Annotated in this window: 50 protein-coding genes, 1 tRNA gene and 1 pseudogene (1 of these 52 running past the window's edge); 25 read left to right on the top strand and 27 right to left on the bottom strand. The window is 70.2% G+C overall.

Annotation, left to right across the window (positions count from 1 at the left end):
* Nucleotides 1–191: the 3' portion of a DMT family transporter gene (locus SSQG_RS16085; RefSeq protein WP_003990846.1), read on the top strand. 655 nt of this gene lie to the left of the window's left edge; 191 of the gene's 846 nt are visible here — the last part of the coding sequence; its start codon lies off the left edge, out of view; it ends in the stop codon at nt 189–191.
* Nucleotides 192–263: 72 nt separating this feature from the next.
* On the top strand, nt 264–539 hold the full coding sequence (locus SSQG_RS16080) for a DUF1876 domain-containing protein (protein ID WP_003990845.1): 276 nt from the start codon (nt 264–266) through the stop codon (nt 537–539).
* Between the two features lie 7 nt (nt 540–546).
* On the opposite strand, the gene SSQG_RS16075 is transcribed toward SSQG_RS16080, so the two are convergent.
* From SSQG_RS16075 to SSQG_RS16050, 6 genes are all read right to left on the bottom strand, one after another.
* Complete coding sequence (locus tag SSQG_RS16075) at nt 547–1,710, bottom strand: serine hydrolase domain-containing protein (RefSeq protein WP_039932846.1); 1,164 nt, start codon at nt 1,708–1,710, stop codon at nt 547–549.
* A 34-nt stretch (nt 1,711–1,744) separates the two neighbouring features.
* Entirely contained in the window at nt 1,745–2,191 is a 447-nt protein-coding gene (locus tag SSQG_RS16070; RefSeq protein ID WP_003990843.1) for an organic hydroperoxide resistance protein, read from the bottom strand.
* A 108-nt stretch (nt 2,192–2,299) separates the two neighbouring features.
* Entirely contained in the window at nt 2,300–2,770 is a 471-nt protein-coding gene (locus SSQG_RS16065; protein ID WP_003990842.1) for a MarR family winged helix-turn-helix transcriptional regulator, read from the bottom strand.
* A 26-nt stretch (nt 2,771–2,796) separates the two neighbouring features.
* Nucleotides 2,797–3,564 (bottom strand): energy-coupling factor ABC transporter ATP-binding protein, encoded by a 768-nt coding sequence (locus SSQG_RS16060; RefSeq protein WP_039932843.1) that lies wholly within the window; start codon nt 3,562–3,564, stop codon nt 2,797–2,799.
* A complete protein-coding gene (cbiQ, locus tag SSQG_RS16055; protein ID WP_003990840.1) occupies nt 3,552–4,313 on the bottom strand; it encodes a cobalt ECF transporter T component CbiQ in 762 nt (253 codons plus the stop codon). The genes SSQG_RS16060 and cbiQ overlap by 13 nt, the downstream gene beginning before the upstream one ends.
* Before the next feature lies 1 nt (nt 4,314).
* On the bottom strand, nt 4,315–5,379 hold the full coding sequence (locus SSQG_RS16050) for an energy-coupling factor ABC transporter permease (protein ID WP_003990839.1): 1,065 nt from the start codon (nt 5,377–5,379) through the stop codon (nt 4,315–4,317).
* A 167-nt stretch (nt 5,380–5,546) separates the two neighbouring features.
* Between SSQG_RS16050 and SSQG_RS16045 the strand changes: the two genes are divergently transcribed.
* On the top strand, nt 5,547–5,912 hold the full coding sequence (locus tag SSQG_RS16045; RefSeq protein ID WP_003990838.1) for an SsgA family sporulation/cell division regulator: 366 nt from the start codon (nt 5,547–5,549) through the stop codon (nt 5,910–5,912).
* Nucleotides 5,913–5,929: 17 nt separating this feature from the next.
* On the opposite strand, the gene SSQG_RS16040 is transcribed toward SSQG_RS16045, so the two are convergent.
* The 3 genes from SSQG_RS16040 to SSQG_RS16030 form a co-directional block, all read right to left on the bottom strand.
* A complete protein-coding gene (locus tag SSQG_RS16040; protein ID WP_003990837.1) occupies nt 5,930–7,603 on the bottom strand; it encodes a penicillin-binding transpeptidase domain-containing protein in 1,674 nt (557 codons plus the stop codon).
* A gap of 95 nt (nt 7,604–7,698) precedes the next feature.
* Nucleotides 7,699–9,330: a penicillin-binding transpeptidase domain-containing protein gene (locus SSQG_RS16035; protein WP_003990836.1), complete on the bottom strand. Its 1,632-nt coding sequence runs from the start codon at nt 9,328–9,330 to the stop codon at nt 7,699–7,701.
* Nucleotides 9,331–9,468: 138 nt separating this feature from the next.
* Nucleotides 9,469–11,223 carry a dolichyl-phosphate-mannose--protein mannosyltransferase gene (locus tag SSQG_RS16030; RefSeq protein WP_003990835.1) on the bottom strand — a complete coding sequence of 585 codons (1,755 nt, stop codon included), beginning with the start codon at nt 11,221–11,223 and terminating at the stop codon, nt 9,469–9,471.
* Nucleotides 11,224–11,307: 84 nt separating this feature from the next.
* Here SSQG_RS16030 and rsmI point away from each other — a divergent pair, with 84 nt between their 5' ends.
* From rsmI to SSQG_RS15965, 13 genes are all read left to right on the top strand, one after another.
* Nucleotides 11,308–12,153, top strand: coding sequence for a 16S rRNA (cytidine(1402)-2'-O)-methyltransferase (rsmI, locus tag SSQG_RS16025; RefSeq protein WP_003990834.1), 846 nt, complete (start codon nt 11,308–11,310; stop codon nt 12,151–12,153).
* Nucleotides 12,154–12,441: 288 nt separating this feature from the next.
* Nucleotides 12,442–12,864 carry a hypothetical protein gene (locus SSQG_RS16020; protein WP_003990833.1) on the top strand — a complete coding sequence of 141 codons (423 nt, stop codon included), beginning with the start codon at nt 12,442–12,444 and terminating at the stop codon, nt 12,862–12,864.
* Nucleotides 12,865–12,943: 79 nt separating this feature from the next.
* On the top strand, nt 12,944–13,834 hold the full coding sequence (locus SSQG_RS16015; protein WP_003990832.1) for a TatD family hydrolase: 891 nt from the start codon (nt 12,944–12,946) through the stop codon (nt 13,832–13,834).
* 185 nt (nt 13,835–14,019) lie between these two features.
* Entirely contained in the window at nt 14,020–15,570 is a 1,551-nt protein-coding gene (locus SSQG_RS16010) for a resuscitation-promoting factor (protein ID WP_039932842.1), read from the top strand.
* Nucleotides 15,571–15,718: 148 nt separating this feature from the next.
* Nucleotides 15,719–16,606 (top strand): 16S rRNA (adenine(1518)-N(6)/adenine(1519)-N(6))-dimethyltransferase RsmA, encoded by an 888-nt coding sequence (gene rsmA, locus SSQG_RS16005; protein ID WP_003990830.1) that lies wholly within the window; start codon nt 15,719–15,721, stop codon nt 16,604–16,606.
* Nucleotides 16,603–17,505, top strand: a complete 903-nt coding sequence (locus SSQG_RS16000; protein ID WP_003990829.1) for a 4-(cytidine 5'-diphospho)-2-C-methyl-D-erythritol kinase — start codon at nt 16,603–16,605, stop codon at nt 17,503–17,505. Before rsmA ends, SSQG_RS16000 begins: the two co-directional genes overlap by 4 nt.
* 49 nt (nt 17,506–17,554) lie before the next feature.
* Nucleotides 17,555–18,814 carry an ankyrin repeat domain-containing protein gene (locus SSQG_RS15995; protein ID WP_003990828.1) on the top strand — a complete coding sequence of 420 codons (1,260 nt, stop codon included), beginning with the start codon at nt 17,555–17,557 and terminating at the stop codon, nt 18,812–18,814.
* A 70-nt stretch (nt 18,815–18,884) separates the two neighbouring features.
* Entirely contained in the window at nt 18,885–20,696 is a 1,812-nt protein-coding gene (locus SSQG_RS15990; RefSeq protein ID WP_003990827.1) for an ABC-F family ATP-binding cassette domain-containing protein, read from the top strand.
* A gap of 192 nt (nt 20,697–20,888) precedes the next feature.
* Entirely contained in the window at nt 20,889–22,664 is a 1,776-nt protein-coding gene (locus SSQG_RS15985; RefSeq protein ID WP_003990826.1) for a PQQ-binding-like beta-propeller repeat protein, read from the top strand.
* Nucleotides 22,665–22,744: 80 nt separating this feature from the next.
* A complete protein-coding gene (locus SSQG_RS15980; RefSeq protein ID WP_078506859.1) occupies nt 22,745–24,631 on the top strand; it encodes a PQQ-binding-like beta-propeller repeat protein in 1,887 nt (628 codons plus the stop codon).
* Nucleotides 24,632–24,884: 253 nt separating this feature from the next.
* Nucleotides 24,885–25,562, top strand: coding sequence for a helix-turn-helix transcriptional regulator (locus tag SSQG_RS15975; RefSeq protein WP_244299147.1), 678 nt, complete (start codon nt 24,885–24,887; stop codon nt 25,560–25,562).
* Between the two features lie 402 nt (nt 25,563–25,964).
* Nucleotides 25,965–30,497, top strand: a complete 4,533-nt coding sequence (locus tag SSQG_RS15970; RefSeq protein ID WP_003990823.1) for an RICIN domain-containing protein — start codon at nt 25,965–25,967, stop codon at nt 30,495–30,497.
* 103 nt (nt 30,498–30,600) lie between these two features.
* Nucleotides 30,601–31,059, top strand: coding sequence for a hypothetical protein (locus SSQG_RS15965; RefSeq protein ID WP_003990822.1), 459 nt, complete (start codon nt 30,601–30,603; stop codon nt 31,057–31,059).
* Nucleotides 31,060–31,193: 134 nt separating this feature from the next.
* Here SSQG_RS15965 and SSQG_RS15960 read toward each other — a convergent pair whose 3' ends face one another.
* Both SSQG_RS15960 and SSQG_RS15955 read right to left on the bottom strand, forming a co-directional pair.
* A complete protein-coding gene (locus tag SSQG_RS15960; protein WP_003990821.1) occupies nt 31,194–31,508 on the bottom strand; it encodes a hypothetical protein in 315 nt (104 codons plus the stop codon).
* An 18-nt stretch (nt 31,509–31,526) separates the two neighbouring features.
* Nucleotides 31,527–33,206 carry a sodium:solute symporter family protein gene (locus SSQG_RS15955; protein ID WP_003990820.1) on the bottom strand — a complete coding sequence of 560 codons (1,680 nt, stop codon included), beginning with the start codon at nt 33,204–33,206 and terminating at the stop codon, nt 31,527–31,529.
* A 164-nt stretch (nt 33,207–33,370) separates the two neighbouring features.
* On the opposite strand from SSQG_RS15955, the gene galT reads away from it, so the two are divergent.
* The 3 genes from galT to galK are packed head-to-tail and all read left to right on the top strand — an operon-like array spanning nt 33,371 to nt 36,606.
* Nucleotides 33,371–34,432, top strand: a complete 1,062-nt coding sequence (gene galT, locus SSQG_RS15950; protein ID WP_003990819.1) for a galactose-1-phosphate uridylyltransferase — start codon at nt 33,371–33,373, stop codon at nt 34,430–34,432.
* Nucleotides 34,429–35,391, top strand: a complete 963-nt coding sequence (gene galE / locus SSQG_RS15945) for a UDP-glucose 4-epimerase GalE (protein WP_003990818.1) — start codon at nt 34,429–34,431, stop codon at nt 35,389–35,391. Before galT ends, galE begins: the two co-directional genes overlap by 4 nt.
* A gap of 27 nt (nt 35,392–35,418) precedes the next feature.
* Nucleotides 35,419–36,606: a galactokinase gene (galK, locus tag SSQG_RS15940; RefSeq protein ID WP_003990817.1), complete on the top strand. Its 1,188-nt coding sequence runs from the start codon at nt 35,419–35,421 to the stop codon at nt 36,604–36,606.
* A gap of 58 nt (nt 36,607–36,664) precedes the next feature.
* Here galK and SSQG_RS15935 read toward each other — a convergent pair whose 3' ends face one another.
* From SSQG_RS15935 to SSQG_RS15925, 3 genes are all read right to left on the bottom strand, one after another.
* Nucleotides 36,665–37,681, bottom strand: coding sequence for a hypothetical protein (locus SSQG_RS15935; RefSeq protein ID WP_244299145.1), 1,017 nt, complete (start codon nt 37,679–37,681; stop codon nt 36,665–36,667).
* Nucleotides 37,678–38,130 carry a hypothetical protein gene (locus tag SSQG_RS15930; RefSeq protein WP_244299143.1) on the bottom strand — a complete coding sequence of 151 codons (453 nt, stop codon included), beginning with the start codon at nt 38,128–38,130 and terminating at the stop codon, nt 37,678–37,680. The genes SSQG_RS15935 and SSQG_RS15930 overlap by 4 nt, the downstream gene beginning before the upstream one ends.
* A gap of 305 nt (nt 38,131–38,435) precedes the next feature.
* On the bottom strand, nt 38,436–38,891 hold the full coding sequence (locus tag SSQG_RS15925) for a GNAT family N-acetyltransferase (protein ID WP_003990814.1): 456 nt from the start codon (nt 38,889–38,891) through the stop codon (nt 38,436–38,438).
* 303 nt (nt 38,892–39,194) lie between these two features.
* Between SSQG_RS15925 and SSQG_RS15920 the strand changes: the two genes are divergently transcribed.
* Nucleotides 39,195–39,962, top strand: a complete 768-nt coding sequence (locus tag SSQG_RS15920) for a LuxR C-terminal-related transcriptional regulator (RefSeq protein WP_031117914.1) — start codon at nt 39,195–39,197, stop codon at nt 39,960–39,962.
* Here SSQG_RS15920 and tamR read toward each other — a convergent pair.
* On the bottom strand, nt 39,921–40,418 hold the full coding sequence (gene tamR / locus SSQG_RS15915; protein WP_003990812.1) for a MarR family transcriptional regulator TamR: 498 nt from the start codon (nt 40,416–40,418) through the stop codon (nt 39,921–39,923). The genes SSQG_RS15920 and tamR overlap by 42 nt on opposite strands.
* Nucleotides 40,419–40,539: 121 nt before the next feature.
* Between tamR and SSQG_RS15910 the strand changes: the two genes are divergently transcribed.
* Nucleotides 40,540–41,358 carry a trans-aconitate 2-methyltransferase gene (locus SSQG_RS15910; protein WP_003990811.1) on the top strand — a complete coding sequence of 273 codons (819 nt, stop codon included), beginning with the start codon at nt 40,540–40,542 and terminating at the stop codon, nt 41,356–41,358.
* Between the two features lie 36 nt (nt 41,359–41,394).
* On the opposite strand, the gene SSQG_RS15905 is transcribed toward SSQG_RS15910, so the two are convergent.
* Nucleotides 41,395–42,072 (bottom strand): TetR/AcrR family transcriptional regulator, encoded by a 678-nt coding sequence (locus SSQG_RS15905; protein ID WP_003990810.1) that lies wholly within the window; start codon nt 42,070–42,072, stop codon nt 41,395–41,397.
* Entirely contained in the window at nt 42,069–43,088 is a 1,020-nt protein-coding gene (locus SSQG_RS15900; RefSeq protein ID WP_003990809.1) for an acyl-CoA desaturase, read from the bottom strand. The genes SSQG_RS15905 and SSQG_RS15900 overlap by 4 nt, the downstream gene beginning before the upstream one ends.
* Before the next feature lie 297 nt (nt 43,089–43,385).
* On the opposite strand from SSQG_RS15900, the gene ppc reads away from it, so the two are divergent.
* A complete protein-coding gene (gene ppc, locus SSQG_RS15895; protein ID WP_003990808.1) occupies nt 43,386–46,118 on the top strand; it encodes a phosphoenolpyruvate carboxylase in 2,733 nt (910 codons plus the stop codon).
* A 68-nt stretch (nt 46,119–46,186) separates the two neighbouring features.
* On the opposite strand, the gene SSQG_RS15890 is transcribed toward ppc, so the two are convergent.
* From SSQG_RS15890 to SSQG_RS15855, 8 genes are all read right to left on the bottom strand, one after another.
* Nucleotides 46,187–46,879, bottom strand: coding sequence for an LPXTG cell wall anchor domain-containing protein (locus SSQG_RS15890; protein WP_003990807.1), 693 nt, complete (start codon nt 46,877–46,879; stop codon nt 46,187–46,189).
* Nucleotides 46,880–47,027: 148 nt separating this feature from the next.
* Nucleotides 47,028–47,519, bottom strand: coding sequence for a hypothetical protein (locus tag SSQG_RS15885; protein ID WP_039935115.1), 492 nt, complete (start codon nt 47,517–47,519; stop codon nt 47,028–47,030).
* 54 nt (nt 47,520–47,573) lie between these two features.
* Complete coding sequence (gene pth, locus SSQG_RS15880; RefSeq protein ID WP_003990805.1) at nt 47,574–48,176, bottom strand: aminoacyl-tRNA hydrolase; 603 nt, start codon at nt 48,174–48,176, stop codon at nt 47,574–47,576.
* A 69-nt stretch (nt 48,177–48,245) separates the two neighbouring features.
* The gene (locus SSQG_RS15875) at nt 48,246–48,842 is read right to left on the bottom strand and encodes a 50S ribosomal protein L25/general stress protein Ctc (RefSeq protein ID WP_003990804.1); all 597 of its coding nucleotides are present in this window, start codon (nt 48,840–48,842) and stop codon (nt 48,246–48,248) included.
* A 189-nt stretch (nt 48,843–49,031) separates the two neighbouring features.
* Complete coding sequence (locus SSQG_RS15870) at nt 49,032–50,012, bottom strand: ribose-phosphate diphosphokinase (protein ID WP_003990803.1); 981 nt, start codon at nt 50,010–50,012, stop codon at nt 49,032–49,034.
* A 129-nt stretch (nt 50,013–50,141) separates the two neighbouring features.
* Nucleotides 50,142–51,587, bottom strand: a complete 1,446-nt coding sequence (glmU, locus tag SSQG_RS15865; protein ID WP_003990802.1) for a bifunctional UDP-N-acetylglucosamine diphosphorylase/glucosamine-1-phosphate N-acetyltransferase GlmU — start codon at nt 51,585–51,587, stop codon at nt 50,142–50,144.
* 123 nt (nt 51,588–51,710) lie between these two features.
* Nucleotides 51,711–51,783 (bottom strand) — tRNA-Gln (locus SSQG_RS15860).
* 23 nt (nt 51,784–51,806) lie between these two features.
* Nucleotides 51,807–52,673 carry a hypothetical protein gene (locus SSQG_RS15855; RefSeq protein ID WP_039932832.1) on the bottom strand — a complete coding sequence of 289 codons (867 nt, stop codon included), beginning with the start codon at nt 52,671–52,673 and terminating at the stop codon, nt 51,807–51,809.
* A 167-nt stretch (nt 52,674–52,840) separates the two neighbouring features.
* Between SSQG_RS15855 and SSQG_RS15850 the strand changes: the two genes are divergently transcribed.
* On the top strand, nt 52,841–54,139 hold the full coding sequence (locus SSQG_RS15850) for a sensor histidine kinase (RefSeq protein ID WP_003990800.1): 1,299 nt from the start codon (nt 52,841–52,843) through the stop codon (nt 54,137–54,139).
* A gap of 5 nt (nt 54,140–54,144) precedes the next feature.
* On the opposite strand, the gene SSQG_RS15845 is transcribed toward SSQG_RS15850, so the two are convergent.
* On the bottom strand, nt 54,145–54,639 hold the full coding sequence (locus SSQG_RS15845; RefSeq protein ID WP_003990798.1) for an SUKH-3 domain-containing protein: 495 nt from the start codon (nt 54,637–54,639) through the stop codon (nt 54,145–54,147).
* A gap of 76 nt (nt 54,640–54,715) precedes the next feature.
* The gene (locus tag SSQG_RS15840; RefSeq protein ID WP_003990797.1) at nt 54,716–55,321 is read right to left on the bottom strand and encodes a YwqJ-related putative deaminase; all 606 of its coding nucleotides are present in this window, start codon (nt 55,319–55,321) and stop codon (nt 54,716–54,718) included.
* Between the two features lie 372 nt (nt 55,322–55,693).
* On the opposite strand from SSQG_RS15840, the gene SSQG_RS15835 reads away from it, so the two are divergent.
* Both SSQG_RS15835 and SSQG_RS15830 read left to right on the top strand, forming a co-directional pair.
* Complete coding sequence (locus SSQG_RS15835; RefSeq protein ID WP_003990796.1) at nt 55,694–56,698, top strand: SMI1/KNR4 family protein; 1,005 nt, start codon at nt 55,694–55,696, stop codon at nt 56,696–56,698.
* 8 nt (nt 56,699–56,706) lie between these two features.
* Nucleotides 56,707–57,671 (top strand): annotated as a pseudogene (locus tag SSQG_RS15830) (SUKH-4 family immunity protein); the annotation flags it as partial.

The raw sequence follows: 57,671 nt of genomic DNA, 5'->3' as shown, positions 1-57,671 counted from the left end.
CCGCCTACGCCCTCGTGCTGTGGGCCCAGACCAAGGCCGAACTCGCCCCCATCGCCGCCCTGCGCGAGTCGTCCATCATCGTGGGCGCCGCCATCGGGGCCGTGTTCTTCAAGGAGCGGTTCGGGGCGCCGAGGATCGCCGCGGCCGGGCTGCTCGTCGTCGGGATCGGGCTGATGCTGCACGCCGGATGAGGCGGGAACGGACGGGTGCGCCCGACCCGCCGGAGGAGCACCCTGGAACTAGGTGTTCCGGAGGTGATCGTCATGATGCACACCAGTGTGGGATGGCACGTCGAGATGGAGTTCAGGGAAGACGACCAGCACACCCGGGCGGTCGCGATGGTCCGGCTGCCCGACGGCAGCGAGGTACGGGCGCACGGGCACGCCAGCCGGCACCAGACCGACGTCAATCAGCCCAGGGTCGGGGAGGAGATCGCCGCGGCCCGGGCGCTCAACGAACTCGCCATGCAGTTGCTGACCAAGGCCCACGGGGAGATCGACCAGGCGTCCGGTCGGACGTCCCACCCGATCCACGTCTAGAGCCGCCTCACATACTGATGGCCCCCCGCACCGCCCGCACCAGCCCCTGCGCCCGCGGATCCGCCGTCACCGTCTTGCGGAAGCCGTTGGTGACGTAGCCGAAGGCGATCCCGGTCTCCGGGTCGGCGAAGCCCAGGGCGCCGCCGCGGCCCGGGTGGCCGAAGGAGCCCGGGGTGAGGAAGGGGGAGGCACTGCCGTGCAGCATGTAGCCGAGGCCGAAGCGGGTGCCGACCACCAGGACCCGGTCGGGGCCCGCCGACTCCTCGGCCCGGGCCAGTTCGACCGTCTCCGGTGTGAAGAGGCGGGCGGTGCCGGCCGTGTCGCCGATCAGCGTCGCGTAGAAGCGGGCCAGTCCGTCCGCCGTCGCTATGGCGTTGGTCGCGGGGAGGGCCGCCGCGCGGTAGGCCGGGTCGTTCTGGTCCGGGAACGGGGTGATGGCCGCGAAGGCCCGGCGGGTCAGGGACGCCGGGTCCTCGTAGGCCTCGGTGACGGAACGCTTGGGGCGGCTGCGCAGGCCACCGGCCGGCTCGGGGCCCTCGACGCGGCCCGTGCGTCCGACCCGGCCGGCCTCGGTCTCCGGCAGGCCCAGCCAGAGGTCCAGGCCCAGCGGGCCGGTGAGCTGTGAGGCGAGCCAGTCGCCGGTGCCCTGCCCGGTCACCCGCCGTACCAGTTCGTCCAGCAGCCAGCCGTAGGTGAGGGCGTGGTAGCCGTGGTCGGTGCCGGGCTCCCAGGCGGGGGCCTGGGCGGCGACGGCCTCGGGGCCCCGGAGCGGGTCGAGGGCCTGCTCGGGGGTGAGGGGCCGGTCGAGCACCGGCAGGCCGGCCCGGTGGTTCAGGACGTGCCGGACCAGCACCCGTTCCTTGCCCCGCGCCTTGAACTCGGGCCAGTAGTGGCCCACCGGCGCGTCCAGGTCCAGCTGTCCGCGCTGGTGCAGCAGCAGGAGTACGGCGGCGGCGACGCCCTTCGTCGCCGAGCGCACGACCTGGGCGGTGCCGTGCTCCCAGGGGGCCGTGCCGTCGACGTCCTTCGTGCCGGCCCACAGGTCGACGATCCGCTGCCCGTCCCGGTAGACGGCGACCGCCGCGCCCCGCTCCCCGAGCGACTGGAAGTTCCTCGCGAACGCTTCCCTGACCGGCTCGAAGCCCTCGGCGACTGTGCCGTGCACGTCCACGTCCGTACTCCTCGTCTCGCTGCGGTGCTCCCCTTCACCCAAGCAGGATCGTCACGTCGATGTTCCCCCGGGTCGCGTTCGAGTACGGGCAGATCTCGTGGGCCGCGTCCACCAGCTTGGCCGCGAGGTCGGGGTCGAGGACCGGGAGGGAGACGCTGAGGGCGACCGCGAGGCCGTAGCCGTGCTGCTTGTTGGGGCCGATGCCGACCTTGGCGGAGACCGTGGAGCCGGTCAGGTCGTAGCCCTCGCGGTTGCCGACGAGGATCAGCGCGTTGTGGAAGCAGGAGCTGTAACCGGCCGCGAAGAGCTGTTCCGGATTGGTGCCGTTGCCGTCGCCGCCGAGCTGCGGGGGCATCGCGACCCTGAGGTCGATGTGGCCGTCCTGGCTGGTGACGTAGCCCTCGCGGCCGCCGTGGGCGGTGGCCTCGGCGACGTACATGATCTTCGTCGGGCGGGTGTCGACGGCGGTGCCGTCAGTCATGCTGTCCTCCCCCACAAACAAGTGCGCACAAACACATCGTGCACAAGGTACTGACCGGTAACCGGTCTGGTGCGACCAGGGGGATGCAACCGGGGGTAACCCTTGTGATCAGCGGGCTCTGTCCGCCGCCGACCCGGCCCGCTCAGCCAGCCGCCACAGCTCCTCGCGGAGCCGCGCGACCTCCGTGTCGTCGAGCCCCGTCGTGGTGAGCAGCGCACCGGGCACGCGCGCCGCGCGCTCCCGGAGTTGCTCCGCGCGCTCGGTCGCGTCCACGAGCACCGACCGCTCGTCCCGCGCCGACCGCTCACGCCGTACGAGACCCGCGCTCTCCAGTCGCTTGAGCAGCGGCGACACCGTCCCGTAGTCGAGCCGCAGCGCCTCAGCCAGCTCCTTGACCGGGGTCTCGCCGCGCTCCCAGAGGACCAGCAGGACCAGGTACTGCGGGTAGGTGAGGCCCAGTTCGTCGAGGAGCGGACGGTACGCGGCCGTCACCGCGCGCTGGGCGGCGTACAGCGCGAAGCACAGCTGCTGGTCAAGCAGCAGTGAGGCACCCCGACTCGTGGTCTCCTCGTTCGTCACGCGCCCATTGTCACGGACGGGCTCTGTCACGGACGGGCCGGAGCGGCCGGTACGGACCGGGGGTCGAAACCGAACGGCAGCTCCAGGCGGTGGGCGCGCATCAGTTCCTCGTCGGAGAGCAGCTCACCGGTCGCTCCGTCCGCTGCGATGACGCCGTCGCTGAGGATCAGGGAGCGCGGGCACAGCTCCAGGGCGTAGGGGAGGTCATGGGTGACCATCAGCACGGTCACGTCGAGGGAGCGGAGGATGTCGGCCAGTTCGCGGCGGGAGGCCGGGTCCAGGTTGGAGGAGGGCTCGTCGAGGACGAGGATCTCCGGCTCCATGGCCAGGACGGTCGCGACGGCGACCCGGCGGCGCTGGCCGAAGGAGAGGTGGTGCGGCGGACGGTCCTTGAAGTCGGCCATGCCGACCCGCTCCAGCGCCCGGTCCACGCGCGCCTCCAGCTCCGGCCCCTTCAGCCCGGCCGCCGCGGGCCCGAACGCCACGTCCTCCCGCACGGTCGGCATGAAGAGCTGGTCGTCCGGGTCCTGGAAGACGATGCCGACCCGGCGCCGGATCTCCGCCATGTGCTGCCTGCCGACGGGCAGCCCGGCGACCTCCACCGTGCCGGTGCCGCCGGCCAGGATGCCGTTGAGATGCAGGACGAGGGTCGTCTTGCCGGCGCCGTTCGGCCCGAGCAGAGCGACACGCTCGCCGCGCGCGATCGAGAAGTCGACGCCGAAGAGGGCCTGGTGCCCGTCGGGGTAGGCGAAGGCGAGGCCCGAGACCTCGAGGGAAGCAGTCACAGGGACCATCCCAGCAGACAGACGGCGAGCGCGGACACCGGGAGGGCGAGGGCGTACGACCACTGCGCCCGGGACGCGGTGACCTCGTCGATGACCGGCATGGCACCGGCGTAGCCGCGGCTGACCATGGCCAGGTGGACGCGCTCACCGCGTTCGTAGGAGCGGATGAACAGGGCGCCCGCCGACTTGGCCAGCACGCCCCAGTGCCGGACGCCCCTGGCCTCGAAGCCGCGTGACTCCCGGGCGATCCGCATGCGCCGCATCTCGTCCGTGATGACGTCGCCGTAGCGGATCATGAAGGAGGCGATCTGCACGAGGAGGGGCGGGAGCTTCAGGCGCTGGAGGCCGAGCAGCAGCTCGCGCAGTTCGGTGGTGGCGGCCAGCAGCACCGAGGCGGCGACGCCCAGCGTGCCCTTGGCGAGCACGTTCCAGGCGCCCCACAGGCCGTTCACGCTCAGGGACACGCCGAGGACGTCGACCCGCTCGCCCTCCGCCACGAACGGCATGAGCACCGCGAACGCGACGAACGGCACCTCGATCAGCAGCCGCCTGAGCAGGAACCCGGCGGGCACGCGCGCGGCGTACGCCACGACCCCCAGCAGTACGGCGTACAGCCCGAAGGCCCACATCGCCTCCCGCGGTGTGGACACCACGACCACGACGAAGGCGAAGACCGCGGCGAGCTTGGTGTGCGGCGGCAGGCCGTGCACGGGCGAGTGCCCGTGCCGGTAGAGCTTGTGCGCGTGCCCTGCTCCCATGTCAGACGCTCGTGGTGGTCGTGGTGTCCGACGGGGAGGTGGAGTCCGAGCGGCGGCGGCGCACGGCCCAGAACACGCCGGTGCCCGCGACGACCGTGACACCCACGCCGATGGCGCCGGCCAGCCCCCCGGACAGGCGGGCGTCGGTGACGTCCTTGACGCCGTAGTCGGCGAGCGGGGAGTCGGCCGCCGAGTGCTCCTCCGCCTTCTTGTCGATGCCGTGGTCGGTGGCGACCTTCTCCAGGCCGTCCGGGTCGGCGGAGGCGTAGAAGCTGACGAACCCGGCCAGGACCAGGGAGGTGACCAGGCCCGCGGCCCAGACCTTGCGCTGCGAGGTCCGGGCGGCCGCGGGGGCGGGCTCGGGCTCGGTGCCGGGCGCGTCGACCAGTTCGCCGTTCACCCGCAGCTTGAGCTTCCGCGTGAGGCCACGCGCCCCGTACACCAGGTCCGGGCGTACGGCGATGACCGCGCCGACGGTCAGCGCGGTGATCACGGCCTCGCCGATGCCGATGAGCAGGTGCACGCCGACCATGGCGGTGGCGACCTTGCCGATCGACACGTCGGTGGTGCCGCCGATCGCGTACATCAGGGTGAAGGCGAGGGCGGCGGCCGGGACGGAGAGCAGGGCGGCGGCGAAGGAGGCGACCGTGACCGACCTGCGGGTGCGGGGCAGCACCTTCACCAGGCCGCGGAAGACGGCGTAGGCGACGACCGTGGTGACGATCGCCATGTTGGTGATGTTCACGCCGAGCGCGGTCAGGCCGCCGTCGGCGAAGAGGATGCCCTGCATGAGCAGGACGACGGAGACGCACAGGACCCCGGTGTAGGGGCCGACGAGTATCGCGGCGAGCGCGCCGCCGAGCAGATGGCCGCTGGTCCCCGCCGCGACGGGGAAGTTCAGCATCTGCACCGCGAAGATGAACGCCGCCACGAGGCCGGCCAGCGGTGCGGTGCGCTCGTCGAGTTCGCGGCGTGCGCCGCGCAGGCTCACGGCGACGGCGCCCGCGGCGATCACACCGGTGGCGGCGGAGGTGGGCGCGTTGATGAATCCGTCAGGTACATGCACCGTTCGATGATGTGGCTTGATGCGAATGGTTTGCAAGAGCGTGCTGCTTGTTTTATCCCACTCCAGATATTCCGCCTCAAAGGGTGCAATCCGGAAAATATGGGAAATTGAAGAGGGGGCGGACGCACAGATTCCGCCCACGTGGCGCACGGTGAAGGGACCGTCCGATGTCCGTAGTCGAGCAGTACGCGCGAGCCCACATCGTCACGGACGCGTCCGTCCCGCTGATCGATGAGCTGGAGGCGATCCCGGTCACGCTGCGGTACGACCCGGAACGCGACCCCCGCGCGGTGCGCATCGGCCTCCCCGGGGCCGACGCGCGCGAGTGGACCTTCGGCCGCGAGCTGCTGGAGGAGGGACTGCGCGCCCCCACGGGCAGCGGTGACGTGCGGGTGTGGCCGTGCGGGCGGGTGCAGGCCGTGGTGGAGTTCCACTCCGCGGAGGGAGTGCTGGTGGTGCAGTTCGAGCGGCAGGCGCTGCTGCGGTTCCTGCGGCGGACCTACATGGCCGCCGCGGAACCCGTGACGCACTGACCCACTGAACCCGCGGCTCAGCCGCCCATCTTCAGCAGTGCCGCCACGATCGGCCCGGCCGTCGATCCGCCGTGGCCGCCCTGCTGGACCACGCCCGCGGCCGCCAGGTCGCCCCGGTAGGCCGTGAACCAGCCGTTGGGCTTCTTCTGCCCGTCGACCTCGGCGGAGCCGGTCTTCGCGCCGACGTCACCGCTCACCCCGGCCATCGCCTCCGCGGCCGTGCCGTAGTCGGCCGTGTACGACATCAGCTCACGCATCTGGCCCAGCGTGCCCGAGGACATCGTGCGCGAGGCCTTCGCGAGCCCCCGCCCGTCCACGTCCGGGGAGACCAGGTACGGCTGGTGGAAGGTGCCGGACTTGATCGTCGCCGACACCGACGCCATGTTCAGCGGGTTCATCCGGACCCCGCCCTGCCCGATCAGCGAGGCGCCCTTCTGGGCCGCCGACTGCACCGGCACCGCGCCGTCGAAGGACGGCACACCGACGGCCCAGTTGTTCAGTCCCAGGCCGAAGACCTGCTGGGCCTGCTTGGTGAGGTCGTCGTCCTTCAGCTTCGGCGCCTGGCTGATGAAGGCCGTGTTGCAGGAGCGGGCGAAGCTCGCCTTGAACGTGCCGTCCTTGATCTCGAACTTGTCGTCGTTCTGGAACTTCCAGTGCCCGTACGTGAAGTACTTCGGGCACGGGTGCTTCTTGTCCGGGGAGGCCAGGCCCTTCTCCAGCAGCAGCGACGAGGTGATGACCTTCATCGTGGAGCCGGGGGCGAGGGAGCCCTGGAAGGCGGTGTTGAAGCCGGGCGAGGCGTTGGCGGCGGCCAGGATCTCGCCCGTCGACACCCGCATCAGGACCACCGACGACTTGGCCTTCTTCGCGACCTGCTTCTCGGCGGCGGCCTGGAGGGCGGGGTCCAGCGTGGTCTTCACCGTGCCCGGCGTGCCCTCGCTCAGCTCCAGCAGGGTCTTGTCGGACAGGTCCTTGGCCTTGGCGGCCTTTCCGCGGACGACCCGGAGCTCGATGCCGGCCTTGCCGCCGGCCTCCTTGCCGTACTTCTCGCGCAGCCCGTCCAGGACCGGGCCGAGCGAGGCGTACTTCTCCTTGGTCAGCTCACCGCCGTCCCGGTCGAGCGCCTTGACCGGGGGCGTGCCCGCCTCGCCCGTGACCAGGGTGTCGCCGTCCTTCAGATCCGGGTGGACGACCGCCGAGTGCCAGTCCACCAGCGGCTTTCCGTCGCTGGTGCGGCGCACCACGGTCAGCGCGCTCTGGTACGCCAGCGGCTTCTCGGTGTCCTTGTACGCCACCGTGCCCTTGACCGAGAACGGCACCTTGTCACCGGTGGGCGTGCCCGGGGTGACGGTGACGTCCTTGACGTGGGCGTCCTTGGTGTAGCCGGTGAGCAGCAGCTTCGCCGCGGCCGGGTCGTCGGTGGCCGCGGCGGCCTGCGGGACCTTCCCCGCCTGCCAGGAGGTGAGGAAGGCCCGCGCGGTGGTGGTGACCTCGGACGGTGACAGGGGCCCGGTCTTCACCTTGGGTTTCTGGTCGGCGGAGGACGATCTGGACCCGTCGTCGGCCGCCGCGCCGCCGCCGTACAGCGCGTAGGCGCCGAATCCGGCTCCGCCGACGACCACGGCGATCATCCCGCCGATCACGGCGGGCTTCGTCTTCCGTCGCTCGGCGACGCGCCTTCTGTTGCCCACTGCTGTCCGTTCCTCCGCGAATCCCAGGGTCCCCGATGCCCTCAGCTGTCCCAACGACGGCCACCACCCTAGAGTCCCGTCCGGCGGGGATGAGATCAGCCGCCGGTTCGTAGCACGGCTGCGACAATCGGACCGGCCGCGTCGCCGCCGTGACCGCCCTCCTCCGTCATGGCCGCGGCCGCGATGTCGCCCCGGAATCCGGTGAACCAGCTGTTGGACTTGGCGTTGCCGTCGACCTCGGCGGAGCCGGTCTTGGCGCCGATGTCACCGCCGAGTCCCCGCATGGCCTCCTGGGCGGTGCCCTGGGTGGCGGTGAGCCGCATCATCTGCTTGAGCTGGGCGGCGGTGCTCGCCTTCAGGCCCTCGGCCCGGGCGAGCTCACGGTCGTCCAGTTCCGGGGAGACCAGATAGGGCTGGCGGAACGTGCCGGTGATCGCGGTCGCCGTCACGGAGGCCATGTTCAGCGGGCTCATCTGGACCTGGCCCTGCCCGATGGCGCCCGCCGCCCGGTCCGGGCCGCTGACCGTCGGGACACGGCCGTCGAAGGAGGCGACCCCCGTCTTCCAGTTGTCCCGGCCGAGACCGAAGCGCTCCTCGGCTTCCTCGGTCAGGGAGGCGTCGGTGAGCGGCTTCTCGTCGATGAGCTTGATGAAGGCGGTGTTGCAGGACCGCATGAAGCTGCCCGCGAGCGTGGCGTTCTCGTCGGGCTTCATACCCTGAAGGTTCTTGAAGGTCTGCCCCTGCCACATGGCGTCGGACGGGCAGGGCGCCGGGCCGTTCATCGAGGTCACGCCGTTGTCGATGAGCATCGCGGCGGTCATGATCTTCATGGTGGAGCCCGGGGCCGCCTGGCCCTGGAAGGCCGCGTTGAAACCATCCGTACGGTTGTTCGCCACGGCCAGCACCTCGCCCGTGGTCGGCTTGACGGCCACCACCGACGACTCGTCGAACCGCTTGACCGCCTTCTCGGCCGCCGCCTGCGCGCTCGGGCTGATCGTGGTGGTGAGCTTGCCGGGCTTGCCCTCGGCGAGGGTCAGCAGCGGGCTGTCGGGAGCGCCGTTTCCGTTGTGCCGGACGACCAGTTCGATGCCGGGGGTGCCGCCGGCCTTCTCGCCGTACTTCTCGCGCAGGGCGTCCAGGACCGGGCCGAGGGAGGGGTACTTCTCCTTCGTGAGCGCCGAGCCGTCGCGGCCCACGGCCTCGATGGGAGGGCTGGCCGACTGCTCCGTGACGAGCGTGTCGTCCTTCTTCAGCTCGGGGTGCACGACGGACGGCTGCCAGTCGACCAGCGCCCGGCCGGTGGTCACCCCGCGCACGACCGTCAGCTCGCTCTTGTAGCTCAGCGGCTTGGACTTCCCGTCGTAGGACACCTTCGCCTTCACCGTGTACGGCACCGTGGTGCCCTTCGCCCGGCCCGGTGTGATCTTCACCTCGGTGATGTGCGCGTCGTCGGCGAAGGCGGTCAGCAGCCGATCCGCGGCCGCGTCGTTGTTGGTGTACGACGCCGCCGTCGCGACCGTGCCCTTCTGCCAGGCCGCGAAGAACTTGGCCGTGGTCTCCTCGACCTCGTCCTTGCCGGGCGGGCCCGACCGCTTCTCCGCGGACGCCCCGCTCGTGCCCCCGTCGCCGTTCAGCGCGCTCACGAGGTTGTAGGCCCCGTACCCGGCCCCACCCACCATCACCGCGAACACGCCGCCTATGACGGCGACCTTGACCCCCTTGCCCATAGGACGGTCCCCTCCCCGTTGAGCCTTCCGCGCTCCTTTGAACGCGTTCAGAAAGCTCGGTCCCGTGGGCACTCTATGCGGAAGCGGTTACTGCCGGGGTGGACTTTTCGATTCGTGGCCGAACATAGATCAAACCCATCAGACCCAGGTGTCCAGCCACATCCGCGACCGCCAGTCGTCGATCGGGATGGCCTGGCCGGTGTACAGCGGCCAGAAGTAGATGAAGTTCCAGGCGATCAGCAGGACCAGGACGCCCGCGCCCGTGGCGCCCACGACGCGGCGGGTGTCGGAGGAACGGGGCGGTCCGATGATCGCGCCCAGCAGCATGGCCACCGCCAGGCACAGGAACGGCAGGAAGACGATGGCGTAGAAGAAGAAGATCGTGCGCTCCTGGTACATGAACCAGGGCAGGTAGCCGGCCGCGATACCGCAGGCGATGGCGCCCGCGCGCCAGTCGCGGCGGAGCAGCCAGCGCCACAGGACGTAGAGCACCGCGAGGCAGGCCACCCACCACAGCAGCGGCGTGCCGAGGGCGAGGACCTCGCGGGCGCACTTCTCGCCGGCGTCGGCGGGACAGCCGTCCCGGCCGGGCGCCGGGGACTCGTAGAAGTACGACACCGGGCGGCCCAGGACCAGCCAGCTCCACGGATTCGACTGGTAGGTGTGCGGCGAGGAGAGGCCGACGTGGAACTCGTACACCTGGTGCTCGTAGTGCCACAGGCTGCGCAGCCAGTCCGGCAGGAAGGTCCAGCTGCCGCCCTTGCCGCTGGTCGCCGCCCAGTTGCGGAAGTAGCCGCCGGAGCCGTCGGTCGCGGACAGGATCCAGCCGGCCCAGGAGAGGAGGTAGGTGACGATCGCGACCGGGACCGTGGCGAGGAACGCGAGGCCCGTGTCGCGCCTGAGGACCGCCGCGTAGGGGTGCCGGGCACCGGCCACCTTGCGCGAGCCGACGTCCCACAGGACCGCCATCAGGCAGAACGCGGCCAGGATGTAGAGACCGTTCCACTTCGTGCCGATGGCCAGGCCCAGCATCAGGCCCGCCCCCCAGCGCCAGGGGCGCCACCCCAGCCGGGCCGTCTCCGCCGTGTGCCGGTCGGGACGGACCCGGCCGTCGGCATCCACCGGGAGCGCCGCGGCGAGTCTCGCGCGGGCCCTGTCCCGGTCGATGAGCAGACACCCGAACGCGGCCAGCACGAAGAACATCAGTACGCCGTCGAGCAGCGCCGTGCGGCTCATCACGAAGTGCAGCCCGTCCACCGCCATCAGCGCGCCCGCCAGACAGCCCAGGAAGGTGGAGCGGAACAGCCGCCGGCCGATCCGGCACAGCAGCAGCACGGAGAGCGTGCCGAGCAGCGCGGTCATGAACCGCCAGCCGAACGGGTCGAAGCCGAACAACAGCTCGCCGAGCCCGATCACGTACTTGCCGACCGGCGGGTGCACCACGTAGGCCGCGTCGGTCGGGATGGTGACGTGCCCGCCGGACGAGAGGACCAGGTCGTTGGCGTTCTTGTCCCAGTTGACTTCAAAACCGCGGTGGACGAGCGCCCACGCGTCCTTCGCGTAGTACGTCTCGTCGAATATCACGGCCTTCGGGTTGCCCAGGTTCCAGAACCGCAGCGCCCCCGCCAGCAGCGTGACGAGCAGCGGGCCGATCCAGCCCGACCAGCGCACCAGCCGCACCGCCCGCGTGTACGGGATGCCCAGCGCGGCCCACAGGCGCGGGCTGGGCTCGGTGTACGGCGGCACCAGGCGGTCACGGACGTCACGGGGCTCACGGGCGTCGCTTGCGGGCTGCTGATAGCCGAAGCGGCGCAGCCGCTGCTGCCAGGACGGCCGCTGCTCGTGCGGCGCCTGGCCCTGCCGGGTGTCCGTGGAGGACGCGGTACTGGTCACCGCGCCATCGTAGGGAACCGTGCTGTGTGAGTCCCGTGCATGGCCGTATGCGTCCGCAACACCCGCCCCTGGGAGGATGGGGGCGTGACCGGAATCCTCGTACTCGCAGGCACCCCCATCGGCGACATCTCGGACGCGCCGCCCCGGCTCGCCGAGGAGCTGGCCGGAGCCGACGTCGTCGCCGCCGAGGACACGCGTCGGCTGCGGCGGCTGACCCAGGCGCTGGGCGTCACGCCCAAGGGGCGGGTGGTGTCGTACTTCGAGGGCAACGAGTCCGCGCGCACGCCGGAACTGGTCGAGGAGCTGGTGGGCGGGGCGCGGGTGCTGCTCGTCACGGACGCGGGGATGCCGTCCGTGTCCGACCCGGGGTACCGGCTGGTCGCGGCCGCCGTCGAGAGGGACGTGCGGGTGACCGCCGTGCCCGGGCCGTCGGCCGTGCTCACCGCGCTCGCGCTGTCGGGGCTGCCCGTGGACCGGTTCTGCTTCGAGGGGTTCCTGCCGCGCAAGGCGGGTGAGCGGCTGGGGCGGCTGCGGGAGGTGGCCGGGGAGCGGCGGACGCTCGTGTACTTCGAGGCTCCGCACCGGCTCGACGACACGCTCGCCGCGATGGCCGAGGTGTTCGGGGCGGAGCGGCGGGGCGCGGTGTGCCGCGAGCTGACGAAGACGTACGAGGAGGTCCGGCGCGGGGGACTGGGGGAGCTCGCCGCCTGGGCCGCGGAGGGGGTGCGCGGGGAGATCACCGTGGTGGTGGAGGGGGCTCCCGAGAAGGGACCGGAGGACGTCGGGCCCGAGGAGTTCGTGCGGAGGGTCCGGGTGCGGGAGGAGGCGGGGGAGCGGCGCAAGGAGGCCATCGCCGCCGTGGCGCAGGAGGCAGGGGTGCCGAAGCGCGTGGTTTTCGATGCTGTTGTTGCCGCGAAGAATTCCGGGTGACGGTGGTCCGTGGCTGGTCGCGCTCACGCGGCGGAGCCGCACATCGATACAGCCCCGCGCCTGAAGTGACGCGTCTTATAAAGGGGCGCTAAATACCCTCTGAGCAGGGCGCTTTTCGTTTGAGCGTGCGCCCCATGGGTGGGCAAAGGGGACCCGCCACTGGGGCAAGGAAGGCCCAAATCGGCGCCAATACTCCAGCAGGTCTGCTGCCTTCCGGCCGGCTGAGGAGTCCACTGGGTTGCGGGGACGGAATCGTCCTCACGCCTCAGCGGACCAACAGGAGCTGGCATGAGTGAGATCGCAGGGCAGACCGGGCTCCGCGCCGGTGCGAACGCCGTCGTCCAAGAGTCGTACTCGTTCGCCTGCATGCGATGCGGGCACGGCTGGGAGCAGTCGTTCGAGATAGAGCACCACACGGACGGCACCGGGCACGAGTTCGTCCTCTACGTCGCGGACGGCAAGGTCGTGCCCTCCCCTCTGAGCAAGCCCACCTGCCACAACTGTGACGGTCACGTCGTGCGGATCATGCGGGCCGGGCGTGTCGCGTCGGCCCGTGACGCCGCGCACCGGCCCCAGCGCGTGTCCCCGGCCGGGCCCGCGCAGACCCCGACGGCGGACGCCGAGACCGGCGACGCGGGCGACCAGGAGAAGCGCGAGCACCACTGGCATCTGTCCGACCTGCTGCACCCCTTCCAGCGCAAGGCGAGCTGACCCGTCCGGCTCCCCTTGTCGACGCCCTTCCCGGCCCTCCCCCATCGGGGAGGGCGTCGCCCTTTCGTAGGATCGGGGCATGCCTTCGAACGACGCCGGCCGACAGGACAAGAACGCGGCCCCGCCCCTCCCGGAACCCCTCCGGGTACCGGTCGCCGACTCCCACACCCACCTGGACATGCAGTCCGGCACGGTCGAGGAGGCGCTGGCGAAGGCGGCGTCGGTCGGAGTGACGACGGTCGTGCAGGTCGGCTGCGACCTCAAGGGCTCCCGGTGGGCCGCCCAGACGGCGGCGGCGTACGACGCCGTCCACGCGACCGTCGCCCTGCACCCGAACGAGGCGCCGCGCATCGTCCACGGCGACCCGGACGGCTGGTCGCGCCAGGGCGCGCGCGAACCGGGCGGGCAGAGCGCACTGGACGAGGCGCTCGCCGAGATCGACCGGCTGGCCGCGCTGGAGCAGGTCAAGGGCGTCGGCGAGACGGGCCTCGACTACTTCCGCACCGGGCCCGAGGGCAAGGAGGCCCAGGAGAGGTCCTTCCGCGCCCACATCGAGATCGCCAAGCGGCACGGCAAGGCCCTGGTCATCCACGACCGCGAGGCCCACGCCGACGTCCTGCGCGTCCTGAAGGAGGAGGGCGCTCCCGAGCGGACCGTCTTCCACTGCTACTCCGGCGACGCCGAGATGGCGGAGATCTGCGCGAGCGCGGGCTACTTCATGTCCTTCGCCGGCAACGTCACCTTCAAGAACGCCCAGAACCTGCGGGACGCGGTGGCGGTGGCCCCGCCGGAACTGCTGCTGGTCGAGACGGACGCCCCCTTCCTCACCCCGGCGCCGTACCGGGGGCGGCCGGGCGCCCCGTACCTCGTGCCGATCACCGTGCGGGCCATGGCCGAGGTGCGCGGCATCGACGAGGACACGCTGGCGACGGCCCTCGCGGCGAACACGGCACGCGCCTTCGGCTACTGATCCGCGGCTGATCCGCCGCCTCCGCCGATACCGCCTCCGCCGATACCGCCTCCGCCGATACCGCCACCTCCACCGCACGACTGTGCGTAGTCGCGTCGCTTTGGAGAGTGACGGCCGCTCCGCTAGGTTCTGGGGGCCCGATCCGGACCCCTCTGGACCCCCTCCGGCCCCTGGAGCGCGTCGGCGTGAGCAACTCGCACTACGAGACGTACGAGACGTACGGCCCGGCCTACCTGGAACCGGTGTACGGCGGCTACGACGCGCCGCCCGCTGATCTGCACACCGCCGAGACACTCGGCCACAGGACGACCGGCGGACACGTGGACACCTACCGGCCCGCCTACGAGGAACCGCCCCTGCCCGGGCTGCCCCGGCAGGGCCCCACGGGCGCCGCACCGGCACCGGCGTTCACCGTCGGCCCGCCCCGCGTGGGCCCTCGCCCGGAGCCGCGGACGGAGCCGCGCCTGGAGCCGCGGACGGAGCCGCGCCCGGAGTCGCGTACGGAAATGCCGGCCGGATCACGCGTCGAAGCCCGCGCCGAAGCCCGCGCCGAGGCGCGTGCCGGATCGCGTACGGGGGCGCGTACCGGCTCCCACCGGAGATCCGCGCGCCGGCGCAAGACGCGCTACGTCGAGCGCCCGGGCGACGGCTCCATGCGGCGGCTGCTCCCGCAGGCCCTGGTCGTCGCCTTCCTGGCGGGCGGCACCACCGCGTTCGTCGCCAAGGACAAGGCGATCGAGCTGAACGTCGACGGCAAGGCCCGCACCCTGCACACCTTCGCCGACGACGTCACCGAGCTGCTGGCGGAGGAGGGCGTCGAGATCGGCGCCCACGACGTGGTCGCGCCCGGCCCCGGCGCGCGGCTCACCAGCGGCGACGAGATCGCCGTGCACTACGCCCGCCCCGTGCGGCTCACCCTCGACGGCGACCGGCGCGAGGTGTGGACGACAGCGCACACGGTCGCCGGGGCGCTCAGACAACTCGGGGTCCGCCAGGAAGGCGCGTACGTGTCCGCGTCCCGCGCCCAGCGGATCGGCCGCGCGGGGCTCGCGCTGGACGTACGGACCGAGCGCACGGTCACGATCATGGCCGACGGCCGGGCCCGCACCGTCCGCACCAACGCGGCCACCGTGCTGGACGCGGTCGAGGAGGCCGGCATCACGCTGCGCGGCCAGGACACCACGTCGGTCCCGCAGGGCAGCTTCCCGCGCGACGGGCAGACCGTCACGGTGCTGCGGATCACCGGCGGCAGGGAGGTCCGTGACGAGCCGATCCCGTTCCCCGTACGGCGGATCGAGGACCCGGCCCTGTTCCGCGGCACGGAGGTCGTCGAACAGGCGGGAGAGCCCGGTCTGCGCCGCGTCACCTACTCCCTGCGCACGGTCAACGGCGTCCAGCAGAAGCCGCGCCGTATCAAGGCCGAGCTGGTGCGCGCGGCACGCCCGCAACTGGTGAAGGTCGGCACCAAACCGCCCCCGGACTCGGTGCGGGGCGCCGACCACCTCGACTGGCAGGGCCTCGCCGCCTGCGAGTCCGGCGGCCGCCCCGACGCGGTCGACTCCTCGGGCACCTACGGCGGCCTGTACCAGTTCGACACCCATACCTGGCAGTCCCTCGGCGGCCGAGGCCGCCCCCAGGACGCCCCGGCGGCCGAACAGACCTACCGAGCGAAGAAGCTCTACGTGAAACAGGGCACAAGCCCATGGCCCCACTGCGGCGGCAGACTGCACAGTTAGCTGCTCAGCTGCGGGCAGTCGTGCCGCTGGGGCGGCACGGGTGGGCGCGGGCGGCACCCCGCACCGCCGGGCCGCGCAACACCCCGCCCCCAGCCCCGACACCGAGCACCGGAAACCGCCCGTGGAAACCCCCCGTACCCTTGTCCCCGTGACCAGCCCCACCCCCGACGCCCTCCTGGGCCCCGCCGACATCCGCGACCTCGCGACCACCCTCGGCGTACGCCCCACCAAACAACGCGGCCAGAACTTCGTGATCGACGCGAACACCGTCCGCCGCATCGTCCGCACCGCACAGGTCCGCCCCGACGACGTCGCCGTCGAGGTGGGCCCGGGGCTCGGGTCACTGACGCTCGCGCTGCTGGAGGTCGCCGACCGCGTCACGGCCGTCGAGATCGACGACGTGCTCGCCGCCGCGCTGCCCGCGACCATCACGGCCCGCATGCCGGACCGCGCCGACCGCTTCGCCCTCGTCCACTGCGACGCGATGCACGTCACGGAGCTGCCGGGCCCCGCCCCGACCGCGCTGGTCGCCAACCTCCCCTACAACGTGGCCGTCCCGGTGCTGCTGCACATGCTCGACACCTTCCCGACCATCGAACGCACCCTCGTCATGGTCCAGTCGGAGGTCGCCGACCGCCTCGCCGCCGCCCCCGGCTCGAAGGTGTACGGCGTGCCCTCGGTCAAGGCCAACTGGTACGCCGAGGTCAAGCGGGCCGGCGCCATCGGCCGGAACGTCTTCTGGCCGGCGCCCAACGTCGACAGCGGACTGGTCTCCCTGGTCCGCCGGACCGAGCCGGTCAAGACGACGGCGTCGAAGGCCGAGGTCTTCGCCGTCGTGGACGCGGCGTTCGCCCAGCGCCGCAAGACGCTGCGGGCCGCGCTCGCCGGCTGGGCCGGTTCCGCTGCCGCCGCCGAGACGGCCCTGGTCGCCGCCGGGGTCTCCCCGCAGGCCCGGGGCGAGTCGCTGACCGTGGAGGAGTTCGCGCGTATCGCCGAGCACAAGGCGAAGCGGCACGAGGAGAAGGAGCCCGCGTGAGCGTCACGGTCCGCGTCCCCGCCAAGGTCAACGTGCAGCTGGCGGTGGGCCCCGCCCGCTCCGACGGCTTCCATCCCCTGGCCAACGTCTTCCTCGCGGTCGGCCTCTACGACGAGGTCACCGTCACCCCCGCCGACGAGCTCCGCATCACCTGCGCGGGCCCGGACGCCGACCAGGTCCCGCTGGACCGCACGAACCTGGCCGCCCGTGCGGCCGAAGCGCTCGCCGCGCGGTACGGCCGTGACCCCGGCGTCCACATCCACATCGCCAAGGACATCCCCGTCGCCGGCGGCATGGCGGGCGGCAGCGCGGACGGCGCCGCTGCCCTGGTGGCCTGCGACGCGCTGTGGGGGACCGGCGCCTCCCGCGAGGAACTGCTCGCCATCTGCGCCGAGTTGGGCAGCGACGTGCCGTTCAGCCTGGTGGGCGGGGCGGCCCTCGGGATCGGGCGGGGCGAGCAGCTGACGCCCCTGGAGACCGGCGGCACCTTCCACTGGGTGTTCGCGATGGCCGGGCGGGGCCTGTCCACCCCGGCCGTGTTCCGGGAGTTCGACCGTCTCGGCGAGGGCACCGACATCCCGGACCCGGTCGCCTCCCAGGAACTCATCGCCGCCCTCGCCAAGGGCGACCCGGACGCGCTCGCCGCCACCGTCTCCAACGACCTCCAGCCCGCCGCCCTCTCCCTCTTCCCGGAGCTCGCCGCGACCCTGGCCACCGGCCGGGCCGCCGGGGCCCTCGCCGCCCTGGTCTCCGGCTCCGGCCCGACCACGGCGTTCCTCGTCCGCGACCCGGAGTCGGCGGCCGCGGTGGCACAGGCGCTGGTGGCGTCCGGCACGTGCCGGACCGTGCGCACGGCCCTGGGCCCGGCACCCGGGGCCACGGTCGCCGGCGCCGGTTAACCACGTGACCCGGCCGCAGCGAGCCGCATAGGCTCCCCCGGTTGCCGACATGGGGGGCACAGTGGAGCGACTGGTCGCGGCCGTGCGAGACGGAGACGCGGACGAGGTCCGCGCGTCGCTGGAGGCCGGGGCCGACCCGGACACCGTCGACGGAACCGACGGCCTCCCGGTCCTGTGCCGGGCCGTGGCGGCGTACGACGAACCCGTCGTCGAGGCGCTGCTCGAAGCCGGTGCCGACCCGCTGCGCCCGCTGCCCGACGGGACCACTCCGCTGCTGCGGGCCGTGGACGGCGGATCGCACCACATGGTCGACGCACTCGCCACGCACCGGGCGCCCCTCCCCGCGCCGGTGCGCCAGGAGCTGCTGGCCCGTGCCCGGCACTGGGCCGAGACGGATGTGGAGGCGGAGCTGCGCCGCGTCACCGGACTCACCGGGCCCGTCGAACGGGTCCGGGTCGAGGACGACGAGGTCGGCTGGTGGTGTGAGCAGGTGACGCTGGGCGGGGTGACCGTGCGCGACGAGCACCGGGCGGTCCTCACCTCCATGGAGGCCCGCTACGGCATCCGCACCCACTTCGACGACCTGGCCGCGCGTGCCCTCGCCCACCCCGACCGGGGCCACGTCGTGTGGAGCGAGGTCGTCTTCACGCTCGGCCGCCGGGTCGACGAGGAGACCTGGCAGTGGAGCAGGGACCTGCTCAACCACCCCGACCGATCGCACCGCCTGCTCGGCGCCGACCTCCTGCTGTCCCTGATCTTCGGGGACATCGTCACCGGACGCCAGCCGTTCTGGAACCGGGGGAGGGAGCTCGTGCCCTGGGCGGAGGAGGAACAGGACCCGGAGGTGCTGGCGGTCGTCCTGCACGCGATGACCCACGACAACGCCCCGGAGATCGAGGCCGTCGGACTGTCGCACCTGACCCACCCGGACCCGGCGGTGCGCGCCCTGATCCCCGAGACCCTGGAGCAGTCCGAGGACGGCCGGCCCCTGGTCCGCCCCGAGAGTCTCACCGCGGTGCTCACCCTGGCCCGGGACCCGGACCCCTTCGTACGCGAGGCGGTGTGCCACTGGCTCGCGCACCACCGGGCGGGCGAGCCGGAAGTGGGGGACGCGCTGGCCGCGCTCACCCACGACGAGCTGCAGTCGATCCGCATCGGCGCCGTGTCCGGCCTGGCCTGGCGCGACGATCCGCGCTGTGTGGAGGCGGAGCACAGGATCGGCCCCCTCGACAAGGCGCTGCCGTTCGACGAGAGGCTGCTGGACGTGTCTCGGTACCAGCGCCGCCAGGAGGCGTCCGAGAGCTTGTGAGGACCCCGGCCGGAGCACCTCGCGGCCCGACTACCCTGGAGAGTCGATCGTCCCGCCTGTCAGGAGAGTAATGGCCGTCAACCTGGTCAATGTCGAGAACGTCAGCAAGGTGTACGGCACCCGCGCCCTGCTCGACGGCGTTTCCCTCGGCGTCTCCGAAGGGGACCGCATCGGCGTCGTCGGCCGCAACGGCGACGGCAAGACCACGCTGATCCGGATGCTCGCCAAGCAGGAAGAGGCCGACACCGGGCGCGTCACGCACTCCGGCGGGCTGCGCAGCGGTGTGCTCACCCAGCACGACTCCCTCGACCCCGAGGCCACCGTCCGCCACGAGGTCATCGGCGACATGGCCGACCACGAGTGGGCGGGCGACGCCAAGGTCCGCGACGTCCTGACCGGCCTGTTCGGCGGGCTCGACCTGCCGGGGTTCCCCAAGGGACTCGACACCGTCATCGGGCCGCTGTCCGGCGGTGAGCGCCGCCGTATCGCGCTCGCCAAGCTGCTCATCGAGGAGCAGGACCTGCTTGTCCTCGACGAGCCCACCAACCACCTCGACGTCGAGGGCATCTCCTGGCTCGCCCGGCACTTGCGGAACCGCCGCTCGGCCCTGGTGTGCGTCACCCACGACCGCTGGTTCCTCGACCAGGTGTGCACGCGCATGTGGGACGTCCAGCGCGGCGCGGTCTACGAGTACGAGGGCGGCTACTCCGACTACGTCTTCGCGCGCGCCGAGCGTGAGCGCATCGCCGCCACCGAGGAGGTCAAGCGGCAGAACCTCGTCCGCAAGGAGCTGGCCTGGCTGCGGCGCGGGGCGCCCGCCCGGACCTCCAAGCCGCGCTTCCGCGTCGAGGCGGCCAACGAGCTCATCAAGGACGTCCCGCCGCCCCGGGACAGCAGCGAGCTGATGAAGTTCGCGTCCTCGCGGCTCGGCAAGACCGTGTTCGACCTGGAGGACATCACCGTCCAGGCGGGTCCCAAGGTCCTCCTCAAGCACGTCACCTGGCAGCTCGGGCCGGGCGACCGGATCGGTCTCGTCGGAGTCAACGGGGCGGGGAAGACGTCCCTGTTGCGGGCCATGTCCGAGGCCGCCCGGACCGACGGCGAGGCACAGCCCGCCGGCGGGCGCGTCCGCGTCGGCAAGACCGTGAAGCTGGCCTACCTCTCGCAGGAGGTCGCCGAACTCGACCCGAGCACGCGCGTGCTGGAGGCCGTGCAGCAGGTGCGCGAGCGGGTCGACCTCGGCAAGGGACGCGAGATGACCGCCGGGCAGCTGTGCGAGACGTTCGGCTTCGGCAAGGAGAAGCAGTGGACGCCGGTCGGTGACCTCTCCGGCGGCGAGCGGCGGCGGCTCCAGCTGCTGCGCCTGCTCATGGACGAGCCCAACGTCCTCTTCCTCGACGAGCCCACCAACGACCTCGACATCGAGACGCTGACCCAGCTGGAGGACGTCCTCGACGGCTGGCCCGGCTCGATGATCGTCATCTCCCACGACCGGTTCTTCGTCGAGCGCACCACCGACCGGGTGTTCGCCCTGCTCGGCGACGGCACCCTGCGGATGCTGCCGCGCGGCATCGACGAGTACCTGGAGCGGCGACAGCGCATGGAGGAGGCCGCAGCCGCCTCCTCGGGCCCCGCCGCCTCCCCGCAGACCGGGGCCCCGGAGAAGAGCGCCGCCGACCAGCGCGCGGCGAAGAAGGAACTCCAGAAGATCGAGCGGCAGCTCGACAAGGTCTCCGAGAAGGAGACCACACTGCACGCGCGGATCGCGGACAACGCCACGGACTTCGCGAAGGTGGCCGAACTGGACGCCGAACTGCGGGAGTTGATCGGCCAGCGCGAGGAGCTCGAGATGCGGTGGCTGGAACTCGCCGAGGACGCGTGAAGGGTGCGTGAAGGCGCATAACGACGGCATCACGGGCCGGTCCTCCCTTGGGAACAGGGGGTGATCGGCCCAGTGCGCTGTCGGAACCTGGTGATAGAAAGAGGCGTCTTAGAACTTTATGAAGCGACTCTGAGCTCATCGCGTACCTCAGGGCGTGGCTAAAAATCAGTGATGGAACGGGGGAAACCGCTGATGACTCAGCCGCCCGGTCAGCCGCCGCACGGCAGCTTCGGCGCACCGCAGGGCCAGCCGCCGCAGGGTGGTGGTTTCGGAGCACCGCAGACTCCGCCACCGCCGCAGGGCCCGCCCCAGACGCCGCCGCCTCCGCAGGGGCCGCCGCAGCCGGGATACGGCTACCCGCAGCAGCCCGGACCGTATGCGCAGCCGCAGCAGCCGCAGCAGCCGGGTCCGTACGGGCCGCCGCAGCCCGGCCCCTACGGCCAGCCGCAGCAGCCCGGACCGTACGCCCAGCCCGGCTACGGCTACCCGCCGCCGCAGTACCCGGGCGCGCCCGGCACTCCGCCCCCCGGGGGCGGCTCGGGCAACCCCTTCAAGGGCAAGCCCGCCCTGATCATCGGTGCGGCCGTCGCCGCGCTGCTCGTCGTCGGCGGCACCGTGTGGGCGGTCACCGGCGGCGACGACGGCAAGGGCAAGAAGAAGCCCGTCGCCCAGCAGAGCGGCGACGGCAAGCAGGGCGCCTCCCCGGTCAACCCCGGTGACGGCAGCGGCGACGGCGGCGAGGACCCGGAGAACCTCAACGAGGGCCGCCAGGCCGGCGAGGCGAAGGTCCTCTGGTACAAGGAGGGGCCCGACGCGCCCGGTTCCGGCGCCGACGCCCCCGGCATGTGGATCACCGACAAGACGGCGGTGAAGGCGGCGTACAAGCAGCTCCTCGCCTACAACGTCGGTGACGGCAAGCCGAGTTGGGACCCGATCACCTTCCCGCAGAAGATCTGCGCGACCACTCCGGAGAAGACCTCCGAAGACAAGATCATCGTCGCGTACATGAGCGGCAGCAGCGACCGCGCCGAGTGCAACCAGCTCCAGGAGATCGACCTGAACACCGGGGAGAAGGGCTGGAAGCAGGAGGTCGCCGACGGCGCCCTGTTCGACTCCACGCTCTCCGTCGAGCTGACCGTCACCGGCAAGACGCTGATGGTGGGCCGTTCCCAGTCCGGCACGGCGTACGACATCACCAACGGCGACAAGCTCTTCGACAAGAGGCGCTACGGCGCGTCCTGCTTCCCCTCCGCGTTCGCCGGCGGCGAGAAGCTGATCGCCGTCTCCTCCTGCGGCGCCGGAGGCACCAACGAGCACGACGAGGTGCAGCAGCTCGACCCGCGCACCGGCAAGGTCGAGTGGACCCAGAAGTTCGACAAGGGCTGGCGGGTCGCGCGCACCTACTCCGTGAGCCCGCTGGTCGTCTACAGCACCAACGAGGACAAGAAGGCCTGGAACATCTCCACCTTCACCTCCGGCGGCAAGTTCCAGTCGCAGGTCGGCTTCGACGAGGACTTCGCCCCCGAGTGCGGCTGGGCCATCCTCGAGCGCGACCTCCAGGGCTGCCAGGGCGTCGCCGCCGACGACACCACGCTCTACCTGCCGACCGAGGCGACCACCGGCGCCAACGAGATCGTCGCGGTCAACCTCGCCACCGGTAAGGAGAAGTGGCGTGTGAAGTCCCCGGTGGACGAGTCGATGCTGCCGATGAAGGTCGAGGGCGACAAGCTCATCGCCTATGTGGAGCCGTCGTACGACGCGGGCGGCCAGGTCGTGTCCATCCCGACCGGCGGCAGCGGCCACAAGCCGGTCAAGCTGCTGCAGAACCCGCAGGGCGCCGCGGACATCGAGAACGGCTTCTTCTCCAAGGACATCGACTGGGTCGGCGGGCGCTTCTACATCTCGAGCACCCGGCTGAGCGGGAACGACGACACGAAGGAGAAGTTGATGCTCGCCTACGGCAAGTGACTCTTCCTCCTCTCTTCCTCTTCTCTTCCTCCTTCCGAACTCCCCTCGTCGTCCCTCCCCTTCCCCGAGGTACTCACGTCATGACCCAGCCGCCGCCCCCGCCGCCTCAGCAGCCCCCGCCCGGGGGAGGCTTCGGGCCGCCCCAGGACCAGCCCCCGCAGGGGCCGCCGCCCGCGGGTGGGCCGAACCTCGGGAAGACCCCGGAGCCGCAGCCGGGTTACGGCTACCCGCAGGCTCCGCAGGCTCCGCAGGCACCGCAGACACCCCCGGCACCTCAGACACCCCCGGCTCCGCAGACGCCGCCCGCACCGCCCGCGCAGCAGCCGCAGCCGGGGTACGGCTACCCGCAAGCAGCCCCGCAGCCGCCGCAGGCACCGGCCGGTTACGGCTACCCGGGGCAGCAGCCGGGGCCGTACGGACAGCCGGGTCAGCCGGGGTACGGGCAGCAGCCCGGTTACGGCTATCCGCAGGCGACCATGCCGCTCCAGCCGCAGCCCGGTCAGCCCGGACAGCCGGGCGGGGGCGGGAAGTTCAACGCGCAGCTGGCGATCATCGTCGCCGCGGTCGTGGCGATCGCCCTGATCATCGGCGGCGGTGTCTGGTACTCCTCGTCCAAGGACGACGGCAAGAAGGACGACACCGCGAACTCCAGCGGCGGCACCGGCGGAACGGACGACGGCAACGGCGGCACCAGCCCCGGTGGCAAGGAGAAGGCACCGGCCGACCCCGCCTCCAAGGTCCTCTTCCAGATCCCGGCTCCCGAGGTGAAGAACGACAGCTCGGTCGTCGTCTCCGGCTCGTGGCTCACCGACAAGGCGTACGTCAAGAGCGGCATCGCCGAGATCAACGGCTACGACCGCGACAAGGGCAGCAAGCTGTGGACGATCCCGCTGTCCGGCCCGGTCTGCCAGGCCGGCCGCCAGGTCACCGACGACGGCCTGACGGCGATCCTTTACCAGCCCGCGATGCCCACCAAGGCCGAGCCCTCGCACGGGTGCAGCCAGGTCGCCCTGCTCGACCTCGACGCGGGCAAGAAGCTGTGGACCAAGACCGCCAAGACCGGTGACCAGCTGATCAGCTTCGACAACGTCACGATCAGCGGTGACACCGTCGCCGTCGGCAGCACCAGCGGCGGCGCCGCCTTCGACGTCTCCGGCAAGCTCCTGTGGAGCCCCAAGCCGAGCGACTCCTGCTACGACGCCGGGTACGGCGGCGGCGAGAAGCTCGTCGCGGTGCGCAAGTGCGGTTCGTACGAGCAGCGGCAGCTGCACATCCAGACCATCGACCCGAAGTCCGGGAAGGTGATCTCGGAGTACCAGATGGCGGAGGGCATCGAGTACGCGAGCATCGTGTCGACCAACCCGCTCGTCGTCGCCGCCGACGTCGGCGACTCCGCGGGCGACGGCAGCGGCATCTCGGACTTCTTCTCCATCGACAACAAGACGGGCAAGCTGCGCACGCGCATCGCCGCGCCGGGCAAGCAGTACGCCGCCCGCTGCGAGGGCGTCAGCCGCGTCGAGTCCTGCAGCCAGCTGGCCGTCGGCAACGACCGGCTGTACATCCCGACCGAGGAGCACGACGGCGAGGGCGAGTACAGCCAGACCAACGAGATCGTGTCCTTCGACCTCGCCACCGGCAAGCAGACCGGGCAGCGGGCGGACGCCGGTGACGGCTACACCATCTCGCCGCTGCGCATGGACGGCGGGAACCTGATCGCGTACAAGCGCCCGCCGTACGACAAGGGCGGGCAGATCGTGAGCCTCGACGGGGGCGACCTCAAGCAGACCAAGCTGCTGGAGAACCCGGCGACGGAAGCGGTGCGCGACGTGGAGGCCAGGATGTCGCCGGACTACTCCGAGTTGCTGTTCGCCGACGGGCACCTGTTCATGTCCAGGGTGTTCGCGAGCAAGCCGTCCGGCAGCGCGACCGAGAAGGAGTACCTCGCGGTGGGCTTCGGCACGAGCTGATCGTTACGTGGCTGCTCGTTGATCGAACGGATGCCGATACGGCCCCGTCCCTGAACAGGGACGGGGCCGTACGCGTAGGTCCCCGTCAACCTCTCACGAGAGGAATTTCGGTGATCGGGGCGATTCTCGCCGGTAGGGGGAGCGCAACGTCGAACAAGCGTGTAGCTTCCGGGGGCATGAAGGCGGGGAGCCGGGGGGCTCCCATCTGGGGGGACCGGGGTGACTGGGGGGTTACTCGATGGGAGTGCGGCTCATGGTGGTCGACGACCACCGTTTGCTGGCCGAGGCGTTGGCCTCCGCGCTGAAGCTGCGCGGGCACCGGGTGCTGGCCGCGGCGGCGCCGGCCGCGGGGGCGGCGGAGCTGGTGATCACGCGGGCGCCGGAGGTGTGCCTGCTGGGGACGGCGACGCCGGCGGAGCCGGGGATCTTCGACCCCGTGGTGCGGATCAAGCGGGAGCGTCCACAGGTGGCGGTGCTGGTGCTGGGGCCGGTGCCGAGCCCCCGCGGCATCGCGGCGGCGTTCGCGGCGGGAGCCTCCGGCTACGTCCGGCACGACGAGCGCATAGAGGGTGTGGAGCGGGCGATCATGAAGGCCCGGGCGGGTGAGGCGGCGGTGGCGCCGCAGCTGCTGCAGGGAGCCTTCAGCGAACTGCTGAACCCCGCGGCCCAACCGGACGACGAAGGCCAGCGGTTGCTCCAGATGCTCACTCCTCGCGAGGTCGAGGTCCTGGTCCGCGTCGCGGACGGCGAGGACACCCGCCTGATCGCGGCGGGCATGGGCATCGCCCCCTCCACGGCCCGCACGCACGTCCAGCGAGTCCTGATGAAACTGGGCGTGGGCTCCCGCCTGGAGGCGGCGGCGTTGGCGGCCAGGACGGGGTTGCTGGACCGCGCGGGCCCGCTGGCCCGGGACCCGGGGCCGGAGGCCTGACCAGTTGTACGTCGAACGTTGAGGCGTGGGCGGGTTCTGGTCGATCTCATCTCGGCGTGGCCTCCGACCCGACTCCGTTTTCAAGGGATGCGCGCAGTAAATCCCCAGGTGATGCGGGGGCTTGTGCCCGCCGGGTCAGTGAAGCCCTATGGCTCCCTTCGCGCCATACCGCTCCGGCCTCGAAGAAATGCCCTGGTTGATTCGAACGCCTGTGCCTAAAGTGATCGTCGCGCACGGCGGAGCTGACCACTCCGCCACAGCGCGCGTCATCGGCGACCGAGGGACACCGTCGCCACCGGGGGGCTACACCGTCATGCCGCGAAGCCGGCTCTTCACTCATCTCCTCCGCTCTTCTGGCGGCCACCCCCGGAAGCCTTCCATTGCGATGAGGGGGATGCTTTCTTGCGCCCAAGACCAGGGCCCTTCCTGCCCAGAACCCGTTCCCTGCCCAGATCGGGCAGACCCCGGTTACTGACCTCCGTCGTCACATCCGCCGTGGCCGTGGCCGTACTGGCCGGCCTGGCGGTCCAGCCCGATGTGCTGGACCGGCTCACCGACACGGGGGCGGCCGCCCCGGCGAACGGCTCCGACGACTGGTCCGACGACACGGCCGCCGAGCAACTGCGGCAGGACCAGTGCCTGATGGCGGAGGTGCTCCGCCTGGGTGGGCCGTCCATGACCGCGACCGCGCAGGACGGGCTCAACCAGCCGCCGGACAAACTGCACGCCCTGGCCGACCGGAAGTACTGGGAAGACACCCAGCTGGCCGTTGCGTACCAGCGGGACAGGGACGCGGCAAAGAAGGAGCTCGATGCCGCCTACGCCCTTCGGGACGAGTGGTCCAAGCCCCTTGATGGCCTGGAGACTCCCGGCGGGTTCACCGTCACCGGTTTCCACTGGCCTCCTGGAGGGCCAGGTGACGAGGAGAAGGACTTCCACAGCCAGACCGGTCTGACGCAGTGGATCGCCGACAGGTTCTGGAAGCGCGAGGGCGACTTCTACGAGGACTCCACTCCCGAGGCCGACGAGAAGACTCTGAAGGCCGTTACCGATCTGGGCACCCCGCTCTACGGCGAGAAGCCGTACGACCCGGACCTGCCCAACGAGGAGCGGCAGCGGCAGTACGAGGAACAGCGGGCATTCCGAGGGCTGTTCGACACCTTGAACGGCAAGGGCGCCGATGACGCCCGTCTGTTCCTGTCCTCCGGCGGATTCCCCCGCACCGCGCCCGAGCCCGGTACGGCAGAACACCGGATCGCGGTCGAGGACCTGAAGACCAGGTACGCGTCATGCGCCTGGCGGGATCCGATCGACCCGAACAAGGTCCTGGGCGGTATGGCCGACACGGCCGCCTCGGAGTGGCAGCAAGAGATCACCTCGCAGGCCCCCCAGCGCAACCAGATCCTGAAGTCCAGCAAGGACGCCACCAACGCCCTCGCCAGCGGTGCGAAGGCGTTGGGGAACCTGCTGGGGCACTCGTGGGTCGCAGACCGTCTGGTCCGTTGGCAGGACTACTGGGCTCCTGGCGGTGCGGGCTGGATCGGCGACTCCCCCGCTGTCATCCAGGTCGAGGCGGCCGAGGGCAAGTGCCTGGACGCGGAGGGCGGTAAGACGGCCTCCGGCACTCCGGTGCAGATCTACACCTGCAACAACTCTTCGGGTCAGCAGTGGCGGCTTCGCGCCGCTTCCAGTGACAGCTACGCCCTCGTCAACGTCAAGTCCGACAAGTGCCTGGACGTCGAGAACAGCGACCCTGCCAACGGCACGAAGATCCAGCTCTGGACGTGCAACGAGAGCGCGGCGCAGGAGTGGGAGTTCGACGTCCGCGCCGTCAGCGAACTGCGCAACGTCGCCACGGACAAGTGCCTGGACCTGCACAAGTTCGACAACAGTCAAGACTCCTGGCTGTGGACGTGCAACGGCACGAACCCGCAGAGGTTCCGGATGGTCCCCAAGGGTCACAACGGCTCGGGCACCCAGTTCTACCCGGACAAGGCGCAGTTCGACCAGGCCAAGAAGGGCGTCGCGGCGGCGCAGGCGCAGGCGAAGAAGCAGCTCGATGTTCTCAAGGCTCAGCTGGCCGTGGCGCGCAAGCACGCCACCGCCACTGACATCGCGCAGCAGGCCGCGTACGCCATCGCCGACGAGGCCGGCGCCCCGCGCGGCCGGGGTCTGCTGGTCGGCCAGCAGAAGGCCCAGGTCACCAAGGGCGCTGTGGCCGCTCTGGAAGCGATGGTGAAGGCCGGTACGACCGCTGAGGCCGCCACGCGCGCCTCCGCCGGTGACAGCGCGACCATCGCACAACGGGCCCTGGCCCAGGCGGCCCAGTCGAAGGCGGAGTTCCGCAGGGCCGCCGCAGCGGTGGCCGAGGCCCAGGCGAAGGCCGCGGCCGACGGCGCGAAGGTGCACCGCGACAACGCCAAGAAGGACAAGGAGACCGCGGAGGCCAAGCTCGCCGAGGCGCTGAAGGCCGAAGGCGAGGCCAAGTCGGCCGCCGCTGAGGCCCACGCCAAGCGCCTGGCCGCCGAGGCCGAGGAGAAGACGGCCGAGGCGGAGAAGAAGACGGCCGCGGCCAAGCAGGCCGAGGCCGCACAGCACAGGAAGAACGCCGAAGCGGAGGCGACACGGGCCGAGGACGCCAAGGGCAAGGCCGAGGCGTCCGAAGGCACGGCGGTCGAGAAGAAGAACGCCGCCGTCAAGGCCCGCGACCACGCCAAGGACATGCGGGATGACGCGTGGGACGCGGAGCAGAAGGCCGACGCCGCCCGCGCCAAGGCCGATGCCAAGGCCGCCTACGCCGACTCCCTGGAGGCCGGCGAAGCAGGAGAGGACGCCCGCGCCGCGGCCAATGCGGCGGACAAGCACGCCGACGACGCCGAGGCAGCCGCCACCCGGGCACGTTCCGAAGCGGACGCAGCGACCAAGGCGGCAGCAGACGCCGACGCGGCAGCCACCCGCGCGGAGGCGGCTGCCAAGCGCTCCCGCGCGCACGCGGACGCCGCCCGGGCCGCGAAGCTGAAGTCCGACGCCGCGGTGAAGACCGCGACGAGCGCCGCAGCCGACGCCATCGACGCCTCCGAGCACGCCTCCTCCGAGGCCAAGACGGCGGTCGCCCTGGCCGACGAGGCGGAGAAGCAGGCCAAGACCGCAAAGGCCCACGCGGACGAGGCGAACAAGGAAGCCGCCAAGGCCCTTGCCGCCTCGGCGAAGGCCGCCGGCTTCGCCCACGTCACCGCACAAGCCGCCGTGGACGCTGGCAAAGCCGCGGCCCAGGTCGCCAAGCCCGCCAACGACGCCATCCAGCTCGGCTCCCCGTACGTCGACACCGACTCGGCGGCCGGCCTGGTCGTCCTCACCGGCCAGGCGTCCAAAACCATCGCCGACCAGCAGAAGTCCGTCGCCGACGCCCACGCCAAGAACGCGGCCGCCGAAGCCTCAGCGGCCAAGAACCTAGCCGACCAGGCGAAGGGCGACGCCAAGGCCGCCTACCAGCACGCCGCCAACGCCGCCGGCCACGCCTCCGACGCTCGCACCTACGCCAAGGAAGCCCTCGGCTACGCCGCGGACGCCGCCAAGGCCGCGTCCAAGGCAACCGCAAGCCTGGCCCGAACCGTCGACTACAACCGCCAGGCCACCGAGGACGCCCAAGCCGCCGACCAGGCAGCCGGCCGCGCCGAAACCCATGCCAAGAACGCCCGCGACTCGGCCGACCAGGCAGCCCTCGACGCGGAAGCCGCCCGCAGCGCAGCTGCCGCGGCCGAAGAGGCAGCCAAGGATGCCCGGGCAGCGGCCAACCGCGCCGACGCCGCGGCGACCGAAGCGGAGGAGGCGGCCAAGGACGCGGAGAAGTACGCCAAGGAAGCCCAGGAAGCGGCGACACGAGCCGAACAGGCGGGCGCCAACAAGCAGGTCTCAACGGGTGCCGGGACCGGTGTCGGGGGTGTGTTCTACGTCGTCGACGAGGAGAAGTCGAAGGTCCTCTCGGCGAAACAGATCGGAGAGTGCCCCTCCAACGCGCCTCTTGTCGGCTGCAACGCCCGCTATGAGGTGACCGTCGAACTCGTTGCCGACTTCTACCTGTGCACCGAGACCGATGCGCTGGCTACTCCGGAGGGCTGTCCGAAGTCGGCGTGGCACTACCTCGACACGAAGACGATCAGGCCCGACGACGCCGTTGAGTGGAGCCACTTCTTCTCCGGACGGGACATTCTCAAGCTGGGCTGGCAAAGCCTCTTCGGGGACACCCTCGGCGCGGTCCTGTTCCAGATCGTCGTCGGGGACTTCATCGACTGCTTCCACGGCAGTAAGTCGTCCTGTGCCTGGGCGGCGGCGATGTTCCTCCCCATCGCCAAGCCCCTCGCCGCTATCAGCGACAGCGTCAGAGCCCTGGATGCGGCCCTCAAGACCGGCATCGGTTTCGACGACGCTTGGAAGGCCCTGCGCGCTGCCGGAGTAGCCGACCAGGTTCTGGCCGGCCTCGGTGCCAAGGCGATCGCGGGTGGCAAGCTGCCTTGGGCCGAGCGCGGCGGTCCTGGCAGCTGGCAGGTGATCACCGACGAGGTGAAGGATGCGACGAACGCCTCAGTCCTGTACGAGCAGCGCATCACCGGTATCCCCGTAGGGTTTGGCTACGTCATCCATGACACCCCGAACGTCAAGGGATTCGTCAAGTTCGACGGGTTCAAGAACGGAGTCTTGCTTGACGCCAAGGGCTACGAGTACGCGAAGTGGGTCAAAGACGGCAAGTTCGTGCCCTTCTTCTCAGGTGCGGACGGGCTTGTGAAGCAGGCCAACCGCCAGCTCGATGCCGTGAAGGCTGCGGGAACGAAGACGCAAATCCGCTGGGACATCGCTGAGTACGACGCGTATGTCGCGATAAAGAATCTTTTCTCCGAGAAGGGGATTACTGGAATCACCCTCGTGCACACGCCGTAGCAGGCATGTTGTGAGAGCCGGGGTGCCGTTCCCTGAGGGTACCCCGGCCTTCTCTCAAACCAGGTAGCGTCTTCAAGAACCCTCGAATCGAAGCGAGAGCCCGTTGAGCGAAACCGTCCTCTACCTCATTCCCTCCGATCCGTACTGGCAGCCGGATCAAGTGGCAAGCAGCCGCGCTATGGTGCTCGCCGAGGAGTTGTGCTCCGATGCGCTCGGGGACGTCGAAGTGGATGAAAGCGATGCGCCAGCCTTTATAAACGGTGCGGGCCTGGAATCCGTGTCGTGTCCTCGATGTGGAGCTCAGCTCGACTTCCACGGGTGGTGGATGACGAGGATGGATGAGGCCTACCGGGACAGGAGCGTCCCAAGCCTTGCCGTGAAGGTTCCCTGCTGTGGCACTGACACCACGTTGAACGACCTCGTATACAACGTGCCTTCCGGATTCGCTCGGTTCAGGCTGAGGGTGTGGAGTCCCAACAGGCACATGCTCAGCGACGAGGATCTGACTCGGATCGGTGATGCCTTGGGGCATCCAGCGCGGCAGATCTGGTCCCTTATCTGATACGGAGTACTGGCCTACACGCCCTCGCACCTTCGGACGGGACTCGTATGACCGTCGCCGTCACCGCGGTGCAGACGTCGGCACCCAGCCGCGCAACCGGGCGTCTCGGCGGGCGGAGTGACGGCGCCCCGCCGTCACTCCCTCGTTTCACCCTCCGGCACAACCCCCGGCGGCGCCGGTGCCACAGGCCGCAGCTTCAGCCACACCAGGAAGAACAGGCCGAGCGCCAGCATGCCCAACCCGGTCCACAGGTTGATGTTGACGCCCTCCGCCTTGTCGATGTCGGCGTCGGATGCCGTGAGTCCGGCGATCGTGACGATCACCCCGTAGAGCACGAACAGTCCGCCGATGATCCGCCGGATGTCGAACAGCCTCGCGGCGGTCGCCGACTTGCCCTCCAGGTCGGTGACTTCCCGCTGTACGTCCTTGTCGGAGTAGTGCTCGGACATGTCTCTATCCTCCCTCGGTCAGAACGAGAACGGGATGTAGCAGGCTGCGGCCAGCACGATGGCGCCCCACCCCAGCAACGCCGGCTTGCGGTACCAGGCCTCGTCCCCGGGCGCCGCAGGCTCCGCCATGCCGGGCGAGGTCGTGCCGTACACCAGCCCCTGCAACTCCTCCGTCGGCTTCGGCGCGGTGAAGAGCGACACCGCCACCATGACGACCGCGCCCGCGACGAACCCGGCGATCGCGGAGACGAAGTTGGCGCCCTGGTCGGAGGGGATGTCGACGATGTCCTGCTTGTAGAGGACGAAGTAGTTGACCATCGCCGCGGTGGTGCCCGCGATCAGCCCCCAGAAGCCCGACTTCATGGATGCCCGCTTCCAGAACATGCCGATGATGAAGACGACGAACATCGGCACGTTGAAGAAGGAGAACAGCGTCTGGAGGTAGGCCATGATGTTCGAGAAGGACCTCGCCAGGAACGCCGTGCCGATGGAGGCCAGCACCCCGATCGCGGTGATGAGCCGGCCGAAGCGCACGTAGTACGCGTCCTCGCGGCCCCGCCGGACGTACTTCGCCCAGATGTCCGTCGTGAACACCGTGTTGAACGACGACACGTTGGCCGCCATGCCCGCCATGAACGCCGCGAGCAGACCCGTCACGGCGATGCCCAGCACACCGTTGGGCAGCAGCTGTTCCATCAGGTACGGGATGGCGTCGTTGTACTGCAGGTCGGAGCCGGACGTGCCGATCTTCGGGACGAGCACGGCGGCGACCAGGCCCGGGATCATCACCAGGAACACGATGAAGATCTTCGGGTACGCGGCGATCAGCGGGGTCCGCTGCGCCGCCGAGAGGTTCTTCGCGGACAGGGCGCGCTGCACCTCGGCGAAGTTCGTCGTCCAGTAGCCGAAGGACAGCACGAAGCCGAGGCCCAGGACGATCGTCAGCCAGTTCGCGCCCAGTGGGTTGTCGTTGCCGATGCCGGTGCCGCCCCAGGAGGTCATGAAGTCGGCGCCGTGGGTCTTGGTGAGGGAGTCGGACAGGCCGTCCCAGCCGCCCACCTTCTTCAGGCCGAGGACGGTGATGGGGATGAGCGCCGCCAGGATCACGAAGAACTGCAGGACCTCGTTGTAGATCGCCGAGGACAGGCCGCCGAGGGTGATGTACGCCAGGACGAAGAACCCGGCGACGACGATGGCCACCCACTCCGGCCAGCCCAGCAGCGCCTCGACGACGATGGCCAGGGCGTAGAGGTTGACGCCGGCGATGAGGATCGCGGCGAAGGCGAAGAGGACCGAGCTGAGGAGGTGCGCGGCCCGGTCGAAGCGCAGCAGCAGGAACTCGGGGACCGAGCGGACCTTGGAGCCGTAGTAGAAGGGCATCATCACCAGGCCGAGGAAGACCATGGCCGGGATGGCGCCGATCCAGTACCAGTGCGTCGTGTAGACGCCGTACTGCGCGCTGTTGGCGGCCATGCCCAGGATCTCGGTGGCGCCCAGGTTGGCGGCAACGAAGGCGAGACCGGTGACCCAGGCAGGCAGGGAACGGCCGGAGAGGAAGAAGTCGAGGCTGGTCTTCACCGAGCGCCGGGCGGCGAAGCCGATGCCGAGGACGACGACGAAGTAGATGCCGAGGATCGTGTAGTCGAGCCAGTTCGTGGGGAGACGTAGCTCGGCTGCCAGATATGTGGGGGTTTGCACAAGCCCTCGCTTTGTTGCGTGAACCGATACCTCGCGGAATCTACGCCTCCACCTTCAGCGGCTGAACCGTTCGGATGATGCTCTTTGTTGGATTGTGATGTTGACGATTGAGGATGCTGGTGTTTTGATATGTTGGGTTATGTTTGAAGGATGAGGAGTCCGGCGTGAAGAAGACCTCGACCCGGCTGGCCGACGGTCGCGAGCTCATCTACTACGACCTGCGTGACGACAGTGTGCGGGACGCCACCGACCGCCGCCCGCTGGACCGCACCGTCACCACGTCCGAGATCCGCCGCGACCCCCTGCTCGGCGACTCCGTCGCCGTCGCCTCGCACCGCCAGGGCCGCACCTACCACCCGCCGGCCGACGAGTGCCCCCTGTGCCCCTCCGAGGGCGACCGGCTGAGCGAGATCCCGGACTCGTCGTACGACGTCGTCGTGTTCGAGAACCGCTTCCCCTCGCTGGCCGGCGACTCGGGCCGCTGCGAGGTCGTCTGCTTCACCTCCGACCACGACGCGTCCTTCGCCGCCCTCTCCGAGGAGCAGGCGGGCCTCGTGCTGGAGGCGTGGACGGACCGCACATCGGAGCTGTCCCACCTCCCCTCCGTCGAGCAGGTGTTCTGCTTCGAGAACCGGGGCGCCGAGATCGGCGTGACCCTCCAGCACCCGCACGGGCAGATCTACGCCTACCCCTTCACCACCCCGCGTACCGCGCTCATGCTCCGCTCCGTCGCGACCCACAAGGAGATGACGGGAGGGGAGAACCTCTTCGACGCCGTCCTGGAACGTGAACTCGCCGACGAGCGAGTCATCCTGGAGGGTGAACACTGGGTGGCATTCGTGCCTTATGCGGCGCACTGGCCGTACGAGGTCCACCTGTACCCCAAGCGCCGCGTCCCCGACCTGCTCGGCCTGGACGAAGCCGCGCGCACAGAGTTCCCCAAGGTATATCTGGAACTCTTGAGGCGTTTCGACCGGATCTTCGGTGAGGGTGAGCCTCCGACGCCGTACATCGCGGCCTGGCACCAGGCCCCGTTCGGCGCGCTGGAGGAGTTCGACGGGATCGTGCGCGAGGACTTCGCGCTCCACCTCGAGCTTTTCACCATCCGCCGCACTTCCGGCAAGCTGAAGTTTCTCGCGGGTTCCGAGTCCGGCATGAACGTGTTCATCAACGACGTGCCGCCGGAGCGCGCGGCCGAGCGACTGCGAGAGGTAGCGAGTTCATGAGCGGGAAATACCTGGTGACGGGCGGCGCGGGCTACGTCGGCAGCGTGGTCGCCCAGCACCTGCTGGAGGCGGGACACGAGGCCGTCGTCCTGGACAACCTCTCCACCGGCTTCCGTGAGGGCGTTCCGGCGGGCGCCACCTTCATCGAGGGCGACATCCGCGATGCCGCCAAATGGCTGGACTCCTCGTACGACGGCGTCCTGCACTTCGCCGCGTTCTCGCAGGTCGGCGAGTCGGTCGCGAAGCCCGAGAAGTACTGGGACAACAACGTCGCCGGCACCATGGCCCTGCTGGCCGCGATGCGCGAGGCGGACGTCCGCACACTGGTCTTCTCCTCCACGGCGGCGACGTACGGCGAACCGGACGAGGTCCCGATCGTCGAGTCGGCCCCCACGTCCCCCACCAACCCCTACGGCGCCACCAAGCTCGCGGTGGACCACATGATCACCGGCGAGGCCGCGGCACACGGCCTGGGCGCGGTGTCCCTGCGCTACTTCAACGTGGCCGGGGCGTACGGCGAGCACGGCGAGCGCCACGACCCCGAGTCCCACCTCATCCCGCTGGTGCTCCAGGTGGCACAGGGCAGGCGGGACTCGATCTCCGTCTTCGGCGAGGACTACGCGACGCCGGACGGCACCTGCGTACGCGACTACATCCACGTGGCGGACCTCGCCGAGGCCCACCTGCTGGCCCTGAAGGCCGCCACCCCCGGCGAGCACCTCATCTGCAACCTCGGCAACGGCAACGGCTTCTCGGTCCGCGAGGTCATCGAGACGGTCCGCCGCGTCACGGGCCACCCGATCCCCGAGGTCGTGGCCCCGCGCCGGGGCGGCGACCCGGCGGTCCTGGTGGCATCGGCCGCCACGGCCCGCGAGAAGCTGGGCTGGAACCCGTCCCGCGCGGACCTCGCGGGAATCGTCGCCGACGCGTGGGACTTCGCGCAGCGGCGCGGCAACTAGAACGTACGGAAGGGTCAGGGGTCAGGCATGAGCGAGGCTGTTGCCGACACGGTCGCCGAGGCGGTCGCCGAACGGTTCACGGAGCTGTACGGCGCCGAGCCGCACGGCGTGTGGGCGGCGCCCGGCCGCGTCAACCTCATCGGCGAGCACACGGACTACAACGACGGCTTCGTCATGCCGTTCGCCCTGCCGCACACGGCGGTCGCGGCGGTCTCGGCCCGCGAGGACGGGGTGCTGCGCCTGCACTCGGCGGACGTCGAAGGAGCCGCGGGAGGCGTCACCGAACTCCGCCTCGACGACCTGGCCCCCGAGTCGGACAAGAACTGGACGGCGTACCCGGCGGGCGTGGTCTGGGCCCTGCGCGAGGCCGGTCACGCCGTCACGGGCGCGGACATCCACCTCGCCTCCACCGTCCCGTCGGGCGCGGGCCTGTCGTCGTCCGCCGCCCTGGAGGTCGTGGTCGCACTCGCCCTGAACGACCTCTTCTCCCTCGGCCTGAGGGGCTGGCAACTCGCCCGCCTCTGCCAGCGCGCGGAGAACGTCTACGTCGGCGCCCCCGTCGGCATCATGGACCAGACGGCGTCGGCGTGCTGCGAGGCGGGCCACGCCCTCTTCCTCGACACCCGCGACCTCTCCCAGAAGCAGATCCCCTTCGACCTGGCGGCCGAGGGCATGCGCCTCCTCGTCGTCGACACGCAGGTCAAGCACTCCCACAGCGAGGGCGAGTACGGCAAGCGCCGCGCCGGCTGCGAGAAGGGCGCGGCCCTGCTGGGCGTCAACGCCCTCCGGGACATCCCCTACGAGGAACTGGACGCGGCCCTGTCCCGCCTCGGTGACGACGAGGAGGTCCGCCGCCTGGTCCGCCACGTGGTCACGGAGGACGAGCGCGTCGAACGCGTCGTGTCCCTGCTGGAGTCGGGCGACGACACCCGCGCGATCGGCCCGATCCTGGTCGAGGGCCACGCATCGCTCCGGGACGACTTCCGCATCTCCTGCCCCGAACTCGACCTGGTCGTCGACACGGCCCTCGCCTCCGGCGCCCTCGGCGCCCGCATGACCGGCGGCGGCTTCGGCGGCTCGGCGATCGTCCTCACCGAGGAGACGGACGTCGACGCGATCACCAAGGCAGTGACCGAGGCCTTCGCGGCCGCGGGCTTCACCACGCCCCGAGTCTTCGAAGCGGTCCCCTCAGCGGGCGCCCGCCGAATCCACTGACACAGCACACCGAGAGCGGCTCCCTCACCCCCGGGCGAGGGAGCCGCTCTCGTCGTTGTCAGCGATTGACGGACTGGATTTCCCGAACCTGCACGTCGGTCGTGGTGGCGAACGTGCCGTTGGGCAGGTCACCACCCGTTCCGCCCGAGCCCTTCCAGGAGATCTCCCAGGTGAGCGTCGCCTCAAGGGGATAGGAACCGTCTCGCGACGACCGCAGGTACCGCACACCGCACGGAGGCGTCAGCTCCGCCTTGCCCCTCGCGTACGGCTCACCGATCGACCCGTCGTCGTTGATCCCGCACTCACCGGACGCCGGAAGGCTCTCCGCGTCCTGCGTCCCCGGATTGACGTGCAGACTCACCGGCTTGGCGGTCGTGGTCGCCCAGAGCCCGGTACCGGGCAGACTCGCCGTGACGGAGACCGGCTTGAAGGCGCCCTTGTCCAGCCAGATCCAGGTAGGCGCGTTCACCGTCGACTTGCCCTCCGGGGCCAGGGAGATCTTGGTCGGCGGCACAACGGTCCGCTGATGCGCCAGCCCGGCGAGGGTTTCGGTGTCGATGGCCTGGGGGACGTCGGGGGTCTTGCCGTTGTCCACCCAGAAGGGGTCACGCCTGCAGTCGTCGGCGGCAGGGTCGTTTTCCATCTTCGGGTTCTTGACGGCCACCCACCACATGCCCTCGTCGTTCTTGTCGACGTTGAAGTCCTTGTAGGGATGGCCCTTCTTGTAGCGAGCCTTGTCGTCCGCGATGCCCTCGGGCGCACCACCGGCGGACTCGTACATGGACCAGTTGGCCTCGGTGTAGGTCTTGAAGTCCTTGGCCTTCCAGTAGGGCTCGTACCAGCAGGCCGGCGGTTCCCAGTCCACGGCGGTGGACGTGACAGGGCCGCCTTCCTTCGAGGGCGCTGAACCCTTCACGTTGAAGGTGATCTTCGACTGCAGCACCCGTCCCGAGGCGTGACCGGACTCCTCGACGTCCCGGGATCCGTTGTTGCCGACTCCTCCAGCGACAGCGGTGTCCACCCCGAGGACGAACAGCGTGGAGGTGAGAACCGCGAGCGCTACGCGGCGCGTCACGGCTGGCACCGCTTGGCGCCCCGGTCCTCGTCAAGCTTCCAGATCTGCCAGACGCCGTCGCTGTTCTTCCTCACGCTGGTGTTGTAGTAGACGTAGCTGTCGGGCGAGGTCTCGACCACGTTCACCTTGTCGGTCTTGAGGTCCTTGACATTCGCGTTGCTCTCGTCCGCGCAGTACGTCACTGCCGCTGACGTCTTGTCGAACACCCTCACCTGGCGGTCGAAGTAGCGGAGAGTGCCGGCCCAGGCGGTCTTCCTGGCGATGTTGTCCTTCGCGTAGTAGTAGACGCCTGTCAGCGCGCTGTCCGTGTAGTAGAAGGCCATCCCGGACTTCTTCATGTCGCCGTACGCCATGGCCTGGTCCACCGTGCTGATGGCCCGTTCGTTGTCGGCGAGGATGGCGTCCTTCTGAGGGTCTCCGGTCTGCCGGTCCTCGAAGACGTTCTTCATGTCACTCGGCAGCTTGATCTCCGGCCGATCGATCCCGTCCGCAGACGCGGAAGCCGACGCGGAAGCTGATGGCGTCTCAGCGGAGTCCGCACCGGCGATCTTGTCGGACGACGACTCGTCACCTCCCCCCGAACCACAGGCGGTCAGCAGCAAGGCCGCAGAAGCGGTGAGCGCGGCCGTGAGGAGCCGAGCGGGGCGGTGCAATGTGTGCTCCCGTTGAGGTGGTGGTAGTGGGGGGTGGGTGGGGGGACAGCTCAAGCAAACCCACGCTATCGGGAGGCCGATGAGCGACAACCACGAGGTCTTCAGACCAGCCGCTTCGTCAGCGTGTACTCCGTGATTCCCGGCGGATAGTCCGGGATCGCGCACGTGATCTGGTACCCCTGCTTCACGTAGAAGCGCGGCGCCTGGAAGTCCCACGTCTCCAGGCGGGCCGCGCGGCAGTCGCGGGTGGTGGTGGCGAGGTGTTCCGCCTTCGCGAGCAACCGGGCGCCGAGGCCTTGGCCGCGGTGGCGTTCGTCGACCCACAGGTACGTCACGTGGAGCCAGGTCGCCCAGGTGTATCCGACCAGTCCGCCGGCGAGTTCGTCGGTGTCGTTCACAGCCCACACGTGCAACGGGACGTCCCGCTCGCCGGGCGTACCGCGCAGGGCGCGCAGGACCGGGGAGGCGGCTGTGTTCGCCTCTCGCAGGCGTGTGCGGAGCAGATCACGTCGGGCCTTGTCGACTTCTGTCTCAAGACGGAACATGCGGCACACCATAAACGCGTCGGACGGTCAGTTCTGCAAATAACCTTCCGCTCCGGGCCCCCGTCCGTACCCTGATGAACAGCACCGGTGGGGGCCGGTGCCGATCAGGGGGCGAGACAGCCGGGTACGACGCCCGGGGTGGGGGTACCGGTTTCTGCACGGCGGCGGCCGTGCGGCTGCGGCGCCCCGTCAGGCCGCGGCGAGGACGGACGGACAGACGCCGCGGATCTGGGCACTCCGGCGTCGTACCCGCGCGGTGTCGGCTTCCGACGATGGGGTATCCCCGCTCTTCGTGAGCTCGGGGGAGGGGGTTACGTGGTTCGCATCCGAGTCCTGGTCGTCGACGACCATCGCATCTTCGCCGAGTCACTCGCGGCGGCCCTGGCCGCCGAGCCCGATGTCGACGTGTCCGCGGCCGGCAGCGGCCCGGCCGCGCTGCGCAGCCTGGAGCGCGCCGTCGCCGAGGGGCGGCGGTTCGACGTGCTGCTCGTCGACGCCGACCTGGGTGGCAAGGTGCCGGGCGCCCGGCCGGCCGTCCCCGTGCAGGAGGGCAACGAGGACGGGCTCGTCGACGGGATCTCCCTCGTCACGGGAGTGCGCTCCGCGCAGCCGAACGTACGGATCGTCGTGCTCGCGGAGAAGGACGATCCGCGGCGGGCGGCGCTCGCCCTGCAGGCCGGGGCCTCCGGGTGGGTCGCCAAGGACTGCTCGCTGTCCCGGCTGCTGACCGTCATCCGCGGGGTGCTGCGCGACGAGACCCACCTGCCCCCCGCCCTGCTCACCGGCGTGCTGCGTGAGCTGACCGCCGCCCGCAAGCACCGCACCGAGAGCGAGCGGCTGGTGGAGTCCCTCACTCCGCGTGAGCGGGAAGTGTTGCGGTGCATGGTCGCGGGGCTGGGGCGCAAGGCCGTCGCCGAGCGCCTGTATCTGTCGCCGCACACCGTGCGGACCCATATGCAGAACGTTCTCGGCAAGCTGGGCGTGCACTCCACGCTCGCCGCGGTCGCCCTGGCCCGGCGGGCCGGGGTCGGGCCCGTCGACCTAGCCGGGGATGTTGTCGAACGGGGCGGTCAGCTGGCGTAGCAGCCCCGCCAGTTCGCCGCGCTGGGTGCGGGAGAGCTCCGCGAGGATCGCGCGCTCCTGGTCCAGCAGACCCGCCAGGGCCTGGTCCGCGCGGTCCCTGCCCTCGTCCGTCAGACGGACCAGGACGCCCCTGCGGTCGTTGGGGTCGGGAAGGCGCTCCACCAGGCCCTTCTTCGCCAGACGGTCGATGCGGTTCGTCATCGTGCCCGACGTGACCAGGGTCTGGGTGAGGAGCTGTCCGGGTGAGAGCTGGTACGGCGTGCCGGCGCGGCGCAGGGCCGTCAGGACGTCGAACTCCCACGGTTCCAGATGGTGCTCCGAGAAGGCCAGCCGGCGTGCCCGGTCCAGATGCCGGGCCAGTCTGCTCACACGGCTGAGCACCTCGAGCGGTTCCACGTCGAGGTCAGGGCGCTCACGGCGCCATGCTGCGACCAGCCGGTCGACCTCGTCCTCCATGACGATCAGTGTAAGGGTTGTGTCGACGTAGAGTCTCTTGATGTCCATTTTCTTGACATCAAGATAAGCATCCTGTCACGCTGAGTGTCATCACGAAGGCGCCAGGACACCAGGAGGACCCATGCCCGCAGCAGCCCCCACCTGGGACCCCGCGCAGTACCTCCGCCACGCCGACCACCGCGCCCGCCCCTTCACCGACCTCCTCGCGCGTGTCCCCGACCTGCCCGGCGCCCGGCCCCGCATCGCCGACCTCGGCTGCGGCCCCGGCAACGTCACCGCGCTGCTCGCCGCCCGCTGGCCCACCGCCCGCATCACCGGCTACGACAACTCGACCGAGATGCTCGACAAGGCCCACGTGGACCACGAGGGGCCCACCCCGGGCGGCGGCCACCTCGGCTTCGCGCACGCCGACGTCCGGACCTGGGTGCCCGACGAGCCGTACGACCTGATCCTCAGCAACGCCACGCTCCAGTGGGTGCCGGGGCACGTCGAGCGGTTCGCCGACTGGGTGGACGCGCTGAACCCCTCCGGGACGTTCGCCTTCCAGGTGCCGGGGAACTTCGACGCCCCCAGCCACCGGATCCTGCGCGAGCTCACGCACGCGCCGCGCTGGCGCGACCGGCTCGCCGGCACCCTGCGCCACGACGACGCCGTCCTCACACCCGAGGCCTACCTCGGGCGCCTCGCCTCCCTCGGCTGCACCGCCGACGTGTGGGAGACGACGTACATCCATCCCCTCCAGGGCGAGGACCCCGTGCTCGACTGGGTGAAGGGGACCGGGCTGCGGCCCGTGCTGACCGCGCTCGCCGACGACCCCGAGGCGCGGGAGGAATTCGTCGCCGAGTACCGGGCCGCCCTGCGCGAGGCCTATCCGGCGGGGCCGCACGGCACACCCTTCCCGTTCCGGCGCGTCTTCGCCGTGGCCCGCAAGGAGGGCTGACGGCCGAGGCTCTCGATGATCTGCCCCGGCAGGGCGTCACGCCTTGCGACGCCCTATCAGGTGCGGCTTCGCCTCCAGCCCGTCCAGACCGTGCCACGCCAGGTTCACCAGGTGCGCGGCCACCTCGGCCTTCTTCGGCTTGCGTACGTCCAGCCACCACTGGCCCGTCAGCGCGACCATGCCGACCAGGGCCTGGGCGTACAGCGGGGCCAGCTTGGAGTCAAAGCCGCGGCTCTTGAACTCGCGGCCCAGGATGTCCTCCACCTGCGTGGCGATGTCCGAGATCAGTGAGGCGAACGAACCGGTCGACTGGGGGATGGGGGAGTCACGGACCAGGATGCGGAAACCGTCCGTGTACTCCTCGATGTAGTCCAGCAGGGCGAAGGCCGCCTGTTCGCACAGTTCACGAGGGTGACCGGCCGTGAGCGAACTGGTGACCATGTCCAGCAGACGGCGCATCTCGCGGTCCACCACGACCGCGTAGAGGCCCTCCTTGCCGCCGAAGTGCTCGTAGACGACCGGCTTGGAGACCCCGGCCTTCGCCGCGATCTCCTCCACCGACGTGCCCTCGAACCCCTTCGCCGCGAAGAGCGTGCGACCGATCTCCAACAGCTGCTGACGGCGCTCGGCACCGGTCATCCGGGTGCGACGCGCTCGCCGCGGCTTGTCATTGCTGGGGGTGCTGCTCGAGTCGGTCGCCACAGCGACCATCATGCCGCCTCGGCGGGCTCCTTCCCGCGCGGGGAGCCACCTTCCCCGGCGTTACGGCGCGAATCGATACGCGAGCGTGACGGCCAGCGCACGTCGTACGCCCAGCCCAGCATCTCGAACCAGCGGATCAGCCGGGCGGAGGAGTCCAGCTGGCCGCGCATCACACCGTGCCGCGCGGACGTCGGGTCGGCGTGGTGCAGGTTGTGCCAGGACTCGCCGCAGGACAGCACCGCCAGCCACCACACGTTGCCCGACCGGTCGCGCGACTTGAAGGGCCGCTTGCCGACCGCGTGACAGATCGAGTTGATCGACCACGTCACGTGGTGCAGCAGAGCCACCCGCACCAGCGAGCCCCAGAAGAACCCGGTGAACGCACCCCACCAGGACATCGTGACCAGGCCGCCGATCAGCGCCGGGAGGGCCAGGGACACCACCGTCCACAGGACGAACTGGCGGGAGATGGCGCGGAGCGTCCCGTCCTTGATCAGGTCCGGGGCGTACTTCTCCTGCGACGTCTGCTCCTCGTCGAACATCCATCCGATGTGCGCCCACCACAGGCCCTTCATCAGGGCCGGAAGGGTCTCCCCGAACCGCCACGGCGAATGCGGGTCGCCCTCCGCGTCGGAGAACTTGTGGTGCTTGCGGTGATCGGCCACCCAGCGCACCAGCGGACCCTCCACCGCCATCGACCCCGCGATCGCCAACGCGATCTTCAACGGCCGCTTGGCCTTGAAGGAACCGTGCGTGAAGTGACGGTGGAAGCCGATCGTGATGCCGTGGCAGCCCAGGTAGTAGAAGAACACCAGCAGACCCAGGTCCAGCCAGCTCACGCCCCAGCCCCACGCCAGCGGCACCGCCGCCAGCAGAGCGAGGAACGGGACGGTGATGAAGAGGAGGAGGGAGATCTGTTCGATGGACCGCTTCTGTTCGCCACCCAGCGTGGCGGTCGGCGCAGCGGCGTCGGTGGCCTGACCGGGTGCCTTCGAAGCGTCTTCGATCACGTCGGAACTACTGGTCATACGCGTCCCCTGGGGGGTATGTGGATGGAGAAGTGGGGGTAGCCGGGCTACGGGGACCCGCATGGTGCTTCCTACGGTTCCGTAACCTACGGCTTCGTAAGTATGGCAGCGCGCCGCCCGGCGGCAAGGGCCCGAGAGCCTGCGCGTCCCCGCCGACACCTATCCTGGAGTCGGTCGGACAGCGCGGTCCGCTCTGATTTCTTCCCGGATGTCCGGCCCGTATGCGGCACCCGCCGCGCGAGACGCCGTCCGGGTTCCCCTCCCAGACGAGCTTCAACACTGCAAGGAGCCGCACCTGTGAGCAGTGCCGACGACCAGACCACGACGACGAGCAGTGAGCTGCGTGCCGACATCCGCCGACTGGGTGACCTCCTCGGAGAAACCCTCGTCCGGCAGGAGGGCCCCGAGCTCCTGGACCTGGTCGAGAAGGTCCGCCGACTCACCCGTGAGGACGGCGAGGCCGCCGCCGAGCTGCTGCGCGGCACCGAACTCGACACCGCGGCCAAGCTGGTCCGCGCCTTCTCCACCTACTTCCACCTGGCCAACGTCACCGAGCAGGTACACCGCGGCCGCGAGCTGCGCGCCCGGCGCGCAGCCGAAGGCGGACTCCTCGCCCGTACGGCCGACCGGCTCAAGGACGCCGACCCCGAACACCTGCGCGAGACCGTTCGCCACCTGAATGTTCGCCCCGTGTTCACGGCACACCCCACCGAAGCCGCGCGCCGGTCGGTCCTCAACAAGCTCCGGCGCGTCGCCGCGCTCCTCGACACCCCCGTCATCGAGTCCGACCGCCGCCGCCTCGACATCCGGCTGGCCGAGAACATCGACCTCGTCTGGCAGACCGACGAACTGCGCGTCGTCCGCCCCGAGCCCGCCGACGAAGCCCGCAACGCCATCTACTACCTCGACGAACTGCACGCCAACGCCGTCGGCGACGTCCTGGAGGACCTCACCGCCGAACTGGAGCGCGCCGGCGTCAAGCTCCCCGACGACACCCGCCCCCTCACCTTCGGCACCTGGATCGGCGGCGACCGCGACGGCAACCCCAACGTCACCCCCCAGGTGACCTGGGACATCCTCATCCTCCAGCACGAGCACGGCATCAACGACGCCCTGGAGACGATCGACGAACTCCGTGGCTTCCTCTCCAACTCCATCCGCTACGCCGGCGCCACCGAGGAACTGCTGACCTCCCTCCAGGCCGACCTCGAGAACCTCCCCGAGATCAGCCCCCGCTACAAGCGCCTCAACGCCGAAGAGCCCTACCGCCTCAAGGCCACCTGCATCCGGCAGAAGCTGGAGAACACCAAGAAGCGCCTCGCCAAGGGCACCGCCCACCGCGACGGCCGCGACTACCTCGGCACCGCCGAACTCCTCGACGACCTGCGGATCATCCAGCGTTCCCTGCGCGAGCACCGCGGCGGCCTCTTCGCCGACGGCCGCCTCGCCCGCACCATCCGCACCCTCGCCGCCTTCGGCCTCCAGCTCGCCACCATGGACGTCCGCGAACACGCCGACGCCCACCACCACGCCCTCGGCCAGCTCTTCGACCGCCTCGGAGAGGAGTCCTGGCGCTACGCGGACATGCCCCGCGACTACCGCGCCAAGCTCCTCGCCAAGGAACTCAGGTCCCGCAGGCCCCTCGCCCCCACCCCCGCACCCGTGGACGCGCCCGGCGAGAAGACCCTCGGCGTCTTCCAGACCGTGAAGAAGGCCCTGGAAGTCTTCGGACCCGAGGTCATCGAGTCGTACATCATCTCCATGTGCCAGGGCGCCGACGACGTCTTCGCCGCCGCCGTCCTCGCCCGCGAAGCCGGCCTCATCGACCTCCACGCCGGCTGGGCCAAGATCGGCATCGTCCCGCTCCTGGAGACCACCGACGAACTCAAGGCCGCCGACACCATCCTCGAGGACATGCTCTCCGACCCGTCCTACCGGCGCCTCGTCGCGCTGCGCGGCGACGTCCAGGAGGTCATGCTCGGCTACTCCGACTCCTCCAAGTTCGGCGGCATCACCACCAGCCAGTGGGAGATCCACCGCGCCCAGCGCCGCCTGCGCGACGTCGCCCACCGCTACGGCGTACGCCTGCGCCTCTTCCACGGCCGCGGCGGCACCGTCGGCCGCGGCGGCGGCCCCACCCACGACGCCATCCTCGCCCAGCCCTGGGGCACCCTCGAAGGCGAGATCAAGGTCACCGAGCAGGGCGAGGTCATCTCCGACAAGTACCTCATCCCGGCCCTGGCCAGAGAAAACCTGGAACTCACCGTCGCGGCCACCCTCCAGGCCTCCGCCCTGCACACCGCCCCCCGCCAGTCCGTCGAGGCCCTGTCCCGCTGGGACGCCGCCATGGACGTCGTGAGCGAAGCCGCCCACGCCGCCTACCGCCGCCTCGTCGAGGACCCCGACCTGCCGACGTACTTCCTCGCGTCGACGCCGGTGGACCAGCTCGCCGACCTGCACCTGGGCTCCCGGCCCTCCCGCCGCCCCGGCTCCGGCGTCTCGCTCGACGGCCTGCGCGCCATCCCGTGGGTCTTCGGCTGGACCCAGTCCCGGCAGATCGTCCCCGGCTGGTTCGGCGTCGGCTCCGGCCTCAAGGCACTGCGCGAGGCCGGCCTCGACACCGTCCTCGACGAGATGCACCAGGAGTGGCACTTCTTCCGCAACTTCATCTCCAACGTCGAGATGACCCTGGCCAAGACCGACCTGCGGATCGCCCAGCACTACGTCGACACCCTCGTCCCCGACGAGCTCAAGCACGTCTTCGACACCATCAAGGCCGAGCACGAACTCACCGTGCGCGAAGTACTGCGCGTCACCGGCGAGCAGGAACTCCTCGACGCCGCACCCGTCCTGAAGCAGACCTTCGCCATCCGCGACGCCTACCTCGACCCCATCTCCTACCTCCAGGTCGCCCTGCTCAAGCGGCAGCGCGACGCCGCCGGCGCCGGCGAACAGCCCGACCCGCTGCTCGCCCGCGCCCTGCTCCTCACCGTCAACGGCGTGGCGGCCGGCCTGCGCAACACCGGCTGAGCCCACCTCCCCGGACACGACCGTGCCCCCGAGCCCGTACAGGCTCGGGGGCACGGTCATCTCGTGCATCAGCCGCGACCGAACCTCCGGCGACGGAACACCAGGAACCCGCCCAACCCGACCAGCGCCACCGCACCGCCCGACAGCAGACCCACCGGAGCCCCGCTGCCCGTCTCGGCCAGATCACCCCCGGCAACACCCTGCGCAGACGCCGACGAGGACGCCGTCACACCCCCACCGGCCGGCGAACTCGGCGACGCCGACGCCCCCGGCTCACCCGACGGCGCCTCGGACACCCCGGACGACGGCGACGAGGAAGCCGACCCGGACGGCGTCGAACCACCCGGCTCCTGCCCGTCCTCGCAGTCCGTCCAGAACACCTTGTGCTTCGCGGCACCCTTCTCACCGTCGAAGTTCCAGAACAACTTGTAGTGCCCGTCGGGCAGCGACAGGTCCTCCGAACGGCCGTGCCCCTCGCCGTCCAGCGTCAGCGAACCGGACCCGACCGTCTCCCCCCTGTTCTCACTCGGGGGAACGGCATCGATGTGCCACTCGACCCGCTGACCGCCGTCAAAACCGAAAGCATCCAGGTAGAAGGTGCACACATGCGGCTCGTTACGCCGCAGCTCCTCACCCGTCGAAGCGTCATGGATCTTGACCGTGCCGTTGTCACCGGGAGGGGCGGCATGGGCGACCGGAGCGAGCAGGAGGACCACGGAAGCAGCGGCGCAGACAGCGCCGAGGCGGGGAAGGGTACGCATGGGCAGGCAGTCCGTCTTCGAGAAGTGACCGGGAAGATGTGGAGGGGGCGGCTCAGCTTCCAGCCCCACCCGAAGCCACGTCAATCACGAACACACAACGCTCGGCCACACCAAGAAAACCAAGGAACGGGACAACACCGAGAACACCTCACACCGCCACGAAAGCCGCCGTCAGCAACCCCACCCCCGACAACGCCAGCACCCACGCCACCCGCGTCCGCCGCAGACCACCCGCCACCACCACCGACGCCAGCAACAGCGCACCACCCAGCGGAATCCACGCGTACAACACCCCGGCCGGACCCGAACGAACCGCGTCATCACTGCCGGGCTTCATGACCACCGTGTAGGTCCGGCCCTTCTCCACCGCGACCGACTTCTCCAACTCGACCCGCGCCCGCGGCTGCGAACCCTGCGACAGCGGCGTGTACCGGCCCGTGCACATGTCCGCACCGCACCGCGTCACCTCGACCGCGCCGCTCTCCCGGCCCTTCGTCAGCATCACATGCTGCGCCGTACCCCACGACGCCCACACACCCGCGATCAGAATCAGCACCGCGACCGCACCCATCGTCGCGAACCGCCCGAACCGCAGCACGGTGACCGAGGCCGGGCGAGAGGAGGCGGCAGAGGCAGGCATGGCCGGGATCATTGGCCATGCCCGAACGGCCCGTCAACCTCGGTGGGTGACAAGTCAGGAGTTGTACGTGCTTTGCGCCCGCTCCAGGCCCTCGATCACCAGACACTCCACCGCGTCCGCCGCCCGGTCCACGAAGTAGTCCAGCTCCTTGCGCTCCACCGACGAGAAATCCCTCAGCACGAAATCCGCCACCGGCATCCGCCCCGGCGGCCGGCCGATCCCGAACCGCACCCGGTGATACTCCGACCCGAACGCCTTCGTCATCGACTTCAGCCCGTTGTGCCCGTTGTCCCCGCCCCCCAGCTTCAACCGCAACGTCCCGTAATCGATGTCCAACTCGTCATGAACCGCCACCACATGCGCGACCGGCACCTTGTAGAACTCCCGCAGCGTGTTCACCGGCCCACCCGACAGATTCATGTACGACATCGGCTTCGCCACGATCACCCGCCGATTCAACGGCCCCGGCGGCCCGATCCGCCCCTCGACCACCTGCGCCTGCGCCCGCCCGGCCCGCTTGAACCTCCCCCCGACCCGATCCGCCAGCAGATCGGCCACCATGAAGCCCACGTTGTGCCGGTTCCCCGCATACTCCGGCCCCGGATTACCCAGCCCCACGATCAACCAGGGAGCGGCAGCATCGGTCGTCACGTCCATGTCTCCTTCATACGCGTCGGCCGCTGCTCCGCACCGGAACAGCGGCCGACGAAACGACGACGGTGAGGATCAGGCCTCGGCGGCCTCTTCGCCCTCGGTCTCCTCGCCCTCCACGGCCTCCTCGGCCTGCGCGGCCAGGACCTGGAGAACGACGGTGTCCTCCTCGACGGCCAGCGTCGTGCCCTTGGGCAGCGTGATGTCCTTGGCCAGGATCGAGTCACCGGCCGACAGACCCTCGACGGAGACGGTCACCGACTCCGGGATGTGCGTGGCCTCGGCCTCGACCGGCAGCGCGTTCAGCACGTGCTCCAGCAGGAAGCCACCCGGGGCCAGCTCGCCCTCGGTATGGACGTAGATGTCCACGTTGACCCGCTCGCCGCGCTTCACCAGCAGCAGGTCCACGTGCTCCAGGAAGCCCTTCAGCGGGTCACGCTGCACGGCCTTCGGAATCGCCAGCTCCTTGGTCTTGCCGTCGATGTCCAGCGCGATCAGGACGTTCGGCGTACGCAGCGCCATCAGCAGGTCGTGGCCCGGAAGCGTCACGTGCAGCGGGTCCGAACCGTGCCCGTACAGGACACCCGGAACCTTGTCTTCACGACGGATACGGCGCGCGGCACCCTTGCCGAACTCGGTGCGCGTCGCGGCGGAGATCTTCACCTCGGACATGCTCACTCCTCGAAAGTCAGGTACGGACGTGGTCACCCGGCCACGAACGGCCTGCTACGAAGAGCGCGTCGATAACGGACCACCGCATCCCACACACGGGAACGGCCTCCCTCGCCGAGCAACTGCAGCAGTCTACTCGGCCAGAGAGGCCGCACCCAAAACGATCTACACAAGCCCCGCCAGGGACTCCTACTGCTCGTCGAACAGGCTCGTCACCGAACCGTCCTCGAACACCTCACGCACCGCACTCGCGATCGTCGGCGCGATCGACAGCACCGAGATCTTGTCCAGATCCCGGCTCAGCTCCGCCGGCGTCGGCAGCGTGTTCGTGAACACGAACTCACTCACCCGCGAGTTCTTCAGCCGGTCAGCCGCCGGACCCGACAGGACACCGTGCGTCGCCGTCACGATCACGTCCTCCGCACCATGCGCGAACAACGCGTCCGCGGCGGCACAGATCGTCCCACCCGTGTCGATCATGTCGTCCACCAGGACACACACCCGACCCTCGACCTCACCCACGACCTCGTGGACGGTCACCTGGTTCGCGACGTCCTTGTCCCGCCGCTTGTGCACGATCGCCAGCGGCGCACCCAGCCGGTCACACCAACGGTCCGCGACCCGCACCCGGCCCGCGTCCGGAGACACCACCGTCAGCTTGCCCTTGTCGACCTTGGCACCCACGTAGTCCGCCAGCAGCGGCAGCGCGAACAGGTGATCCACCGGACCGTCGAAGAACCCCTGGATCTGATCCGTGTGCAGATCCACGGTCAGGATCCGGTCCGCACCCGCGGTCTTCATCATGTCCGCGATCAGACGCGCCGAGATCGGTTCACGCCCCCGGTGCTTCTTGTCCTGCCGCGCGTAACCGTAGAACGGCACGATGACCGTGATGGACCGGGCCGACGCCCGCTTCAACGCGTCGATCATGATCAACTGCTCCATGATCCACTTGTTGATCGGAGCCGTGTGGCTCTGGATCAGGAAGCAGTCGGCACCACGCGCCGACTCCTGATAACGCACATAGATCTCACCGTTCGCGAAGTCGAAGGCCTTCGTCGGGACAACCCCGACACCCAGCTGCTGGGCGACCTCCTCGGCAAGCTCGGGGTGGGCGCGGCCGGAGAAGAACATCAACTTCTTCTCGCCGGTCGTCTTGATCCCGGTCACAGCACTTTCTCCTCAGAGGTTTCGCAGCTCGAAAGACCTCTCAGCCGGCTTGCGAGAGGCTGTCACAGCTGGTGGGGGTGCGGGTATGCACTTATCACCGTACGCCGTGTTTGTAGCACCGGTTTCCGGTCAGCCCTCGCCGGCCGACTCCCGGGAAGCCGCCTCGGCCGCCTTCGCCGCCGCGCTCCCCGGACGCTTACGAGCCACCCAACCCTCGATATTCCGCTGCTGACCACGGGCCACGGCCAGCGAACCGGGCGGCACATCCTTCGTGATCACGGACCCGGCGGCGGTGTACGCACCGTCTCCCACCGTGACAGGCGCCACAAACATGTTGTCCGCGCCCGTACGGCAATGCGACCCGATGGTCGTGTGGTGTTTGTCCTGACCGTCGTAGTTCACGATGACGCTCGCGGCACCGATGTTCGTCTGCTCACCGATCGTCGCGTCACCGACGTAAGAGAGGTGAGGGACCTTCGTCCCCTCCCCGATCGTCGCGTTCTTCGTCTCGACGTACGTCCCGATCTTGCCCTTCGCACCCAGCCGGGAACCCGGACGCAGGTACGCGTACGGCCCCACGGACGCCTCCGGACCCACCTCGGCACTCACCGCCACGGTGTTGTCCACCCGCGCACCCGCCCCGACCCGGGTGTCCGTCAGCCGGGAGTTGGGACCCACCTCCGCGCCCTCACCGAGGTGCGTGACCCCGTGCAACTGCGTACCCGGGTGGACGACCGCGTCCTGCTCGAACGTGACGGTGACGTCGACCCAGGTCGTCGCCGGGTCGATGACCGTCACACCCGCCAGCATCGCCCCGGTCAGCAGCCGGTCGTTGAGAATCCGGCGGGCCTCGGACAACTGCACACGGTTGTTGATACCGGCGATCTCACGATGATCGCCGGCCACCGACGCGCCCACCCGGTGACCGGCCTCGCGCAGGATCCCCAGCACATCGGTCAGGTACTCCTCGCCCTGGCTGTTGTCCGTCCGCACCTTCTTCAGCGCGTCGGCGAGCAGCTGGCCGTCGAACGCGAACACACCCGAGTTGATCTCACGGATCGACCGCTGGACGTCGGTGGCGTCCTTGTGCTCGACGATGGCGGTGACGGCGCCGGTGTCGTCACGGACGATCCGGCCGTAGCCGGTCGCGTCCGGCACCTCGGCGGTCAGCACGGTGACCGCGTTGCCGTCGGCGGAGTGGGTGGCGGCGAGGGCCTGGAGCGTCGCGCCACTGAGCAGGGGAGTGTCCCCGCACACGACCACGACGGTCCCGTCGACGGCCCCGCCGAGCTCTTCCAGGCCCATCCGCACGGCGTGCCCGGTGCCGTTCTGCTCGGCCTGCACGGCGGTACGGACGTCGGGGGCGATGTCACCGAGGTGCGCGGTGACCTTCTCCCGGGCGTGGCCGACCACGACGACCAGGTGCTCGGGGTTCAGCTCACCTGCGGCGGCGAGCACATGCCCCACGAGACTGCGGCCGCAGATCTCGTGCAGGACCTTGGGTGTGGCCGACTTCATACGGGTGCCCTCACCCGCTGCGAGAACGACGACGGCTGCCGGGCGGTTGGCGCTCACGGGATGCCCTTCGGCTGTGGATGGGGTGGGGTGACATCCGCAGGATACCGGGGGGTTTTGTGGGGGGTATGGGTGCGGGTCCCGACCGACATTTCAGCAGCCAGGACCCGAACCGAGTATGGGCTCCCCCGCCAGGACTCGAACCCGGACAGATGGCACCAAAAGCCACAGTGCTTACCAATTACACCACGGGGGAACAATCTCGACTAAACCGGACATTTAGTCAGGCCGCCGAGTGGCGCCTCCTACTATGCCGTACCAGGCGCCCTCCATGCGACGATACAAGTCGGCGCTTCTCGTTACGTAGATGGCCAAGCAGCCTCGATAGGAATCGCCGACGTTCTTGCGCACGGTTTTCGGGTTGTGCCTCTTCAGCGTGGTGCGTTGGAAGGCCGAAGCGTCCACGCCGACGAGCTCGGCCCAGTAGGTCTCGGCCTCCGCCACGTCTGCCGACTCGTGGATGTAGACACGGAATCGGAGGCGCTCACGCTCGACGTGCAACGACTCGAGCCAGCACAGGTAGAAGTGGATGACGTTCGGGTCGCTGTTGATGAACTGGAGAACCTCGCGGCGCTGTCGGCCGTGTGCTTTGTCTTTGGCGCCCTCGGCCCAGTAGAGGACGACGCCTGCCAGGAACAGCTCCCGGGGCGAGAGCTCGCCGACCGCTCTCTTGGCGGCCTCCTTCGTCAGCTGCCGTTCCTCGTCGCGTACCGGCAGTTCGTGCTCCCACCTCCGCTGCGCCGCCAGCTTTGCCTGTTCGGTCGGAGCGCGACGCTCCGGCCTCGGCAGGTCCCGCACCCACAGCGAGATCGAACTCTTCGAGCACCCCAGCTCCACCTGGATCTGGTCGTACGTCCAGCCCTGGAGCCGGAGCTCCCTCGCCCTTTCCCGCAGGTCGTCCTTCGCGTTCGGGCGCTTCGTCCAGGCCGGCGGGGGTTCGCCCTCCAGGAGTCGGTTGAGGATGTCGTTGTTGTCGACGTGCAGCCGGTCGCGGATCTGGCGGCGGCTGAGCCCTGCCCGCCGCAACGTCATCGCCCTTTCCCGCAGTCCTTCGAAGTCGGCGTATTTGCCAGATGCATGTGTCATAGGCATACCGTCCGGGCGGAATGGAGGCCTCCGGGGTCGAACGGTGAGCGATTCAGCAGTTCGAGGGATACCGGGTGGTATGGCGTCCGAACGGTCACGGAGTGTGGTGTAGGCCAGTCCGGGAAACTCATCGGAAAACCGGCGGGAGGCGCCCGTAGGCTGGAGGCATGACCGCGACGGGGGAAGACCATGTGGCGGCCCAGGGAGGGCCGTGGTGGTGGGCCAGACGGCGCAGTGCCGTGTTCGATGCGAGTCTGGCCGTGGTGTCCGCGCTGGAGTGCGGGCTGGAAGGGATTCCGTTCGCCAGGGACGCGGGGATCCCGGTCGTGGCGGGGGTGGTGTTCGGGCTGCTCGCCGGGGCCGTGCTGGTGGTGCGGCGGCGGTGGCCGATCGCTGTCGTGCTGGTCTCGATCGCCATCACGCCCGCCGAGATGGGTTTCCTGATGGGCGTGGTCGGTCTGTACACGCTCGCCGCGTCGGAGCTGCCCCGGCGGATCATCGGTTCGCTGGCGGGGATGTCGCTGGTGGGGACGCTCATCGTGACGTTCGTGAAGACGCAGCAGGACATGGTGCGGGGGGATCTGGAGCTGGGGGACTGGTTCGTGCCCTTCGCGGCGATCACGATGTCGCTGGGGTTCACGGCGCCTCCGGTGCTGCTGGGGCTGTACGTGGGGGCGCGGCGGCGTCTGATGGAGAGCTTGCGGGAGCGTGCGGACAGTCTGGAGCGGGAGCTTCAGTTGCTGGCGGAGCGGGCTGAGGAGCGGGCGGAGTGGGCGCGGAACGAGGAGCGGACGCGGATCGCCCGGGAGATGCACGATGTGGTCGCGCATCGGGTGAGTCTGATGGTGGTGCATGCCGCGGCGCTTCAGGCCGTTGCTCGTAAGGATCCCGAGAAGGCGGTGCGGAATGCGGCGCTGGTGGGGGACATGGGGCGGCAGGCGTTGACCGAGTTGCGGGAGATGCTCGGGGTGTTGCGCAGTGGTGGGGAGGAGCGGCGGGTGTCTGCCGCGTCGGTGCCGTTGGCGGCGGTGGGGGTGGCTGCTGCGGCGGCGGCTTCGCGGGCGGCTGATGACGAGGGGCCGTGTCTGGCGGAGCTGGAGGAGTTGGTGGGGCAGTCGGCGGCGGCGGGGATGGTGGTGGCTCTGTCGGTGGAGGGGGATGCGCGGTCGTATGCGCCGGAGGTCGAGCAGACGGCGTATCGGGTGGTGCAGGAGGCGTTGACGAACGTCCACAAGCATGCGGCGGGTGCGAAGACGTATGTGCGGTTGGCGCATCGGGTGTCGGAGATCGCGATGCAGGTGGAGAACGAGCCGCCGGAGGCGGCGGCGTCGTCGGCTCGGTTGCCGTCCGGGGGGAACGGGCTGGTGGGGATGAAGGAGCGGGTGTCGGCGTTGGGTGGGGTGTTCGTGTCGGGGCCGACGGATGCGGGGGGTTTTCGGGTGTCGGCGGTGATTCCGGCGTCGTAGGCCGGTCAGGCGGTTGTCAGGCGGCTGGGTTCGGTGCCGGCGATGAGGGTGGAGAGGGCTTGGTCGATGTCGGGGCCGAGGTACCAGTCGCCGGTGTGGTCGAGGGTGTAGACGCGGCCGTCGGAGTCGATGGCGAGGAGGCCTTGGTGGTCGGTTTCGGCGCCGAGTGGGCAGACCTCGGTGCCGAGGGCGCGGCCGAGGTCGCCGAGGGTGCGGGCCATGTGGAGGCCGTGCAGGGGGTCGAGGTGGAGGGTGGCGGGGGCGACCTGGCGGCCGGGGCCGGTGGGGGTGATGTGGAGGCCGCCGAACTCGGCCCAGGCTTCGACGGCGGCGGGGAAGACGCTGTGGCGGTGGCCGGCGGGTGAGGCGTGGTCGCGCAGGGCGTCGGCCCAGATCTCGGCCTGTTTGATGTCCCAGCGTCCGGGTTGCCAGCCGGCGGCGCGCAGGGCGGCGTCGACGGGTACGGCGAAGCGGGTGGTGGAGGTGCGGTCGGTGTGCATCTGCCGTTCGTCTCGTCGGGGTCGTGGGGCGGCGTGAGGTGTGCGCCGTGTTGCGTGGTGTTCCCGGTGGGGTGCCTCAGCCGTTCTGGGACGCGGGGTCGACCACGCGGACTCCGAAGTGGGCGCTGAGCGCGGTGCAGGCGCGGCAGGGGGTGGCGAAGCTGCCGTGGAGGGGGTCGCCGTCTTCGCGGATGCGGCGGGCGGTGAGTTTGGCCTGTTTGAGGGCTTTGCGGGCTTCGCCGTTGGTCATGGGTTTGCGTGCCGCGCGTTTGCTGCGGGCGGTGTCGGCGGCGGCGATGTGGCGGGAGATGAGGATGGTTTCGGCGCAGCGGCCGGTGAAGCGGTCGCGTTGGGCGCTGGTGAGGGTGTCCAGGAAGTCCTGGACGAGGGGGTGCAGGGCGGGGGGTGTGTCGCCGCGGGCGGCGGTGCCGGTGAGGGTGGTGCCGCGGACGGAGAGGGCGGCGGCGACGGTGGGGAGGATGCCGTCGCGGCGGTGGTGGAGGACGGGGGTGTGGGTGGCGGCGGTGGCGCTCCAGCCGATGCGGGGGTCGCCGCCTCGGGGGTCGCCGGTGCGTGGGTCGCCGGCGTGCGGGTCACTGGCATGCGGGTCGCCGGCTCGGGGGTCGCCGTTTCGTGGGTCGGCGGACCTGCCGGTGTGCTGTCCCGTCTGCGTCGCGTTCATGATCGTCTTCCCCTCCGTGCATCCCCCCGGGGGTCACAGACTGCCAAATGCCGTGGCTGGTGCGGAAGCTGGGGCGCGGTGACACGCCCGTACCGGGGCGTGGCGTCACGGTGGGGTGACGCCTGGTCACGGAAGCGGAGGGGCCGCTGACCGGTGCCGGTGACCGGTGTCGCCGTACCGCATAGGCTGTCGGCACCGCGGGCCATGCGGTGATCCGTTCGGAGATCGATGCAGTGAACCGGAGGGTGATCCGCGCGGTGCGCGCGTGCAGTGCAGAGAAGTCGAGACAGCAGACGTGACAGTCGATACGGGCCGTTGGACGCCGAAGGTGGTCGACACGGGTCGTACAGAGTGCCGCAGGGGGCAACCGCCATGACGACAGGTCGGCTCGGGCAGCAAGCCGCGCCGCCGAACGCGGCCTACGCCGGGCAGGTCGTGCATTTCCCGGACCCGGTCCGGGCGACCCGTCACCCGAGGGGGGTACGGGTCGACGAGCGTGGCTACCCCGACTTCTCGCCCTACGCGCGTGCGGCGGCGGAGATCGCGGAGCCGCCGGAGGGTTTCGGTGTGGACGAGTTGCGGCTGACGGACTACGTGTCGGCGAACTCGGCGCTGGCGGCGTCCGGGCATGAGTTGTGGGACACGGTGCCGGCGGTGGCGACGCCGCACGGCTGGACGTGGCACCACGCGGTGGGCTCGCGTCGGCTGGAGCTGGTTCCGGTCGAGGTGAAGGCGTTGCTGCGGCATCACGGCGGTGTGGCCACGTCGGGTGTCGACCACGGCAAGCGTGGCACGCGGCCGTTGCAGGAGACGCGTCCGGCGCACTTCGGGCTGCCGAAGTCGGGCGTGGCGGTGACGGAGTCGCAGGTGCAGGGGGTCGAGGAGGACCTCGGCTACCGGCTGCCGGGCGCGTACCGGTCGTTCCTGAAGGCGGCGGGGGGTTGTGCGCCGGTGGGTGCCGCGCTGGACGCGGAGCTGGGGTTGCTGGTCGACCAGCCGTTCTTCACGGTGCGCGACGAGGCGGCCGTCAATGACCTGGTGTACGTCAACAAGTGTCTGCGTGACCATCTGACCAAGGACTACCTGGGGGTTGGCTTCGTCCAGGGCGGGCTGCTGGCCGTGAAGGTGAAGGGCGACCGGATCGGGTCGGTGTGGTTCTGCTCGTACGACGACGCGCGGGACGTGGATCCCTCGGTGCCGCCGGCGGAGCGGGTGGAGCGGTTGCTGCTGCCGTGCGGGGACGACTTCGACGTCTTCCTGTCGCGGCTGGCCGGTAATCCGCCGGAGTTGGAGACGGTGGCGAACCTGATGGTGGACGGCGGGTTCGCGCGTGTGGCGCCGGTGGGCGCGGTGTCGTCCTCGGCTGTGGGGGAGTGACTTCGGCGATGGTGACCTTCGCACAGGCGCAGGAGCGCGCGGAAGAGTGGATCAACGGGGATCTGCCGTCGTACCAGCATCGTGAGGTGCGGGTGCGGGAGTTCGATCTCGGGTTCGTGGTGTGGGCCGAGGACCGTGCGGACGGGCCGCGTTCGGACGGCGGTGCGCAGCGGCTGGTGATCGCGCGCGACAGTGGCGAGGCGACGCTGTGGCCGGGGCTGCCGGTGGGTGAGGTGATCCGCCGGTACGAGGAGGAGTACGGCCGTCCGGACGCGGTGGAGGATCCGGCGCCGGCGCGTCCCGCGCGGGTGGATCTGAATCAGACGTCGTTCCTGCTGACTCCGCCGGAGTGGTTGCAGGATGCCGCCGACAAGATGGGGATTCCGGATCGGCGCAGTGGTGGTGCCGGGGCGGGCGCCGCACCGGCCTCTCCCCCTCCTTCTGTTTCCGCTTCTGCCGCTGAGCCGGCTGGTGGTTCCGTCGGGGATTCCGTCTCCGGGAGTGGTACGTCGTGGCCGGCTGCTGGAGGCAGCGACTCCGGCGATTTTGGGGAGGTGGCGCCGGGTGCGCCTGCCGGGGCGACGCCCTGGGCCGGTACGGACACCAACGCGGATGCCGGGGACGACCGTTCCGTGCCGCTGCCCGCGACGGTCTTCGCGCCGCCGCTGAGCGAGGCCGACGGTGAGGCGCCGCAGCCGCCGACGGCGACCCCCGACGCCAAGACGGCGCTGATCTCGGGGGGCAGTCAGCTTCCGCCGACGGCGGTGTCGCCGGCGGTCGAGGATCCGAACGCGCAGGGTGGTGTGCCCGGGGCGGCCGCTCCCGCACCTGCGTCTGGCGAGCCGGGCTATGGCTATCCGCCGGGGCCGGGCGGGGCTCCCGGGGTTGCCGGGTACGCCGCCCGGTGGTGTGCCGCGGGGCGTACGCCTCCGCCCGCGCCGGGTGGGCAGCCGTACGGGTATCCGCAGGGTGG

This window comes from Streptomyces viridochromogenes DSM 40736 (assembly GCF_000158955.1).
In the GTDB taxonomy this organism is placed as follows: Bacteria; Actinomycetota; Actinomycetes; order Streptomycetales; family Streptomycetaceae; genus Streptomyces; species Streptomyces venetus.
Note: the sequence above shows the minus strand (reverse complement) of the source record. Positions and strands in the feature narration are given on the sequence as shown.

Excerpts from the sequence above, each read along its gene's own strand:
- SSQG_RS16045 (WP_003990838.1), top strand. The coding sequence starts at position 5,547 with ATGTCCGTAGTCGAGCAGTACGCGCGAGCCCACATCGTCACGGACGCG.
- SSQG_RS15875 (WP_003990804.1), bottom strand. The coding sequence starts at position 48,842 with ATGTCCGAGGTGAAGATCTCCGCCGCGACGCGCACCGAGTTCGGCAAG.
- SSQG_RS15890 (WP_003990807.1), bottom strand. The coding sequence starts at position 46,879 with ATGCGTACCCTTCCCCGCCTCGGCGCTGTCTGCGCCGCTGCTTCCGTG.
- SSQG_RS15885 (WP_039935115.1), bottom strand. The coding sequence starts at position 47,519 with ATGCCTGCCTCTGCCGCCTCCTCTCGCCCGGCCTCGGTCACCGTGCTG.
- SSQG_RS15990 (WP_003990827.1), top strand. The coding sequence starts at position 18,885 with ATGGCCGTCAACCTGGTCAATGTCGAGAACGTCAGCAAGGTGTACGGC.
- SSQG_RS16060 (WP_039932843.1), bottom strand. The coding sequence starts at position 3,564 with ATGGTCCCTGTGACTGCTTCCCTCGAGGTCTCGGGCCTCGCCTTCGCC.
- SSQG_RS15930 (WP_244299143.1), bottom strand. The coding sequence starts at position 38,130 with ATGAAGAACGTCTTCGAGGACCGGCAGACCGGAGACCCTCAGAAGGAC.
- SSQG_RS15855 (WP_039932832.1), bottom strand. The coding sequence starts at position 52,673 with ATGACACATGCATCTGGCAAATACGCCGACTTCGAAGGACTGCGGGAA.
- SSQG_RS15840 (WP_003990797.1), bottom strand. The coding sequence starts at position 55,321 with ATGAACGCGACGCAGACGGGACAGCACACCGGCAGGTCCGCCGACCCA.
- SSQG_RS15905 (WP_003990810.1), bottom strand. The coding sequence starts at position 42,072 with ATGATGGTCGCTGTGGCGACCGACTCGAGCAGCACCCCCAGCAATGAC.
- SSQG_RS16070 (WP_003990843.1), bottom strand. The coding sequence starts at position 2,191 with ATGACTGACGGCACCGCCGTCGACACCCGCCCGACGAAGATCATGTAC.
- SSQG_RS15925 (WP_003990814.1), bottom strand. The coding sequence starts at position 38,891 with ATGGTGTGCCGCATGTTCCGTCTTGAGACAGAAGTCGACAAGGCCCGA.
- SSQG_RS16080 (WP_003990845.1), top strand. The coding sequence starts at position 264 with ATGATGCACACCAGTGTGGGATGGCACGTCGAGATGGAGTTCAGGGAA.
- SSQG_RS16020 (WP_003990833.1), top strand. The coding sequence starts at position 12,442 with ATGAGTGAGATCGCAGGGCAGACCGGGCTCCGCGCCGGTGCGAACGCC.
- SSQG_RS15910 (WP_003990811.1), top strand. The coding sequence starts at position 40,540 with ATGCCCGCAGCAGCCCCCACCTGGGACCCCGCGCAGTACCTCCGCCAC.
- SSQG_RS16015 (WP_003990832.1), top strand. The coding sequence starts at position 12,944 with ATGCCTTCGAACGACGCCGGCCGACAGGACAAGAACGCGGCCCCGCCC.
- pth (WP_003990805.1), bottom strand. The coding sequence starts at position 48,176 with ATGGACGTGACGACCGATGCTGCCGCTCCCTGGTTGATCGTGGGGCTG.
- cbiQ (WP_003990840.1), bottom strand. The coding sequence starts at position 4,313 with ATGGGAGCAGGGCACGCGCACAAGCTCTACCGGCACGGGCACTCGCCC.
- SSQG_RS16035 (WP_003990836.1), bottom strand. The coding sequence starts at position 9,330 with ATGGGCAAGGGGGTCAAGGTCGCCGTCATAGGCGGCGTGTTCGCGGTG.
- SSQG_RS15980 (WP_078506859.1), top strand. The coding sequence starts at position 22,745 with ATGACCCAGCCGCCGCCCCCGCCGCCTCAGCAGCCCCCGCCCGGGGGA.
- tamR (WP_003990812.1), bottom strand. The coding sequence starts at position 40,418 with ATGGAGGACGAGGTCGACCGGCTGGTCGCAGCATGGCGCCGTGAGCGC.
- SSQG_RS15850 (WP_003990800.1), top strand. The coding sequence starts at position 52,841 with ATGACCGCGACGGGGGAAGACCATGTGGCGGCCCAGGGAGGGCCGTGG.
- SSQG_RS15845 (WP_003990798.1), bottom strand. The coding sequence starts at position 54,639 with ATGCACACCGACCGCACCTCCACCACCCGCTTCGCCGTACCCGTCGAC.
- SSQG_RS15960 (WP_003990821.1), bottom strand. The coding sequence starts at position 31,508 with ATGTCCGAGCACTACTCCGACAAGGACGTACAGCGGGAAGTCACCGAC.
- SSQG_RS15900 (WP_003990809.1), bottom strand. The coding sequence starts at position 43,088 with ATGACCAGTAGTTCCGACGTGATCGAAGACGCTTCGAAGGCACCCGGT.
- SSQG_RS15985 (WP_003990826.1), top strand. The coding sequence starts at position 20,889 with ATGACTCAGCCGCCCGGTCAGCCGCCGCACGGCAGCTTCGGCGCACCG.
- galE (WP_003990818.1), top strand. The coding sequence starts at position 34,429 with ATGAGCGGGAAATACCTGGTGACGGGCGGCGCGGGCTACGTCGGCAGC.
- SSQG_RS15835 (WP_003990796.1), top strand. The coding sequence starts at position 55,694 with ATGACGACAGGTCGGCTCGGGCAGCAAGCCGCGCCGCCGAACGCGGCC.
- SSQG_RS15975 (WP_244299147.1), top strand. The coding sequence starts at position 24,885 with ATGGTGGTCGACGACCACCGTTTGCTGGCCGAGGCGTTGGCCTCCGCG.
- SSQG_RS15995 (WP_003990828.1), top strand. The coding sequence starts at position 17,555 with ATGGGGGGCACAGTGGAGCGACTGGTCGCGGCCGTGCGAGACGGAGAC.
- galK (WP_003990817.1), top strand. The coding sequence starts at position 35,419 with ATGAGCGAGGCTGTTGCCGACACGGTCGCCGAGGCGGTCGCCGAACGG.